General features: G+C 71.3%; 54 protein-coding genes and 2 tRNA genes (2 of these 56 only partly in view). 13 read left to right on the plus strand and 43 right to left on the minus strand.

The annotated features are described in order from the left end of the window. Both lepB and rplS read right to left on the minus strand, forming a co-directional pair. Positions 1-319, minus strand: the start of a protein-coding gene (gene lepB, locus ITJ60_RS11220; RefSeq protein WP_111086070.1) for a signal peptidase I. The gene continues 425 nt to the left of window position 1, outside the view; only the first 319 of its 744 coding nucleotides appear in the window; it begins with the start codon at positions 317-319; its stop codon lies off the left edge, out of view. Between the two features lie 133 nt (positions 320-452). Then, positions 453-809, minus strand: coding sequence for a 50S ribosomal protein L19 (gene rplS, locus ITJ60_RS11225; protein WP_123339832.1), 357 nt, complete (start codon positions 807-809; stop codon positions 453-455). Positions 810-976: 167 nt separating this feature from the next. Here rplS and map point away from each other — a divergent pair, with 167 nt between their 5' ends. Continuing rightward, positions 977-1,768 carry a type I methionyl aminopeptidase gene (gene map, locus ITJ60_RS11230; protein ID WP_194647949.1) on the plus strand — a complete coding sequence of 264 codons (792 nt, stop codon included), beginning with the start codon at positions 977-979 and terminating at the stop codon, positions 1,766-1,768. 142 nt (positions 1,769-1,910) lie between these two features. On the opposite strand, the gene trmD is transcribed toward map, so the two are convergent. The 8 genes from trmD to aroA all read right to left on the minus strand — a co-directional run bounded on the left by trmD (position 1,911) and on the right by aroA (position 11,520). Further along, positions 1,911-2,603, minus strand: coding sequence for a tRNA (guanosine(37)-N1)-methyltransferase TrmD (gene trmD / locus ITJ60_RS11235; protein ID WP_194647950.1), 693 nt, complete (start codon positions 2,601-2,603; stop codon positions 1,911-1,913). Between the two features lie 5 nt (positions 2,604-2,608). After that, entirely contained in the window at positions 2,609-3,154 is a 546-nt protein-coding gene (gene rimM / locus ITJ60_RS11240; RefSeq protein ID WP_123294799.1) for a ribosome maturation factor RimM, read from the minus strand. A 19-nt stretch (positions 3,155-3,173) separates the two neighbouring features. Next, positions 3,174-3,410, minus strand: coding sequence for an RNA-binding protein (locus ITJ60_RS11245; RefSeq protein WP_111086067.1), 237 nt, complete (start codon positions 3,408-3,410; stop codon positions 3,174-3,176). Between the two features lie 3 nt (positions 3,411-3,413). Further along, a complete protein-coding gene (gene rpsP, locus ITJ60_RS11250; protein WP_111086066.1) occupies positions 3,414-3,827 on the minus strand; it encodes a 30S ribosomal protein S16 in 414 nt (137 codons plus the stop codon). Between the two features lie 164 nt (positions 3,828-3,991). After that, positions 3,992-6,112 carry an FAD-dependent oxidoreductase gene (locus ITJ60_RS11255; protein ID WP_194647951.1) on the minus strand — a complete coding sequence of 707 codons (2,121 nt, stop codon included), beginning with the start codon at positions 6,110-6,112 and terminating at the stop codon, positions 3,992-3,994. Positions 6,113-6,116: 4 nt separating this feature from the next. Then, positions 6,117-6,941, minus strand: a complete 825-nt coding sequence (locus ITJ60_RS11260; RefSeq protein ID WP_205462609.1) for an SDR family oxidoreductase — start codon at positions 6,939-6,941, stop codon at positions 6,117-6,119. Between the two features lie 148 nt (positions 6,942-7,089). Then, complete coding sequence (locus ITJ60_RS11265; RefSeq protein ID WP_194647953.1) at positions 7,090-8,259, minus strand: acyl-CoA dehydrogenase family protein; 1,170 nt, start codon at positions 8,257-8,259, stop codon at positions 7,090-7,092. Positions 8,260-8,262: 3 nt separating this feature from the next. Next, positions 8,263-11,520: a 3-phosphoshikimate 1-carboxyvinyltransferase gene (aroA, locus tag ITJ60_RS11270; protein WP_194647954.1), complete on the minus strand. Its 3,258-nt coding sequence runs from the start codon at positions 11,518-11,520 to the stop codon at positions 8,263-8,265. Positions 11,521-11,639: 119 nt separating this feature from the next. Between aroA and ITJ60_RS11275 the strand changes: the two genes are divergently transcribed. Then, the gene (locus ITJ60_RS11275; RefSeq protein WP_194647955.1) at positions 11,640-12,779 is read left to right on the plus strand and encodes a glutamate--cysteine ligase; all 1,140 of its coding nucleotides are present in this window, start codon (positions 11,640-11,642) and stop codon (positions 12,777-12,779) included. A 182-nt stretch (positions 12,780-12,961) separates the two neighbouring features. On the opposite strand, the gene ffh is transcribed toward ITJ60_RS11275, so the two are convergent. Together ffh and ITJ60_RS11285 are read right to left on the minus strand one after the other, a co-directional pair. After that, positions 12,962-14,515, minus strand: a complete 1,554-nt coding sequence (gene ffh / locus ITJ60_RS11280) for a signal recognition particle protein (RefSeq protein WP_111086061.1) — start codon at positions 14,513-14,515, stop codon at positions 12,962-12,964. A gap of 43 nt (positions 14,516-14,558) precedes the next feature. Continuing rightward, positions 14,559-15,242 (minus strand): hypothetical protein, encoded by a 684-nt coding sequence (locus tag ITJ60_RS11285; RefSeq protein ID WP_123339841.1) that lies wholly within the window; start codon positions 15,240-15,242, stop codon positions 14,559-14,561. A gap of 89 nt (positions 15,243-15,331) precedes the next feature. On the opposite strand from ITJ60_RS11285, the gene lipB reads away from it, so the two are divergent. After that, entirely contained in the window at positions 15,332-16,087 is a 756-nt protein-coding gene (lipB, locus tag ITJ60_RS11290) for a lipoyl(octanoyl) transferase LipB (protein ID WP_194647956.1), read from the plus strand. Next, positions 16,084-17,067, plus strand: a complete 984-nt coding sequence (gene lipA / locus ITJ60_RS11295; RefSeq protein ID WP_111086058.1) for a lipoyl synthase — start codon at positions 16,084-16,086, stop codon at positions 17,065-17,067. The genes lipB and lipA overlap by 4 nt, the downstream gene beginning before the upstream one ends. A 189-nt stretch (positions 17,068-17,256) precedes the next feature. Here lipA and ITJ60_RS11300 read toward each other — a convergent pair whose 3' ends face one another. Then, complete coding sequence (locus ITJ60_RS11300) at positions 17,257-17,415, minus strand: DUF4175 domain-containing protein (RefSeq protein WP_139199230.1); 159 nt, start codon at positions 17,413-17,415, stop codon at positions 17,257-17,259. A gap of 59 nt (positions 17,416-17,474) precedes the next feature. Then, positions 17,475-18,344, minus strand: coding sequence for a signal recognition particle-docking protein FtsY (gene ftsY / locus ITJ60_RS11305; protein ID WP_194647957.1), 870 nt, complete (start codon positions 18,342-18,344; stop codon positions 17,475-17,477). Between the two features lie 233 nt (positions 18,345-18,577). Between ftsY and ITJ60_RS11310 the strand changes: the two genes are divergently transcribed. Continuing rightward, complete coding sequence (locus ITJ60_RS11310) at positions 18,578-19,606, plus strand: TerC family protein (RefSeq protein ID WP_194648026.1); 1,029 nt, start codon at positions 18,578-18,580, stop codon at positions 19,604-19,606. Between the two features lie 201 nt (positions 19,607-19,807). On the opposite strand, the gene ITJ60_RS11315 is transcribed toward ITJ60_RS11310, so the two are convergent. The 7 genes from ITJ60_RS11315 to ITJ60_RS11345 form a co-directional block, all read right to left on the minus strand. Beyond that, the gene (locus ITJ60_RS11315) at positions 19,808-23,650 is read right to left on the minus strand and encodes an AAA family ATPase (RefSeq protein WP_194648027.1); all 3,843 of its coding nucleotides are present in this window, start codon (positions 23,648-23,650) and stop codon (positions 19,808-19,810) included. 68 nt (positions 23,651-23,718) lie between these two features. Then, complete coding sequence (gene mutM, locus ITJ60_RS11320; RefSeq protein WP_194647958.1) at positions 23,719-24,690, minus strand: bifunctional DNA-formamidopyrimidine glycosylase/DNA-(apurinic or apyrimidinic site) lyase; 972 nt, start codon at positions 24,688-24,690, stop codon at positions 23,719-23,721. A 4-nt stretch (positions 24,691-24,694) separates the two neighbouring features. Further along, the gene (gene rnc, locus ITJ60_RS11325) at positions 24,695-25,420 is read right to left on the minus strand and encodes a ribonuclease III (protein WP_228506018.1); all 726 of its coding nucleotides are present in this window, start codon (positions 25,418-25,420) and stop codon (positions 24,695-24,697) included. A 13-nt stretch (positions 25,421-25,433) separates the two neighbouring features. After that, the gene (rpmF, locus tag ITJ60_RS11330) at positions 25,434-25,637 is read right to left on the minus strand and encodes a 50S ribosomal protein L32 (RefSeq protein WP_017888273.1); all 204 of its coding nucleotides are present in this window, start codon (positions 25,635-25,637) and stop codon (positions 25,434-25,436) included. A 54-nt stretch (positions 25,638-25,691) separates the two neighbouring features. Then, on the minus strand, positions 25,692-26,273 hold the full coding sequence (locus ITJ60_RS11335) for a YceD family protein (protein WP_111086054.1): 582 nt from the start codon (positions 26,271-26,273) through the stop codon (positions 25,692-25,694). A gap of 128 nt (positions 26,274-26,401) precedes the next feature. Then, the gene (coaD, locus tag ITJ60_RS11340) at positions 26,402-26,887 is read right to left on the minus strand and encodes a pantetheine-phosphate adenylyltransferase (protein ID WP_111086053.1); all 486 of its coding nucleotides are present in this window, start codon (positions 26,885-26,887) and stop codon (positions 26,402-26,404) included. A gap of 43 nt (positions 26,888-26,930) precedes the next feature. Further along, on the minus strand, positions 26,931-29,159 hold the full coding sequence (locus tag ITJ60_RS11345; RefSeq protein ID WP_194647959.1) for an ATP-dependent DNA helicase RecG: 2,229 nt from the start codon (positions 29,157-29,159) through the stop codon (positions 26,931-26,933). An 86-nt stretch (positions 29,160-29,245) separates the two neighbouring features. On the opposite strand from ITJ60_RS11345, the gene ITJ60_RS11350 reads away from it, so the two are divergent. Beyond that, positions 29,246-29,809, plus strand: a complete 564-nt coding sequence (locus ITJ60_RS11350; protein WP_123294845.1) for an RsmD family RNA methyltransferase — start codon at positions 29,246-29,248, stop codon at positions 29,807-29,809. An 84-nt stretch (positions 29,810-29,893) separates the two neighbouring features. On the opposite strand, the gene thiL is transcribed toward ITJ60_RS11350, so the two are convergent. After that, positions 29,894-30,889, minus strand: coding sequence for a thiamine-phosphate kinase (gene thiL / locus ITJ60_RS11355; protein ID WP_194647960.1), 996 nt, complete (start codon positions 30,887-30,889; stop codon positions 29,894-29,896). 24 nt (positions 30,890-30,913) lie between these two features. Between thiL and ITJ60_RS11360 the strand changes: the two genes are divergently transcribed. Beyond that, a complete protein-coding gene (locus ITJ60_RS11360; RefSeq protein WP_123339847.1) occupies positions 30,914-31,399 on the plus strand; it encodes a DUF3515 family protein in 486 nt (161 codons plus the stop codon). 22 nt (positions 31,400-31,421) lie between these two features. Here ITJ60_RS11360 and ITJ60_RS11365 read toward each other — a convergent pair whose 3' ends face one another. From ITJ60_RS11365 to leuC, 6 genes are all read right to left on the minus strand, one after another. Then, entirely contained in the window at positions 31,422-32,531 is a 1,110-nt protein-coding gene (locus ITJ60_RS11365; protein ID WP_323749157.1) for a D-alanine--D-alanine ligase family protein, read from the minus strand. 32 nt (positions 32,532-32,563) lie between these two features. Beyond that, a complete protein-coding gene (locus ITJ60_RS11370) occupies positions 32,564-33,577 on the minus strand; it encodes an NAD(P)H-dependent glycerol-3-phosphate dehydrogenase (protein ID WP_123339924.1) in 1,014 nt (337 codons plus the stop codon). A gap of 79 nt (positions 33,578-33,656) precedes the next feature. After that, positions 33,657-34,544: a lysophospholipid acyltransferase family protein gene (locus ITJ60_RS11375; protein WP_323749158.1), complete on the minus strand. Its 888-nt coding sequence runs from the start codon at positions 34,542-34,544 to the stop codon at positions 33,657-33,659. A gap of 5 nt (positions 34,545-34,549) precedes the next feature. Next, positions 34,550-35,917 (minus strand): UDP-N-acetylglucosamine 1-carboxyvinyltransferase, encoded by a 1,368-nt coding sequence (murA, locus tag ITJ60_RS11380; protein WP_123294811.1) that lies wholly within the window; start codon positions 35,915-35,917, stop codon positions 34,550-34,552. Beyond that, positions 35,917-36,513, minus strand: coding sequence for a 3-isopropylmalate dehydratase small subunit (leuD, locus tag ITJ60_RS11385; protein ID WP_194647961.1), 597 nt, complete (start codon positions 36,511-36,513; stop codon positions 35,917-35,919). Before leuD ends, murA begins: the two co-directional genes overlap by 1 nt. Beyond that, on the minus strand, positions 36,513-37,952 hold the full coding sequence (gene leuC, locus ITJ60_RS11390; RefSeq protein WP_194647962.1) for a 3-isopropylmalate dehydratase large subunit: 1,440 nt from the start codon (positions 37,950-37,952) through the stop codon (positions 36,513-36,515). Before leuC ends, leuD begins: the two co-directional genes overlap by 1 nt. A 167-nt stretch (positions 37,953-38,119) precedes the next feature. Between leuC and ITJ60_RS11395 the strand changes: the two genes are divergently transcribed. Then, positions 38,120-39,187, plus strand: a complete 1,068-nt coding sequence (locus tag ITJ60_RS11395; RefSeq protein WP_194647963.1) for an FUSC family protein — start codon at positions 38,120-38,122, stop codon at positions 39,185-39,187. 96 nt (positions 39,188-39,283) lie between these two features. Here ITJ60_RS11395 and ITJ60_RS11400 read toward each other — a convergent pair whose 3' ends face one another. The 12 genes from ITJ60_RS11400 to ITJ60_RS11455 form a co-directional block, all read right to left on the minus strand. Further along, entirely contained in the window at positions 39,284-39,889 is a 606-nt protein-coding gene (locus ITJ60_RS11400; protein WP_123339850.1) for a histidine phosphatase family protein, read from the minus strand. Next, positions 39,886-40,275 (minus strand): fluoride efflux transporter CrcB, encoded by a 390-nt coding sequence (gene crcB, locus ITJ60_RS11405; RefSeq protein WP_194647964.1) that lies wholly within the window; start codon positions 40,273-40,275, stop codon positions 39,886-39,888. The genes ITJ60_RS11400 and crcB overlap by 4 nt, the downstream gene beginning before the upstream one ends. Beyond that, entirely contained in the window at positions 40,272-40,715 is a 444-nt protein-coding gene (locus ITJ60_RS11410) for a fluoride efflux transporter FluC (protein ID WP_194647965.1), read from the minus strand. The genes crcB and ITJ60_RS11410 overlap by 4 nt, the downstream gene beginning before the upstream one ends. 136 nt (positions 40,716-40,851) lie before the next feature. After that, the gene (locus ITJ60_RS11415) at positions 40,852-41,262 is read right to left on the minus strand and encodes a RidA family protein (protein ID WP_194647966.1); all 411 of its coding nucleotides are present in this window, start codon (positions 41,260-41,262) and stop codon (positions 40,852-40,854) included. A gap of 67 nt (positions 41,263-41,329) precedes the next feature. Continuing rightward, positions 41,330-41,405 (minus strand) — tRNA-Glu (locus ITJ60_RS11420). A gap of 33 nt (positions 41,406-41,438) precedes the next feature. Continuing rightward, positions 41,439-41,514 (minus strand) — tRNA-Glu (locus ITJ60_RS11425). 350 nt (positions 41,515-41,864) lie between these two features. Beyond that, positions 41,865-42,500 carry an MBL fold metallo-hydrolase gene (locus ITJ60_RS11430; RefSeq protein ID WP_194647967.1) on the minus strand — a complete coding sequence of 212 codons (636 nt, stop codon included), beginning with the start codon at positions 42,498-42,500 and terminating at the stop codon, positions 41,865-41,867. Between the two features lie 129 nt (positions 42,501-42,629). Continuing rightward, the gene (locus tag ITJ60_RS11435) at positions 42,630-43,661 is read right to left on the minus strand and encodes a LacI family DNA-binding transcriptional regulator (RefSeq protein ID WP_194647968.1); all 1,032 of its coding nucleotides are present in this window, start codon (positions 43,659-43,661) and stop codon (positions 42,630-42,632) included. A 21-nt stretch (positions 43,662-43,682) separates the two neighbouring features. Next, positions 43,683-44,153, minus strand: a complete 471-nt coding sequence (locus tag ITJ60_RS11440) for a hypothetical protein (protein WP_194647969.1) — start codon at positions 44,151-44,153, stop codon at positions 43,683-43,685. Between the two features lie 5 nt (positions 44,154-44,158). Beyond that, positions 44,159-45,070: a carbohydrate ABC transporter permease gene (locus ITJ60_RS11445; RefSeq protein ID WP_123339855.1), complete on the minus strand. Its 912-nt coding sequence runs from the start codon at positions 45,068-45,070 to the stop codon at positions 44,159-44,161. Continuing rightward, positions 45,067-46,044 carry a carbohydrate ABC transporter permease gene (locus ITJ60_RS11450; protein WP_194648030.1) on the minus strand — a complete coding sequence of 326 codons (978 nt, stop codon included), beginning with the start codon at positions 46,042-46,044 and terminating at the stop codon, positions 45,067-45,069. Before ITJ60_RS11450 ends, ITJ60_RS11445 begins: the two co-directional genes overlap by 4 nt. 156 nt (positions 46,045-46,200) lie before the next feature. After that, positions 46,201-47,484 carry an ABC transporter substrate-binding protein gene (locus tag ITJ60_RS11455; protein WP_194647970.1) on the minus strand — a complete coding sequence of 428 codons (1,284 nt, stop codon included), beginning with the start codon at positions 47,482-47,484 and terminating at the stop codon, positions 46,201-46,203. 295 nt (positions 47,485-47,779) lie between these two features. On the opposite strand from ITJ60_RS11455, the gene ITJ60_RS11460 reads away from it, so the two are divergent. Continuing rightward, positions 47,780-49,099, plus strand: a complete 1,320-nt coding sequence (locus tag ITJ60_RS11460) for a glycosyltransferase (protein WP_123339858.1) — start codon at positions 47,780-47,782, stop codon at positions 49,097-49,099. A gap of 261 nt (positions 49,100-49,360) precedes the next feature. On the opposite strand, the gene ITJ60_RS11465 is transcribed toward ITJ60_RS11460, so the two are convergent. Then, positions 49,361-50,653, minus strand: coding sequence for a glycosyltransferase family 2 protein (locus tag ITJ60_RS11465; RefSeq protein WP_194647971.1), 1,293 nt, complete (start codon positions 50,651-50,653; stop codon positions 49,361-49,363). Positions 50,654-50,835: 182 nt separating this feature from the next. On the opposite strand from ITJ60_RS11465, the gene ITJ60_RS11470 reads away from it, so the two are divergent. The 4 genes from ITJ60_RS11470 (at position 50,836) to ITJ60_RS11485 (ending at position 54,799) form a co-directional block, all read left to right on the plus strand. After that, on the plus strand, positions 50,836-51,060 hold the full coding sequence (locus ITJ60_RS11470; RefSeq protein ID WP_159572594.1) for a hypothetical protein: 225 nt from the start codon (positions 50,836-50,838) through the stop codon (positions 51,058-51,060). 105 nt (positions 51,061-51,165) lie between these two features. Continuing rightward, positions 51,166-52,080, plus strand: a complete 915-nt coding sequence (locus ITJ60_RS11475; RefSeq protein WP_194647972.1) for a beta-1,6-N-acetylglucosaminyltransferase — start codon at positions 51,166-51,168, stop codon at positions 52,078-52,080. Next, on the plus strand, positions 52,077-53,621 hold the full coding sequence (locus ITJ60_RS11480; RefSeq protein ID WP_194647973.1) for a lipopolysaccharide biosynthesis protein: 1,545 nt from the start codon (positions 52,077-52,079) through the stop codon (positions 53,619-53,621). The genes ITJ60_RS11475 and ITJ60_RS11480 overlap by 4 nt, the downstream gene beginning before the upstream one ends. Beyond that, on the plus strand, positions 53,618-54,799 hold the full coding sequence (locus ITJ60_RS11485; RefSeq protein ID WP_194647974.1) for a glycosyltransferase family 4 protein: 1,182 nt from the start codon (positions 53,618-53,620) through the stop codon (positions 54,797-54,799). Before ITJ60_RS11480 ends, ITJ60_RS11485 begins: the two co-directional genes overlap by 4 nt. Positions 54,800-54,857: 58 nt before the next feature. Here the strand turns inward: ITJ60_RS11485 and ITJ60_RS11490 are convergent, their stop codons facing one another. Together ITJ60_RS11490 and ITJ60_RS11495 are read right to left on the minus strand one after the other, a co-directional pair. Beyond that, complete coding sequence (locus tag ITJ60_RS11490; protein WP_194647975.1) at positions 54,858-55,865, minus strand: glycoside hydrolase family 16 protein; 1,008 nt, start codon at positions 55,863-55,865, stop codon at positions 54,858-54,860. Next, on the minus strand, positions 55,862-56,423 hold the end of the coding sequence (locus ITJ60_RS11495) for a PIG-L family deacetylase (RefSeq protein WP_194647976.1). It continues 1,436 nt past the right edge of the window; only the last 562 of its 1,998 coding nucleotides appear in the window; its start codon lies off the right edge, out of view; it ends in the stop codon at positions 55,862-55,864. Before ITJ60_RS11495 ends, ITJ60_RS11490 begins: the two co-directional genes overlap by 4 nt.

Raw genomic sequence — 56,423 nt, forward strand, 5'->3', positions numbered from 1 at the left:
GGGTGTCCGGCGTGACGCTCGGAACCTCGGACCCGGCGAGCCATCCACCCGGGTCCTTGAACACCACGACGTCGCCGCGTTTCAGTGCCACGACACCCGGGACGAGTTCGTTGACGATCACGCGGTCGTTGATCTGCAGCGTGTTCTCCATCGACGCCGACGGGATGTAGAACGAGCGGATCAGGAACGTCTTGACCAAGAACGACACGAGCAGCGCCGCGATGAAGATGATGACGAGGTCGCGGAGGAATGTGAGGATCCCGTTGCGCTGCTTCTCGGGCCGGGGTCTGCGCCCGGATTCCTCAGTCGTGTCCGTCATTTCCGCTCTCGTTCACACCGTGCCCGCCCGGGTTCAGCGGGCGCAAAGGGAAAGCCCCCCGTCGATGCACAACCGTACATCGGCGAGGGGCCAGCAGCGGCGTCCGGCTCGCGGGCGCTCACTGTGAAGGCGATCAGGCGTCGCGCTTCTCCTTGATCTTGCGGCGGGCCGCCTTGCCGCGCAGTTCGCGCAGGTAGTAGAGCTTCGCGCGACGGACGTCGCCCTTGGTGACGATCTCGATGTGGTCGATGATCGGCGAGTGCACCGGGAACCAGCGCTCGACGCCGACCTGGAAGCTCACCTTGCGGACCTTGAAGGTCTCGCCGATGCCGTGGCCCTGGCGGCCGATGACGACACCCTGGAAGACCTGGATACGCGAGCGCGTGCCTTCGACGATGTTCACGTGCACCTTGATGGTGTCACCGGCGCGGAAGTCCGGGACGTCGGTCCGCAGCGATGCTGCGTCGACGTTGTCGAGGAGCTGGCTCATGGCTGTTCTACTCTCTGCGGACGCACACGGGTCGCCGCGGATCGATGTCTGATGAAGTGGTGGTGCGTGCCCGGTGTCGGCGACTCCCCCGTGGCAGAGTCCAGCCAGGGCACAGCGGTCCATACTGCCACACGGAACGCCGGGGGCAAAACAGCGAGGATGGACCCATGATCGAACTGCGAACCCCCACGGAACTCGACGGCCTGCGCGTCGCCGGTCGGTTCGTGGCCGACGTCCTCGACGAACTGCTCGACACCGTCGACGTCGGCGTGAACCTGCTCGAGCTCGACCGCGTCGCCGCGCGGATGATCGCCGACCGGGGTGCCGAGAGCTGCTACGTCGACTACCACCCCTCGTTCGGCAAGTCGCCCTTCGGCAAGAACCTGTGCACCTCGGTGAACGACGCGGCGCTGCACGGTCTGCCGTTCGACCACGTGCTGCAGGACGGCGACCTCGTCAGCCTCGACTTCGCCGCGAGCGTCGACGGCTGGGTGGCGGACTCCGCCGTGTCGGTGCAGGTCGGGACGCCCCGCGACGAGGACCAGACGCTCATCTCGACCGTCGAGCGCGCCCTGGCAGCCGGCATCGCACAGGCTGCTCCGGGCAACAAGCTCGGCGACGTCTCGCACGCGATCGGGCACGTGGCGAAGCAGGCGGGCTACAGCGTCAACCTGCAGTTCGGCGGGCACGGTGTCGGTCACACGATGCACGGCGACCCGCACGTGCCGAACGACGGGCGACCCGGGCGCGGTCTGAAACTCCGGCCGGGCCTGGTGGTCGCGATCGAGCCGTGGCTCATGCAGGGCACCGACGAGCTGTACCAGGACGACGACGGCTGGACGCTCCGGAGCGTCGACGGCTCGCGCGCAGCGCACGTCGAGCACACGGTGGCGGTCACCGAGGCCGGACCCGAGGTCCTGACCCTGCGTCGCGCCCAGCGCGCCGACCCGACCGCCTGACGGACTGGAGGCGCGGTGCGGGCCCGCCCCGCGCCTCCAGTCCGAAACGGCGGAGCCGAGTCTCATGCCCAGCGACAGTTCTCGCGATCGCGACCGCGAGAACTGTCGCTCAGCCCGAGTCTCGGGGGGGGGCAGGAAGGCGCTACGAGTCGGGCAGCAGGTCCGGCCGAACGCGCCGCGTCCGCTCCACCTGCTGCTCGTGCCGCCACGCAGCGACCTTGCCGTGGTGGCCGCTGAGCAGCACCTCGGGCACGTCGTGGTCGCGCCAGGAAGCGGGCTTCGTGTACGAGGGGTACTCGAGCAGGCCGTCCTCGTGGGACTCCTCGACCAGGGACTCGGGGTTGCCGACGACGCCGGGGACGAGTCGCCCGACGGCCTCGATCATGGCCATCGCCGCGACCTCGCCGCCGTTCAGCACGTAGTCGCCGAGCGAGAGTTCGACGACCGAGCAGCGTGACGCCGCCCACTCGAAGACGCGGGCGTCGATGCCCTCGTACCGCCCGCAGGCGAACACGAGGTGGTCGGAGGTCGACGCGAGCGAGCGCGCGATGGACTGCTTGAACGGCGTGCCGGCGGGCGTCGGGACCACGAGGGTCGACGAGCCGTCCGACCGCAGCAGGGCGTCCAGCGCCTGTGCCCACGGTTCCGGCTTCATCACCATGCCGGCGCCACCGCCGTACGGGGTGTCGTCGACGGTGCGGTGCCGGTCGGTCGTCCAGGAGCGCAGGTCGTGCACGTGCAGGTCGAGCAGCCCACCGGAGCGGGCCTTGCCGAGCAGGGACACGTCGAGCACGGAGAAGAACTCCGGGAAGATGGTGACGATGTCGATCCGCACGGCAGCTAGTCCGTGACCGTCTCGGGCCGGGAGGTGTCCTCGGGGTCCTCGAACAGGCCCTGCGGCGGCGTGACCGTGACGGTGCCGGACGCGATGTCGACCGCGGGCACGATCGCCGCGACGAACGGCACGAGGACCTCGCCGCGCGACGGAGTGTCGATCGCGAGCAGGTCCTGCGCCGGCATGTGGTCGACCCGGGCGACGGTGCCGACCTCGACGCCGTCGCGCAGCACCTTCAGCCCGACCAGCTGGTGGTCGTACCAGGCGTCGTCCTCGCCGGTCTCGGCGTCGGCGTCCTGCTCGACCCAGAGGATGATCCGGGCGAGCGACTCGGCGCCGGTGCGGTCGTCGATCCCGGCGAAGAACGCGACGGGGTGACCGTTGTACCAGCGGAGCTCGTCCAGCTCGAGGGTCTTGCCCGACCACGGTGAATCGTCGGGGACCTGGAGCGTGAACGTGGCACCGGGGGTGAACCGACGATCCGGGTCGTCGGTGTAGAGCTCGAGCTTGATGCCGCCCTTGAGCCCGTGTGCCTTCGTGATTCGACCCACCCGGAGCTGGGTCGTCTCCCTAGGAATCGGTGTCGACCACGTCGACCCGCACACGCTTGCCGTCGGCCAGGGCCGAGACGAGGGTGCGGAGTGCCTTGGCGGTCCGCCCGGCACGACCGATCACGCGGCCGAGGTCCTCGGGGTGCACGCGCACCTCGAGGACCTCGCCCCGCGGGGAGGTGGAGCTGGCGACGCGCACGTCGTCAGGGTGATCGACGATCCCCTTGACGAGGTGCGTCAGCGCGGATTCGAGCAAGGACTACGCCTCGGTCGTCTCGTCGGCGGTCTCGGCGTCGTCGGTCTTGGCGGCGGGGGCCGTCTTCTCCGACTTCGGCTTGAGGACGGCCTTCTTCGAGGAGTCGACCTGGAAGGCCTGCTTCGGCTCGGCGACCTTGACCTTGGACGCGGTGTCCTTCTCGCCCTTGAACTTGGCCCAGTCGCCGGTCAGCTTGAGGAGGGCCGCGACCTGCTCGGTCGGCTGCGCGCCGACGCCGAGCCAGTAGAGCGCACGCTCGGACTCGATCTTGATGACCGAGGGCTCCTCGGTCGGGTGGTACTGACCGATCTCCTCGAGGACACGACCATCGCGCTTGGTGCGCGAGTCGGCGACGACGATGCGGTAGTAGGGCGCACGGATCTTACCGAGACGCTTCAGACGGATCTTGACAGCCACAATTGCTCCTGTTTGCTTACGTTGTGGTTGAACTGGAACCGCGGGCGTGGGGGCACACACGGTGAAAGCTCGAGAGAGATCGCTCACAGCTGGATAGAGGGTCGAGCTGCGGCGATTCGACCGTTCATTCTTACAGATTCCGGGCCGTGATGCGAGCCGACGCGCTACGGCGCGAGTCGCCGGACCGCTTCGAGGGCCTCGGACGTCGCGCGGACCGCGTCCACGCTCCGTGCGTCGCGTGCGCCGCCGACGACGGCGAACGGCACACCGGCGGCCTGGAGGCCCGTCACGAGTCCGTCACGCACGTCGCCCTCGGTGTCGATCGCGCGTTCCTGCCCGGCGCAGACCACGACGTTGTCCGCCGGGATCGCACGCTCCTCGCCGTGCTCGTCGCGGATCCAGAGGGCACCGGGCTCGATGCGCAGGTACTCCTGCACGCCACCGACCATGCGCACCCCTGCGTCACGGAGGCGCCCGATGGCGACCCAGCGCGAGGTGATCCCGACGCCCTGCCCGAACTTGCCCGATCGGCGGAGCACGGTGACGTCGGAGCCCGGCCGGATCGTGCGCGACGCGGCGGGCAGCCGCTGGGGGACGTCGCCGACGAGCTCCTCGGAGACGTCGAGGTCCCAGCGCGCCGCGAACTCGGTGGCGCGGACCGACTCGTCCGGCGACTCGGTCAGGAACGCTGCGGTGTCGACGCCGATGCCGCCGCCGCCGATGATCGCGACGGTGCCGGCGGGCACGCCCTCGCGCAGTGCCCGCTCGTACGACAGGACGTGCGGCAGGTGTGCACCGGGGACGTCGACGTCGCGCGGGACCACCCCGGCGGCGAGCACCACGGCGTCACTGTCGGCCAGGTCCGCGGGCGTGGCCGGGCGGCCGAGGTGCACCGTGGCCCCGCGCTCGTCGAGCTCGGCGCGGGCAGCCCGCACGGTGGCGGCGTAGTCCTCCTTGCCGGGCACGAGCGCGGCGAGGCCGAACTGGCCGCCGAGCCGGTCCGCGGCTTCCCACACGGTGACGCGGTGGCCGCGTCGGGCGGCGTCGACGGCTGCGGCGAGACCGGCCGGTCCCCCGCCGACGACGTCGACGCGCTTCGGGTCGGTGGTCGGACGTGCGGGGAACGCGACCTCGCGGGCGGCGCGCGGGTTCACCAGGCAGGACACCGGCGCACCGATGATCGAGCGGTCGAGGCACGCCTGGTTGCAGCCGATGCAGGTGTTCACCAGCGCGAACCGGCCCGCGAGCGACCGGTTCACGAGCGCGGGGTCGGCGAGGAACGGTCGGGCGAGCGCGACGGCGTCGATGATCCCGTCGGCGAGGACGGTCTCACCGTCGCGCAGGTCGGTCATCCGGTTCGACGCGATCACCCGGACGTCCGGGTACGACGAGGCGCGCACGACCCCGGCGATGCGCGTGGCGTAGGCGAGCCAGGCACCGTGCGGCACGGCGGCCTGCACGGTCGGGGTGCGGGACTCGTGCCAGCCGATCCCCACCGAGATGCCGTCGAGCCCGAGCGGCAGCAGGTCGTGCACCAGAGCGTCGACGTCGTCCTCGGTCGACGAACCGGGCATCAGGTCGGCGCCGGAGAGCCGGATCGTCACGGCCAGGTCGGGCACCGCTGCACGGACGGCCTCGACGACCGACACCGTGAAGCGCCGTCGACGCTCCGGCGAACCGCCCCACTCGTCGTCACGCAGGTTCGTCAGCGGTGACTGGAACTGGTTGATGAGGTAGCCCTCGGACGCCATGATCTCGACGCCGTCGAACCCGATGTCGCGCGCGGACCGGGCCGCGGCGGCGAAGTCCTCGATGGTGCGCTCGATCTCGGCCGGCGTCAGCTCGGTCGGCACCACGCCACGGGCGGCCGCCCAGGGCAGGGCCGACGGTGCCACCACGCGCTGGGGCTCCCCGTGCCGGTCGACCATCCCCGCGGCGAGCGCGTACCGCCCGGCGTGGAACAGCTGCGCGAGGATCGTGGAGCCTTCCTCGTGCACGGCGTCGACCGCGGCGCGGAACCGCTCGTCCGCTCCCCCGACACCGAACACGGCGAAGTCGGGGCCACCACGGGCCTCGTCGTTCACCGCGATGCCGCCGGTGATGATGCACGCGGCACCGCCGGCAGCACGTTCGCGGTAGAACGCCGCCATGCCGGCCCCACCGTCGTCGTGCACCTCGAGTCCGGTGTGCATCGACCCCATGACCACCCGGTTGGGCAGGGTCAGGGGGCCGAGTGTCCACGGCGAGGAGACGACGGCGAGCTCGGGCAGGGCGACGGTGCTCATGCCCCTACTCTGCCGGAGGGAGCACCGCGTCGCGCAGCGGCGACGTCGTGTCCGCCCAGAACGGCGGGGCGATCACGGTCAGGCCGCCGTCGACCGACAGCACCTGCCCGGTGATGTAGCCGGCCTTGTCGGAGAGCAGGAAGTCCACCGCGTCGGCCATGTCGTCGGCGGTGCCGGGGCGCTGCAGCGGGAGCTTCTCGAACACCGAGTCGATCGGCGCCTGGCCCGGGACCTTCGTGTAGAAGTACTCGAGCGAGTCGGTGTCGATGAGCCCGCCGTTGACCGCGTTCACCGTGATCTGGCGCGGACCGAACTCGACCGCCATGTACTTCATGTACGACTCGCTCATGGCCTTCGCGGCGCCGAGCGCGGCGTAGGTCGGGAACGCGCGGAGCGATCCGTACGAGGTCACGACGACGATGCGCCCACCGCGGTCCATCAGCTCGGCGGCACGCTGCGCCCCGAGCACGAACGAGCGGGCGTTCGTGGCGTAGCTGCGGTCCAGGTGGTGCAGCTTCAGTTCCTTGACCGGCTTGAACGCGCTGGCGGCGGCGTTCGCGACGAAGTGGTCGAGGCGACCGTAGGTGTCCCGCACCAGGTCGAACAGGGCGTCGATCGACTCCGGCTGCTCGATGTCGACCTGCGCGGTGATCCCGTCGCCGCCGGCGGCCTTGACGTCGGCCAGGGATTCCTCGGCCAGGTCGGCGTTGCCCTTGTACGTGACCACGACGGTCACGCCGCGCTGGCCGAGCTTCTGCGCGAGCAGGCGGCCGATGCCGCGCGAAGCGCCCGTAATCAGTGCGATGGGTGCGTTGGTGTTGTCGGTCACTGCGGTCCTTTGCGTGCGTGGGTGGGGGACGGACTGGGCCCACATCGCCGGTTCCCGGGCGACGCGCCAGCGGCGTCCGGGCCGTGTCGATGGGGAGAGGCCCGTGGCGGGCCCGCCACGGGCCTCCCGTCCGGTGGGTGGTTGCTGTCTAGAACCCGGCCTTGCCGGTGACGACGGCGCGGCCGACGACCAGCTTCTGGATCTCGTTGGTGCCCTCTTCGAAGCGCTGTGCGCGCGCGTCGCGGTAGACGCGTTCGATCGCGTTGCGCTTCCAGTAGCCCTGGCCGCCGTGCACCTGCAGGGCCTTGTCGGTGACGCGGGCGAGCATGTCGACCGCGACCATCTTCGAGGCGCTCGACAGCGTGCCGGCGTCCGGGCGGTCCTCCTCGTAGGCGCGCGCGGCCTCGAGCACGAGGGCGCGGGCGGCGGCGATGTCGGCGTAGTTCTCGGCCAGGTAGAACTGGATCGCCTGGCGGCTGGAGAGCTGCTTGCCGAACGTCTCGCGCTTGTTCGCGTACTCGACGGCGAGCTCGTTCGCACGCTCGGCCAGGCCGACGGCGCTCATCGCGACGGACACGCGACTCGGCAGCAGGAAGCCGCCGAGCGCGACCTCGAGCCCCTGGCCCTCGGCGCCGAGCAGCGCACTGGCCGGCACGGGCACGTCGGTGAAGCGCAGGATCGCGTGGTCGGTGCCCCGGATGCCCATGGTGTCGGAGTCGTCGATCACCTCGGCGCCCGGCAGCCCGCTGTTCGGCATGAGGAACGCGACCGTGCCGTCCTGACCGCTGGTGCCCTCGAGCCGCGCGGCGATGAGCCAGTAGTCGGCTTTGACACCGAACGTGATGAGGTGCTTCTCACCGTTCATGACGTAGGTGTCGCCCTCGCGGCGGACGGTGGTGCGGATGTCCGCGCCGGTGCCGGCCGTGGCCTCGGTCAGGGTGAACGCGACGAGCTTGTCGCCCGCGACGCTCGGCTTGACGACCTGCTCGATCTGCTCCGGCGTCGCGTAGGGGGCCATCGCGCGCCACGTGCCGTTGATGACGTGCACGAGCATGCGGATCGACGCGTGCGAACGCGAGACGATCTCCATGACCTCGAGGTAGCGCGAGAACGGGATGGCCCGTCCGCCGAGCTCGGTCGGCGCCGCGAGCGACAGCCACCCCTTGTCCTTGAGCTCCTGGAAGAGTTCCGGGGCGACCTGGCCGGTGCGCTCGATCTCGTCGGCCCACTCCTCACCACGGCCCCGGACCCACTCGGTGACCTCGGCCTTGAGCTGCTGGAAGGCCGTCTCGGTGTCCGGCTCCGTGACCATCGTCATCTCTCAGTTCTCCTTCGTCGCGACGAGCGCGGCCGCCTGCTCGCGCAGGACGTTCTTCTGGACCTTGCCGACGGCGTTGCGCGGCAGTTCGTCGATGTACTCGAGCCGCTCCGGCCAGTAGTACTTGCTCACGCCCGCCTTGTCGAGCGCCCGCTGCATCGCCGCGAAGTCGAGCCGCTCGGCACCGGCAGCCGGCACGACGAACGCGCACGCACGCTCACCGAGTCGGGCGTCCGGCATCGCGACGATCGCCACGTCGGTGACCAGGGGGTGCTGGTAGAGCAGGTTCTCGATCTCGACGACCGGGATCTTCTCACCGCCGCGGTTGATGACGTCCTTGATCCGGCCGGTGATCGACAGGAAGCCGTTCGCGTCGACCTTCGCCAGGTCGCCGGTCCGGTACCAGCCGTCGTCGGTGAAGACGTCGTCGGTCAGGTCCTGGCGGTCGAGGTAGCCGTCGAACATCGTCGGCGAGTGCAGCTCGAAGTTGCCCTCGGTGCCGGCGGGGAGCTCGTGGCCCTCGTCGTCGACGATCCGGATCCGGATGCCCGGCAGCGCGCGGCCGTCGTGCCCGTACGCTGCCGCCGGGTCGTCGCTCGGGCTGGACAGGGCGCCGAGGCAGGTCTCGCTCGTGCCGAAGGCGCCGAGGATGGCCGTGCCGAGCACCGTCGCGGCCCGCTGGGCGAGGGCCCGCGGCACGGCGGCACCGGTCGGCACGAAGATCCGCAGCGACTCGGGCGGGGCGGCGCCGGCTTCGACCAGGTCGACGAGATCGGTCAGGAACGGGGTCGCGCACTGCACGAACGACGCCTGCGCGACGCCGAACGCCTGCTCGAGCGCGACGGTGCCGTCCCACACCGGCTGGATGACCTGCGGCGCACCGAGCCGGAACGCCAGCAGCATGCCGTACAGGAACCCGGTCTGGTGCGCGAGCGGCGACGGGATGTAGATCCGGTCCGTGCTCGTCAAGCCCGACTGCGCGACGTGCATGGCGGTCGCCAGCCCGAGGGTGCGGTGCGGGTGCTGCACGCCCTTCGGCTCCCCCGTCGTGCCGCTCGTGAACAGCAACTGGCAGACGTCGTCGGGGCCCGGCGCACGAGCGGTGATCTCGTCGACGTCCACGTGCACGGCGTCGAGGGCGTTGTCGAAGTACCGCCAGTGCCAGTCGCTCGTGGCCACCCGGTCCAGGGCGTCGGCCGGCAGCGGCGGCTGGTTCGTCGGGGCGTCGACCTGGCCGCGCGCCTCGGACCGGAGCACGATCACGTGCTCGACCGACAGCCGGCGCTGCTGGGCCTTCGCCTCGTCGATGACGTCGAGGAGCTCGAGCGCGGGCCGGCGCTTGCGGAAGACGTTCGGCAGGAACACCACACGGGCGCGGGACCGGGCGAGCGTCATCGTCGTCTCGCGCGGACCGAACACCGGCATGATCGGCGTCGCGACGGCCCCGATCTGGATCGCCCCGAGGGTGATGGAGACGAACTCGCGCCAGTTCGGCAGCTGCATGGCGACCGACTCACCCGTACGGACCCCGAGCTCGAGCAGGAGCGCGGAGACCTTGTCGGCCTCGTCCTGCAGTTCCCGCCACGTGGTGTGCACGGGTGCTGCGCCGCCGACCTCGATGACCGCGAGGCCGTCGGGATCGGTCGTCGCGAGCGTGCGGACCTTCTCGCTCAGCACGAGGGGGTCGGCGTCGACACCGGCGAGCGCGAGCGGCTCCGGGGTCGTGGGAGCGACCGGCTGCTGCCCGCCGTCGGTGCGCTCACCGTCGGCCCGCTCACCGTCGGCCCGCTCACCGTCGGCCCGCTCACCGTCGGTGCGCTCGCCCTCGGTGCGCTCGCCGAGGTCGGTGCGTGCGTCGGCGATCTCGGCGGCTTCGGCCGCGTCGGCCCGGTCGTCGCGGGCGATCTGCGCGGCGAGGGCGTCGCCGACCTCCATGTCGAGGCCGACGGAGTTCATCGCCTCCAGGAACGTCGGGTACGAGATCCGGTAGGCCCGCGGGTAGGTCAGCCCCGAGGTGCCGCGCGCCTTCGAGGCGGCGACGGCGAGTGACATGAGCACGCGGTGGTCGTTGAACGACGACATCTGCGCGCCGTGGAGTCCCGCGGCCCCGACACCGGTGACGCGGAGTTCGTCGGCACCCTGCTCGGCCTGGCCGCCCATGCGGTTGAGCTGCAGCATCGCCGCGACGCGGTCGGACTCCTTCAACCGGATGTGGGCGACGTTCCAGAGCCGGGTGGTGCCCTCGGCGAAGGTGGCCATGGTCGACAGGACCGGTAGCAGGTCGGGGATCGGCTGGCAGTCGATGTCGAGCGGTCGCAGCGGGGAACCGTCGTGCTCGATGCGCACGAACCCGGTCTCCTCGTCGATCCGCATCGGGACGCCCATCGCCGTCGCGAGGTCGAGGAACTCGCTCTCCGGGTGGTCGGTCTCGGCGGTGGTGAAGGCCGTCATGCCGCGCAGGAGCAGGTTCGACTCGCGGATGCCGGCCGCGGCGATGCCGAACGCGGCGGAGCCGATGTCCGGCGGGATGACGTAGTCGTGCGGGGTGGCCTGCTGGTTCGCCGGGATCCGGTACTCGAGCCAGTCGTCGGAGACCTCGACCGTCAGGCCGAACTCTCGCATCATCCGAACGGTCAGTTCGACGTAGGGCTGCTCGTTGAGCCGGTCGCCGGTGATGTGGATCCGGGTCTCCTGCTCGGCGAACGGCGCCACGAGGAGCAGGCCGGAGACCCACTGCGACAGGGTGCCGGCGATCGTGACGTCGCCGCCGCGGGGGCGCTTCGGCTGCACGGTCACGGGCGGGCAGTCGTTGGTCGCCTCGAGCTCGATGCCCATCTGGGCCAGCGAGGTCAGCAGTGCCTTGATGGGCCGGCGCTGGAAGTACTTCATGCCGACGAGCGTCATCGGCTCGTCGGCGAGCGACGCCAGACCCGTCATGAAGTAGAGCGTGGTGCCGGAGGACCCCATGTTCAGGATGCCGTCGGCGCCACGGGACCCGTGGTCGACGACGTCGGTGGCCTCGTACCGGCCGCCCAGCCCGGTGACGTGGTACTCGTCCCCGCGACGCCGCACGTCGACGCCGAGGGCGCGGAGCGTGCCGACGGTCCACTCGACCTGACGGGTGGCGCTGATGCCGGAGACGATGCTCGTCCCCTTCGCCAGCGACGCGAGCACCAGCGCGCGGTGCGCGTGGTACTTCGAGACCGGGACGTCGAGTTCACCGACGAGTGGTGCGGACGTGCCGCGCACGACCAACTGCATGCGTACCTCTTCCTGCTCTGTACATATCAACGGTACGCCCGGTGTGGAACTACTGTGAATCGGATCCGCACGACCAGAAGCCGCCGTCGTTGTGCGTGTCCGACAACCTTCCGGGCAGGATGTACAGCATGGACATCCGCTTCACCGAGTCCCCTCCGTCGACCATCGGCGTCGAGTGGGAGCTCCCGCTGGTCGATCTGTCGACCGGCGACCTCGCGCCCCGTGCCCCTGCCGTCATCGCGGCCGTGCACGAACGACTCGGCGATCGCGAGCGGGTGACCGAGGAACTCCTGACCAACACCGTCGAGGTCGTCTCCAGCGTGCACGCTCGGGTCGGCGACGCCACGAGCGAGCTGTCCGGCATCATCGGCGAGGTCATCGACGCCGCCGAGCCGCTCGACGCCCAGGTCATGTGCTCCGGCACGCATCCGTTCGCCGTCTGGGACCAGCAGGAGATCACCCCGGACAGCGAGCACTACACGACCCTGATCGACCGGACGCGCTGGTGGGGTCGGCAGATGCTCATCTGGGGCGTCCACGTGCACGTCGGCATCGACGACCGTGACAAGGCCTTGCCGATCCTCGGCGCGATGCTCGCGTACGTCCCGCACCTGCAGGCCTTCACCGCGTCGAGCCCCTTCTGGGCCGGCATCGACACCGGGTACGCCTCGAACCGGGCCCTCATGTTCCAGCAGCTCCCCACCGGAGGCCTGCCGCCGGCACTCGGTGCCTGGGCGAACTTCGAAGAGGTCGTGAGCGACCTCACGCACACGGGCGTCATCGACAGCGTGAAGGACCTGCGGTGGGACATCCGCCCGTCGCCGAGGTGGGGCACGCTCGAGAACCGGGTGTCGGACGGCATCTCGACCCTGCACGAGGTCGGCGCCGTCACCGCCCTGGTGCAGTGCCTGGTCACCGCGATGTCCGACCGGCTCGACGCCGGCGAGACCCTGCCGACGATGCAGCCGTGGTTCATCCGCGAGAACAAGTGGCGCGCCGCCCGCTACGGCATGGAGGCCGAGATCATCACGAACGCCGCCGGCGACGAGCGGCTCGTGACCGACGAGGTGCACGACCTGGTGCAGCGGCTCGACCCGGTGGCCGAGCGGCTCGGCTGCCAGCAGGAGTTGCACCACCTGGACACGATGATCGCGAACGGGGCGTCGTACCAGCGACAGCTCCGGGTCGCGCAGGAGCACGGCGGTGACCTGCGCGAGGTCGTCCGCCACCTGGTCACGGAGTTCCGCGAGTCCCTGTGACCCCGGGCCGTTCCGCGTAGCTGGTCGAATCGGGCGTACCTGGTCGTTTCTTCCGACCAGGTACGCCCGATTCAGCTTCCCATCGCGGCTGTTCTGGGAAGGAACGTCACGACGTGCGCGCAGACGGACGGGAGGCCCGTGGCGGATCCGCCACGGGCCTCCCGTCCGTCAGGGGGTCGCGACTAGCGCCCCAGGAACTTCTGCAGGCTCGCGAGCTCTTCCTCGGTCGGCGCCTTGCCGCCCTTGGCGGCACCGCCGAGGCCGAGGCCGGAGCCCTTCGGCGCCTGCTGCGGAGCGGCAGCCGTCCCGGCGGCGATCGCCGCACGCTTGGCCGGGTTGCCGACCTTCGACTTCTTCTTGCCGCCCTGCTGCTGCTTCTTGCCGCCGTGCATGCCCGGGATCGGACCCATGCCCGGCATCTGCGGCACGCCACCGCGGGCGACGGTCTTCATCATCTTCGCGGCCTGCTCGAACCGGTTGACGAGGGCGTTGACCTCGGTGACCGTGGAGCCGGCACCCTTGGCGATGCGGAGTCGGCGCGAGCCGTTGAGGAGCTTCGGGAGTTCGCGCTCCTTCGGCGTCATCGACTGGATGATCGCCTCGGTGCGCACGATCTCGCGCTCGTCGAAGTTGTCGAGCGCCTCGCGCATGCCCTTGGCGCCCGGGAGCATGCCGAGCATGCCCTTGATCGAGCCGGCCTTGCGGAGCTGCTGCATCTGCTGCAGGAAGTCGTTCAGCGTGAACGAGTCGGACGCGATCTTCTCGGCGACCGCGCGGGCTTCGTCCTCATCGAAGGCCGACTGGGCCTGCTCGATGAGCGACATGATGTCGCCGAGGTCGAGGATGCGGCTCGCCATGCGGTCCGGGTGGAACGGCTCGAAGTCGTCGAGGCCCTCACCCGTGGAGGCGAACATGATCGGGCGGCCGGTGACGCTGGCGACCGACAGGGCCGCACCACCGCGGGCGTCGCCGTCGAGCTTCGACAGCACGACACCGGTGAAGTCGACGCCTTCCTGGAACGCGCGGGCCGTGACGACGGCGTCCTGACCGATCATCGCGTCGATGACGAACAGGACCTCGTCGGGGTCGACGGCCTTGCGGATGTTCGCGGCCTGCTTCATCAGCTCGGCATCGACGCCGAGACGACCGGCGGTGTCGACGATGACGGTGTCGTACTGCTGGTCGACCGCGGCCTTGATGGCGTTCTTGGCGACCTTGACCGGGTCACCGACGCCGTTGCCGGGCTCCGGCGCGAAGACGTGGACGCCGGCCTGCTCGCCGACGACCTGCAGCTGCTGCACGGCGTTCGGACGCTGGAGGTCCGCCGCGACGAGCATCGGGGTGTGGCCGTCCTTCTTGAGCCACTTGCCGAGCTTGCCGGCGAGGGTGGTCTTACCGGCACCCTGCAGACCCGCGAGCATGATGACCGTCGGCGGCTTCTTCGCGAACTCGAGGCGACGCTGCTGCCCGCCCAGGATGCCGACGAGCTCCTCGTTGACGATCTGGACGACCTGCTGCGCCGGGTTCAGCGCGCGGTTGACCTCGTCGGAGAGGGCACGCTCGCGCACGGAAGCGGTGAACGCCTTGACGACCTCGAGCGCGACGTCGGCGTCGAGGAGCGCCCGCCGGATCTCGCGGACGGTGCCGTCGACGTCGGACGGAGTCAGCCGACCCTTGCTCCGCAGATTGCGGAAGGTCTCGGTCAGCCGATCGGAGAGTGAACCGAATTGCGCCATGATCCGTCGATTCTACAAGGCTCGGAGCGCGGGTCCCGGTCGGTCAGCGCAGCAGCACGCCGGGCGTGAGCTCGACCGGGGTGTCCAGCCCGACGTCGAGGACCACCGGTGCGGTCGACGGCAGGCGGTCACCGGTGGGGAACCAGCGCCGGTCCGGCGCCACCAGGATGACGAGACCGTCGACGTCACCGACCGCGGCGAAGCCCTCGCCTGCCGGGTTTGCGTAGGGCTCGAGTCCGGCGCGGCGCAGTGTCCCGACGGCACCGAGGACGTCGGGCACGGCGATGCCGACCTCGCTGACGGACAGGAGCGGAACGGCGGAAGCCGGCCCCGACACGGGTGCGACGGGCGCCGGTGCGAGTGCGGCCGCGGCGAGGTCCCGCCGTTCGATGAGCTCGAGCAGCTGCTGGTCCGGTCCCTCGAAGTACACCGATCGCGAGTTCCAGTTCGGCGGGCCCTCGAACTCGTCACGCCCGTCGGCGTCGACCAGCACCGTCGCGATCCCGGCGATCCACTCGGCAGCCACGTCGAACGTGCCCGCCGGGATCGTGATCGCGAGGTGCAGCGCACCGGTCATCGACGGCAGTTCCCGGAACAGCAGGCGCGTGGACCCCACCGCGACCTCGACCACTCCGTCGGCGCGGTCGACCGGGCAGCCGAGCCGTTCCCAGAACCGGGCGGTGTCGTCGAGCGAGCGGGTGGCGAGCTGTGCCTGGCGGATGTCCATGTTCGCCATCCGAAGCCCTCAACCACGGTTCAGGTCAAGGTCGTCCGCGTTGTTGTACTCCGTCCAGAAACCGTCGTAGGCTCGCTCGCATGCCGGAACTCGAGATCGTGCGGCCTGCCGGGCTGCTCGACTACGCCGAGGGACTCGCGCTGCAGCGGGACCTCCACGCCGACGTCGTCGCCGGCCGCTCCCCCGGGGCCCTCGTGCTGTGCGAGCACCCGTCCGTGTACACCGCCGGCCGACGCACCGAGCCGTCCGACCTGCCGACGAACGGTGCCCCGGTGGTCGACGCGGACCGCGGCGGACGCATCACCTGGCACGGCCCGGGGCAGCTCGTGGCCTACCCGATCGTCCGACTGGCCGTTCCGATCGACGTCGTGGCGTGGGTGCGCGACCTCGAGCAGGTCATCATCGACGCGGCGGCGACCGTCGGGGTGGACGCGCGGCGCATCGACGGCCGGAGCGGCGCGTGGACGTCCGGGTCGGCGCCGACGACCGGCGCTTCGCCCGCCAAGCTCGGCGCCATCGGGCTGCACGTCGCCGAGGGCGTGACGACCCACGGCATCGCGATCAACTGCGACAACGCGCTCGACGCCTACGCCGCGATCGTGCCGTGCGGCATCGCCGATGCCGGGGTGACGACGCTGAGCGCCGCCGCCGGGCGTCCCGTCACGGTCGCCGACCTCGCCGACGTCGTGGTCGACCGCATCCGTGCCGCCGAGCACGGCATGCGCAGCGGCGATCGGATCAGCCGCGCGGCACGCAGCGCCCCGAGCACCAGCACCGCAGCCACCAGCACTGCAGCCACCAGCACTGCGCCCGCTCGACAGGAGACCCTCGTATGACCCTCGCCCCCGAAGGCCGCCGGATGCTCCGCGTCGAGGCCCGCAACGCCGAGACCCCGATCGAGACGAAGCCCGGGTGGATCAAGACCCGTGCCACCCAGGGACCCGAGTTCCGCGAGCTGTCCGCCCTGGTCAAGGACAAGCAGCTGCACACCGTCTGCCAGGAGGCCGGCTGCCCGAACATCTTCGAGTGCTGGGAGGACCGCGAGGCCACGTTCCTGATCGGCGGCTCGCAGTGCACCCGCCGGTGCGACTTCTGCCAGATCGACACCGGCAAGCCCGAGCCGCTCGACCGCGACGAGCCCCGCCGGGTCGCCGACTCGGTCGTGTCGATGGGCCTGAAGTACGCCACGGTGACCGGCGTCGCCCGCGACGACCTGCCCGACGGCGGGTCCTGGCTCTACGCCGAGACCATCCGCCAGATCCACGAGCACTCCCCCGGCACCGGCGTCGAGATCCTGGTGCCGGACTTCAACGGCCGCCCGGACCAGCTCGGCCAGGTGTTCGACGCCCGACCCGAGGTCTTCGCCCACAACGTCGAGACCGTGCCGCGGATCTTCAAGCGGATCCGACCGGCGTTCACGTTCGAGCGCTCCCTCGACGTCATCACGCAGGGTCGCGACGCGGGACTCGTCACGAAGTCGAACCTGATCCTCGGCATGGGCGAGGAGCGCATCGAGATCGAGGACGCCCTGCAGCGCTTGTTCGACGCCGGCACGGACATCATCACGTTGACGCAGTACCTCCGCCCGTCGCCGCGGCACCTGCCCGTGGCGCGCTGGGTCAAGCCGGAGGAGTTCGTCGCGCTGCGTGAGGTCGCCGAGGAGATGGGCTTCGCCGGGGTGCTCGCCGGTCCGCTCGTCCGGTCGTCGTACCGCGCCGGACGCCTGTGGGCGCGGGCCACGGTCGCGCGCGGCGGCTCGGTTCCCGAGCACCTCTCGCACCTGCTCGACGCGGCGCCGGGTCGCCAGGCCGTCTGAGTCTCGCGCGGAGCTGCGCGAGTTTCGCGCTCAGCGACAGTTCTCGCGCTCCGGAGCGCGAGAAATGTCGCCCAGGCCGAGACTCGGAACGCGCGGCCCGAGACTCGGGCACGGACAGACGGGAGGCACGGTGCCAGCTGGCACCGTGCCTCCCGTTCGTCCATCCGCCCGTTCAGGGCGATGCGAGCGCTATGCGCGACCGCGGATGCTCCTGAGGAGCCAGCCGATGACGGCCAGGATGATGAGGACGATCCCGACCCACAGCAGGAACTTCAGCGCACCGACGAAGATGCCGCTGAAGAGCAGGACGAGGCCGACGATGATCGCGATGATCAGGAGTGCTGGCATTGAAGGGCTCCTTCCGGTGTACCTGGACGATCCCTGTACTGCGGAGACGGTACCCGGAATCAGCCGACGAGGTTCTGCACGAACACGTGCGGGGTGAAACCGGTCAGGTCGTTGATGCCCTCGCCCTGCCCGATCAGCTTGATCGGGATGCCCGTCTTCTCCTGCACGCTGAGGACGAACCCGGCCTTCGCGGAGCCGTCGAGCTTGGTGATGACGAGGCCGGTGACCCCGGCGCCCTCGATGAACGCCTGCGCCTGCGCCAGGCCGTTCTGCCCCGTGGTGGCGTCGAGGACGAGCAGTACCTCGCTGATCTCGGTCTGCTTCTCGACGACGCGCTTGATCTTCGTCAGCTCGTCCATCAGGCCCGCCTTGGTGTGCAGGCGGCCGGCGGTGTCGATGACGACGATCTCGGTGTTGTCGCGGATCGCCTTCTCGACGGTCTGGTACGCCACCGAGGCGGGGTCCTGTCCGGGCTGCGACGGACGGACGACGTCGACGCCGGCGCGCTCGGCCCAGGTCGCGACCTGCTCGACCGCGGCAGCACGGAAGGTGTCGGCCGCACCGACGAGGACCGTGCGGTCGTAGGTCTTCAGGAACTTGGCGAACTTGCCGATCGTCGTGGTCTTGCCGACGCCGTTCACCCCGACGACGAGCACGACGGCGGGCCGTGCGCTGAGCTTGAGCGTGGTGTCGAGTTTCGACAGCCGTTCCTCGAGCACCTCACGCAACATGCGCTGCAGGTCGGCCGGGTCGGTCGTGCCGTAGCGGTCGACGCGCGCGTGCAGGTCCTCGATGATCGCCTCGGAGATGTCCGGACCGAAGTCGGCGCCGATCAGCGCGGCCTCGAGGTCCTCCCACGTGGTCTCGTCGATCGTCTTGCGCTGGAAGAGGCCGCGCAGCCGTGAGGACAGTGACCAGGAACTCGCCATGCTCCCAGCTTAGAGCGCGGCGCATGTCCGCTGTGCCCGGTATGCTCGGTCTCACGAAGGGGAGTATTCCCTCTCGGTGACCCCGTCAGTACGGCCCGGAACGATCCGGACCCGGGGCGCCGGTCGTGCAGCACCGGTTCCGGTGCGACACGGCGGAAGAGACCTTCAGGCCTCGGCGTACCCACGTGTCGTCACACGACATGCACTCGTACGTCGCCTACCTGAAGGAAACCGTGGACGTCCCACTCTTCGTCTGGCTCCTCACCATCGCAGGCATCCTCGCCCTGCTGGTGTTCGACTTCTACTCGCACGTGCGCACCCCGCACGTGCCGCACATCCGCGAATCCGCGTTCTGGTCCGTGTTCTACATCGGACTCGCGATCCTGTTCGGCTTCGGCATCCTGGTCTTCGGCGGCGGACAGGCCGGGGGTGAGTACTTCGCCGGGTGGCTCACCGAGAAGGCGTTGTCGGTCGACAACCTGTTCGTCTTCCTCATCATCATGACGAGCTTCGCCGTGCCGAAGGAGTTCCAGCAGAAGGTCCTGCTGGTCGGCGTCGCGATCGCCCTCGTCGCCCGAGGCATCTTCATCGCCCTCGGCGTCACGATCATCGAGAACTTCTCGTGGGTGTTCTACCTGTTCGGCGCGCTGCTGTTCTGGCTCGCGTGGTCGCAGGCCCGCAGCGGCAACGACCACGGTGGTGACGAGGGCGACTCCCGCCTGATCCGCATCCTGAAGCGCATCTTCCCGACCTCGGACCACTACGACGGCGACCGCCTGACCACCAAGGTCGACGGCAAGCGCCTGTTCACCCCGATGCTCCTCGTCATGGTCGCGATCGGTCTGACCGACGTGCTGTTCGCGCTCGACTCGATCCCCGCGATCTTCGGGCTCACCCAGGACGCCTTCATCGTGTTCACCGCGAACGCGTTCTCACTGCTCGGCCTGCGGCAGCTGTACTTCCTGATCGCCGGGCTGCTCGAGCGTCTGATCTACCTGGGTCAGGGCCTCGCGGTCATCCTCGGCTTCATCGGTGTGAAGCTCGTCTTCCACGCCATGCACGTCAACGAGCTGCCGTTCATCAACGGTGGCGAGCACATCGAGTGGGCGCCCGAGATCCCGATCTGGTTCTCGCTGGGCTTCATCCTGCTGACCATCGCGGTCGCGACGACGGCCTCGCTGGTCGTCTCGAAGAAGCGCCAGGAGCGCGGGCTCACCCCGACGGGCGAGCCGAAGGAGTCGGTCGCGGCCGACGCGGAGTAAGCGTCACGCCCTGGACGGGCGGCAACACGGACGGGAGGCACGGTGCCAGCTGGCACCGTGCCTCCCGTCTGTCCGTCCCCGAGTCTCGGGCCGCGCGCGCCGAGTCTCGGCCTGAGCGACAGTTCACGCGCTCCGGAGCGCGTGAACTGTCGCTCAGCGCGAGTCTCGCCCGGCCGGCCAACCGGCCGGCCAGCCAGCCAGCTACGCGACTGCGTCGGCGGGCTCGCGCTTCTGCACCCGCTGCCCGACGACGGCGGACACACCGTCCTGCCGCATCGACACCCCGTACAGGGCGTCGGCGATCTCCATCGTGCGCTTCTGGTGCGTGATGACGATGAGCTGCGAGGACTCGCGGAGCCGCTCGAACACCGTCAGCAGGCGGCCGAGGTTGGCGTCGTCGAGGGCGGCCTCGACCTCGTCCATGATGTAGAACGGCGACGGTCGTGCGGTGAAGATCGCGACGAGCAACGCCACCGCGGCCAGGGACCGCTCGCCGCCGGACAGCAGCGTCAGGCGGTCGATCTTCTTGCCGGCGGGCTTCACCTGCACGTCGATCCCGGTGCCGAGCAGGTCGGTCGGGTCGGTGAGGTTGATCGAGCCGGAGCCGCCCGGGAACAGGATCGGGAAGATGACGTCGAAGGCGTCCTTCGTGTCGTTGAACGCCGACTCGAAGATCGTCTGCATCTTCGTGTCGAGCTCGTCGATGATCGTCATCAGGTCGGTGCGGGTCTTCTGCAGGTCCTCGAGCTGCTCGGCGAGGAACGCGTGCCGCTGCTCGAGCGCCTGGAACTCCTCGAGCGCGAGCGGGTTCACCTTGCCGAGGCGGCCGAGGTCGCGTTCGGCGGCCTGCAGGCGGCGCTCTTGCTCGGCGCGGACGTACGGCACGGTCTCGACGTCGTCGGGGTCGACCTCGTCGGTGACGTCGAACTCGGGCAGGGCGGGGCCGCCGGGCAGGGTCGACGCGAGCTCGACGAGCGCCACGGTGTCGTCGCCGGGGCTGGTGTCGAGGTCCGCCGTGCCGTCGTCTGGGGCGGTGTCGGTGTCGGCATCGCCGACCGGCGCCGTGTCGCTGTCGACCGGCACCGTGTCAGCATCCGCCGGCTCGTCGAGGCCCGCAGCGGCAGCCGCCGCGGCAGCCGCCGCGCGCTCGGCGTCGCGGTGCTTCCGAGCCAGCACCCGCGGGTCCACCAGCACGTCGACCGGCACCGGCACGGTCGGCCCGTACTCGGTGACGAGCACGGCTTCGGTCAACCCGAGGTCGCTCAGCGCCCGGTCGAGCACGCCCGACACGTGCAGTTTCTTCTCGTAGATCTCCATCTCGAGCGAGTGGACGCCGTCGGTGATGGCCTGCAGCCGGTCGCGGAGCTCGCGCTCCTCGTTCCGGATCGCCTGCAGTTCGGTGTTGCGCTTCGACCGTTCGGACTCCTCGGTCGCGAGCTGCACGCGCGCCTCGGCCAGCGACCGGTCGACGGCGCCCAGCACGCCCGGCAGGTCGGCGAGGACGGCTTCGGCGGTCTCGATCTGCCCGCGGCGGATCACCGCACGACGCGCTGCTTCCTCTGCCGCCGCGCGCTCGGCCTCGAGCTGGCGTTCGAGCTGGTCGGCGCGGTGCCGTTCGGCGCGGACGCGCTCGCGCACGGTCTGCACCTGGATGCGCTGCTCGACCTCGGCGGCGCGTGCGGCCTCGAGTGCGTCCTGCAGGCCCGGACGCTCAGAGGCGTCGACGACGGGCCGCTCCTGCTCGGTGAACGCGCGGTGCGCCGCCTCGGCCTCTGCCAGGGCGGCGTCGACGAGCTCGACGGCGCCGTCGGTCTCGGCGAGGGCGGCACGCAGGCGCTCCACCTCGGCCGCCGCGTTCTCGGCCTTCGCCCGCGTCGAGGCGCTGGCCCGGTCGTACTCGGCCGTCGCCTTCGCGTGCGCGCGGGATGCCGCGTCGGCCTCGTCCGCACGGCGGCGTGCGTCCTCGACGGCGGTGCGTGCTGCCTGGAGGCCCGTGGCTGCGTCCTCGGCGTCCGCCCTGATGGCGTCGCGTCGCGTCACGGCGTCGTCGCGCTCCGCGACGAGCTCGATCCTCGAGGTCACGCGTTCCCCGCCGCCGGTGACGCGGACGGCGCGCACGAGGTCACCGGACCGCGTGACGACCGTCGCGTGCGGGGCGGCGGCGAGCACGGCCTCCAGGTCGAGCGTGCCAGAGTGCGCATCCGCGTGCCCGCCCTCGCTCTCCGGGACGTCCGCGATCAGGGTGTTCCGCAGGATCGCGGCGATCGCCGGCGGGCCCTGCACCAGGTCGAGGGCCCGACGGACGCCGGCCGGCAGCGTGTCCGGCAGGTCCGTGGGGAGGACCTCGGCGTCCGCGACGACGACGTCGATGCGTCCGATGTCCGCGGAGCGGGCGTGGTCGACGGCATCGAGCGCGACCGACCGGTCGTCGGCGAGGACAGCGTCCGCGAGCCCGTCGAGCGCGACGGCGACGGCGCCCTCGAACCCGGGCACCACCGTGAGCGCGTCGGCCAGACGCCCGACGATGCCCGCGCGTCCGGCGTCGATGAGCGCCTGCGAACCGTCGCGGACGTCGATCGACATGCCGAGCGCCGCGACCCGCGCGTCGAGGGCGTCCCGCTCGCGCTCGAGGGCGTGCAGCCGGTCGCGCTGCACGTCGCGTGCGGCCTGCGCGGCCTCCAGCTGCGCACGAGCCGCCTGGAGCATGGCGGCGAGGGCCTCGTCGTCGACGCCCTCGGACGGATCGGTGCCGAGTTCGGCGAGGGCCGCGGTCGCACGCTCGGCGCGTTCGCCCGCCTCGGCGAGGGCCCGCCCGCGACGCTCACGGTCCGCCACCGTGGACCCGCGCTTCGACCGGGCCACGTCGACGGCGTTCGCCAGCCGCTGCGCCTCGAGGTCGTGCTGCGAGACGCGGGCGGCCTGCGCGGCGATGCGTTCGTCGAGGGCGTCGAGCGCGTCACGTGCGGCCTGCACCGCACGGGCGGTCTCCGCAGAGCCGCCCTGCATCTCGTCGGCGCGGGCGGCGAGCCGATCGGCTTCGGCACGGACACCGGCCACCCGCTCCGGGGTGATCGAGGGGCCCTGCTGCGGGGCGTCGGCCTGCTGCGCCAGGAACATCAGCCGCTGGTTCGCCAGGCTGGACAGCCCGCGCAGGCGCTCCTGCACGCTCTCCAGGCGGTGCACCACGGTCCGGGCGCGGTCGACGTCGTCGCCGACCATGCTCTGCTCGACGTGCTGCTGGCGGACCCGGGTCTGGTCGAGTCGCTCGGTCAGGACGATGCGCTCGGACTTGCGGCCCGCCTCGACCTCTTGGTGGTCGTGCAGTTCGCGGCGCAGCCGGACGACGTCGTCGGCGAGGATGCGGGCCTTGGCGTCCCGCGCGACGGCGGCGACGGACTGGGCCTTGCGGGCGACCTCGGCCTGGCGGCCGAGCGGCTTCAGCTGGCGCCGGATCTCGCCCGCGAGGTCGGACAGGCGTGTCAGGTTCGTCTGCATCGCGTCGAGCTTCCGGAGGGTCTTCTCCTTGCGGCGACGGTGCTTCAGGATGCCTGCCGCTTCCTCGATGAAACCGCGGCGGTCCTCCGGGGTGGCGTGCAGGACCTTGTCGAGCTGCCCCTGCCCGACGATGACGTGCATCTCGCGGCCGAGGCCGGTGTCGCTCAGGAGTTCCTGCACGTCGAGCAGTCGGCAGTTCTCGCCGTTGATGGCGTACTCGCTGCCGCCGTTGCGGAACAGGGTGCGCGCGATCGTCACCTCGGAGTAGTCGATCGGCAGCAGCCCGTCGGTGTTGTCGATCGTCAGCAGCACCTGGGCACGGCCGAGCGGCCCGCGGGTCGAGGTGCCCGCGAAGATGACGTCCTCCATCTTGCCGCCGCGCAGGGTCTTCGCCCCCTGCTCCCCCATCACCCAGGCCAGGGCGTCGACGACGTTGGACTTGCCCGAGCCGTTCGGGCCGACGATGCACGTGACGCCCGGCTCGAAGGCGAACGTCGTCGGCTGCGCGAAGGACTTGAACCCCTTGATGGTCAGGCTCTTCAAGTACATGCGGTCTCCGGGTGTGCTCACGCGTGCTGCGGCGGGGCCGCTGCTGGGCTGTGCTGCTGGGCGCCAGGCTAACGCGTACGGGCGCGGGGACGCGGTTGGCACACGGGGCAGATGTGGCTCGACCGGTTCATGAAGGCCTCGCGCACGATCGTCGTGCCGCAGCGGGGGCAGGGCTTCCCCTGCTGGCCGTAGACGTTCAGACGCTGCGAGAAGTACCCGGACTGCCCGTTGACGTTGACGTACTGGGCGTCGAAGCTCGTCCCGCCGTCCTCGAGCGCACGCCGGAGGACACTGCGCACCTCGTGCAGCAGGCGTGCGAGGTCGGCACGGGTCAGCCGCTCGGCCGGTCGGTCGTAGTGCAGCTTCGCAGCCCAGAGGGACTCGTCGGCGTAGATGTTGCCGATGCCGCTCACGACGCCCTGGTCGAGCAGGATCCGCTTGATGCCGCTCGAACGCTTCCGGGCGATGGCGGTGAAGCGGTCGTCGTCGAACGCGGGGTCGAGCGGGTCGCGGGCGATGTGCGACACCTGCTGCGGCACGCTCCGGCGCCATGCGGCGTCGGGGTCCGATGCGTCGACGTGCCCGGCGAACCCGGCCGGGGCGCCGTCCACCGTCGGCACCATCGCGTCGATCGCCATCGAGCCGAAGGTGCGTTGGTCGACGAACTCGAGCTCGACCGCGGGTTCGGCGGTGCCGTCGCGGTCGGTGCCGGCGGGTTGCACGTCGATGCGGATGCGGCGGTGCTTCGCCGCCGGTCGATCGCGGCCGAGCAGGATCTGGCCGCTCATGCCGAGGTGGGCGACGAGCGCTTCGGGCCGGTCGCCCTCGTGCTCGGGCTGCAACGGCATCCAGAGGAACTTGCCCCGACGGACCGCTGCGGCGATGGTGCGACCGGTCAGGCGGTCGGCGAAGTCCTCGGCCGGGCCGTCGTGCCGGGTGAGCGCGCGCTCGTCCACGACGTCGACGTGCAGCACCCGAGCGCCGCTGACCGCGGGTTCGAGGCCGGCGCGGACGACCTCGACCTCGGGGAGTTCGGGCACGCGGTCAGGCCGCTCGGCCGGACAGCCGGGTCCAGGCGTCGAGCGCCGCGGACATCTCGGCGGCCTTCTTGCTCGAGCCGGTGCCGACGGCGATGTCCTCGCCCTGCAGGACGACGGTCGCGCTGAAGGTCTTGTCGTGGTCCGGGCCGGTCTCGGTGACGCGGTAGGCCGGGTTGCCGAGCGACAGGCTCGCCGCGAGCTCCTGCAGGCTCGTCTTCGGGTCCATCGCGGCACCGAAACGGTCGGGGTCGATCATCAGTGGCTCGACCAGGCGGAGCACCAGGTCGGTCGCCGGGTCGGGGCCCGCGGACAGGTAGGTGGCACCGATGACGGCTTCGACGGTGTCGGCGAGGATCGACGACTTGTCGCGGCCGCCGGTCTGCTCCTCGCCCTTGCCGAGGCGCAGGTACTGGCCGAGCCCGATCATCCGGGCGATCTCGGCCAGTGCGACCGTCGACACCAGGCTGGCGCGACGCTTCGCGAGGTCACCCTCGTCGAGGTCGGGGAAGGACCGGTAGAGCTTCACGGTCACGGCCTGGCCGAGGATCGAGTCGCCGAGGAACTCGAGGCGCTCGTTGTGCTTGATGCCCCCGTGCTCGTAGGCGTAGGAGCGGTGTGTCAGGGCGAGCTGGAGCAGCTCGAGGTCGATGTCGACCCCGAGCTGGCCCTGCAGACGAACGACGTCCGGCCCCACGGGGCGGGACCCCGTGGCGCCGGACGTCGTCGTCATGCGTTCGGTCCGATCAGACGTCGGCGACCTTGCGGCCCTTGTACTCCATGTACAGGGGGGTGCCGGCCGAGTCCTCGACGACCTTCGCGCGGTGCGGGAGGCTGTAGGTGACCTGACCGTTCTCGATCGTCTTGACGAGCTGGATCGGCGTGGCCTTCCACTGCGAACGACGGGCGTGCGTGTTCGCACGGGACTGCTTGCGCTTGGGAACGGCCATGGTGAATCTCTTTCGGTTGGTCGGTGGTCGGTACGGGGCTGGCGGTGTCGGGGCCTACTCGGCCTCGGCCCGCTCCTCGCCCTCGGTGGTCTTCGTGTCGGTGGTGTCGCCGTGGGCGGCACGCTCGGCTGCTTCGAGCTGGATGCCGGTCAGGGCTGCCCAGCGCGGGTCCAGGGTCTCGTGAACGGGCTGCTCATCGAGGTCGGCCAGTCGCTCGCCCGTCACCGGGTCGAGGCCTGGGCAGTCCGGTCGGCAGACCGGCTGGAACGGCAGCGCCAGCACCACCGCATCTCGAACGACCTGTTCGCAGTCCACGTGGTCATCGCGAACGAAGAAGTCGAAATCCTCCGAGGCATCATACGCGAACAGCTCGGCGAAATCGACCTCGACGGGTTCGCTGATGTCGATGAGGCAGCGCGAGCACTCCCCCGTCGCGTCGGCCGAGGCGTGACCGGACACCAGGACACCCTCGTGCAGGCCCTCGAGCCGCAGGTCGATGCGCAGCGGAGCACCTTCGCGCACCGCGATCACACCGGCTCCCAGCGCGTCCGGCACCACGATGTCGAGCGAGTGCTCGCGCATCTCGCCCGGACGGTGCGCCAGGTCGCGCACGCGCAGGGCGTAGGGGCTGTTCACGTGGGAAGACACGATCGTCAACCCTAGCGTGAACGCAGCCGAGAGTCGAGGCAGGCAGGGGTGTGTCCGCGCGTCGGCCGGCTGGGCTTCCGGCTCGGCGGACGACTCAGGCGCGACTCAGTCGCGGCTCAGCGTGCGGCGAGGGCTGCCGCCACGGCCTTCGGCACGTAGGGGGTGACGTCGCCGCCGAGCGTCGACACCTGGCGGATGAGCGAGCTCGACACGTGGGAGCGCGAGGCGTCGGGCAGCAGGAACACGGTCTCGACGTCGGCGAGGTGCCGGTTCATGATCGCCATCGGGGTCTCGTAGGCGACGTCCTCGCCCGATCGCACGCCCTTGACGAGCACCTTCGCTCCGACCTGCCGGCAGTAGTCGACGAGGAGCCCGGAGGTCCACTCCCCGACCCGGACCGTTCCCGGCGTGCCGACCTCGGCCAGGGACTCCTCGATGAGCCGGACGCGGTCGACCGCCTCGAACATCGCGGGCTTCTTGTCCGGGTTGTGCACCACGAGCACGTGCACCTCGTCGAACAGCCCGGCGGCTCGACCGATGACGTCGAGGTGCCCGAGCGTGACGGGGTCGAATGAACCGGGGACCACCGCGATCTGCGCCATGGCAGCGACGATACCGGTCCGTGCCGGTGCGTCCGGCCCGGGGTCAGTTCTTGCCGAGGAACGCCGCGTCGGACTCGTCGAGGCGGCGTGCCAGTGCCTCACGCAGGGCCGGGGACCCGTCGAGCTCGGGATCGGGTTCGAGGACCCGCTCGGCTTCGCCACGGGCGTCCACGATGAGGTCGGCGTGCTCGACCACGCGCAGCAGGTTCAGTGACGACCGGCCGCCCGACTGCCGCTCGCCGAGCACGTCGCCCTCGCGCCGGAGCTCGAGGTCGACCCGGGCGAGCTCGAAGCCGTCGTCCGAGGCGGACACCGCGTCGACGCGTTCCCGCGAGGTGGTCTCGAGCTCGGCGGTGGTGACGAGCAGGCAGACGCCCGCCCACTGCCCACGGCCGATGCGGCCGCGCAGCTGGTGCAGCTGGGAGACGCCGAAGCGATCGGCGTCGAGCACGGCCATCATCGCGGCGTTCGGCACGTCGACACCGACCTCGATCACGGTCGTGGCGACGAGGACGTCCAGGTCGCCGGCGGCGAAGGACGTCATCACGCGGTCCTTCTCCTCCGCCGTCATCCGGCCGTGCAGCACCGCGATCCGTCGGCCTTCGAGCACGGGCATCGTGCGCATCCGCTCGGCGGTGGCGAGCACCGTCGCCGGGGCGCGCTTGGGGGCGTCGTCCTCGGACTCGGCGGGCGCGGGTTCGCCGTCGTCCTCGGCGTGGGCGTCGTCGATGGCGGGGCAGACCACGAAGGCCTGACGCCCCTTGTCGAGCTCCTCTGCCATCCGGGACCAGATGCGGGACTCCCACCCGGGGTGCTCCGCCAGCGGGACGGTGAAGGTCTCGACGCCCGCACGACCGGAGGGCAGCCCGGTGATCGTCGAGACGTCGAGGTCACCGAACACCGTCATCGCGACGGTGCGTGGGATCGGGGTGGCGGTGAGCACCAGGACGTGCGGCGGGGTGGCGCCCTTCGTCCGGAGCGCTTCACGCTGCTCGACGCCGAAGCGGTGCTGTTCGTCGACGACCACGAGCCCGAGCTCGGCGAAGTCGACGCGGTCGCCGAGCAGGGCGTGGGTGCCGACCACGAGCCGCGAGCTGCCCGACGCCGCGGCGAGCAGGGCCCGTCGGCGTTCGTCGGTGGACTGCGACCCGGTCAGGATCACCGGACGGAGCTCGGCCGCGAGGTCCGGTCCGAGGAACTTCACGATGGACCGCAGGTGCTGCGCGGCCAGCACCTCGGTCGGGGCGATGAGCGCGGACTGCCCACCGGACTCGGCCACCGTGAGCATGGCGCGGATGGCCACGAGGGTCTTGCCCGAGCCGACCTCGCCCTGCACCAGCCGGTGCATCGGCCAGGTGCGGGCGATGTCGGTGTCGATCTCGGCACCGACGGCACGCTGGTCGTCGGTCAGGGTGAACGGCAGGGTGGCGTCGAAGCGCTCGAGGATGCCACCGGGAGCAGCCACCCGCGGGGTCGCCGCGGTGCGTCGGGCGCGGATCCGGCGCTGCACCAGGGCGGTCTGCAGCACGAACGCCTCGCGGTAGCGCAGGGCGTCCTGCGCGCGCTTGAAGTCCGCGACCTTCTCGGGGCGGTGGAGGAGCTCGAGTGCCCGACGGAACGGGACGAGGTCGAGCCGGCTGCGCGCCGAGGCCGGTACCGGGTCGGGCAGGTCCGGCAGGGTGTCGAGCACGATGCCCATCGACTTCGCGATCTGCCACGAGGTGAGCGAGGCCGTCGCCGGGTAGATCGGGATCGGCTGCCGCGACCACCGGATCGCTTCGTCCGAACCCGGTTCGGCCGTGGCGCGGGGGTCGTCGGGGTCGAAGAGCTCGTAGTCCGGGTGGGCGAGCTGGCGAGCACCGCGGTAGTCGCTGACCTTGCCGGAGAAGATGCCGCGGGCACCGGGCACCAGGTCCTTGGTGCGCCAGCCCTGGTTGAAGAACGTCAGGGTGAGCAGCCCCTTGCCGTCGCCGATCTTCGCTTCGAGGATCGATCCGCGACGGGCGCGCATCGTGCGCTCGCGGACGTCGACGACCTCGGCCACGATGGTGACCGGCTCACCGATCGCCAGGGAGTCGAGCGCCGTCAGGGCACCGCGCTCGGCGTAGCGCCGGGGTGCGTGCTCGAGGAACTCCCCCACCGTGCGGTGGCCGAACGCCTTCTCGATCGCGGACGCGGTCCGACCACCGAGCACGTTCGCGAGCCGCGCGTCGAGGGGCGCCGGACCGAGGTCGGGCGCTGCCGGCGCAGCGGGGGTTCCGGTGGTGACCACGGACACCACGGTACCGGGCACGACCGACGTGCCACGTGCCTCCCGTCCGGCCTGTGGACGGTGTCGTCGGCCGATACGGTGGCTGCATGACCCGCATCATCGCCGGCGCCGCCGGCAACACGACGCTCCGTGTGCCGAAGTCCGGCACCCGGCCGACGAGCGACCGGGTGCGCGAGGCGCTGTTTTCGTCGCTCGAGGCCCGTGGGCTCGTCGACGACACCTCCGTCGCGGACCTCTATGCCGGCACCGGTGCCCTCGGGCTCGAAGCGGCGTCGCGCGGTGCGGTCGAGGTCGTGTTGGTCGACCGCGCGTCGGCCGCAGCGCAGGCGTGCCGGGCGAACGCGAAGGCCGTGCAGCAGCGGATCCCCGGGGTGCGGATCGACGTGCAGCCGCAGCCGGTGCTCGGGTACCTGCGCGGGACCGTGCGCACGTTCGACCTGGTCTTCATCGATCCGCCGTACGACGTGACCGAGCACGAGATCGCCGAGGTGCTCGAGACGCTCGTGCCGCGGTTGACCGCCGGTGCCGTGGTGGTCGTCGAGCGGAGCAAGCGCTCCGCCGAACCGACGTGGCCCGCTGGGCTCGAGCCGTTCAGCAAGCGCAGCTACGGCGAGACCGTGGCGTGGGAAGCCGTGGCCGCCGCGGGCTGAGCCGCGCGGGCGACTCAGAACGACATGATCGACGTCGCACGACGTCGATGGTGTCGTACCGGGTCGACGACCGGGCCGGGCGGGTCAGCCGGCGGCACCGTCCCAGTCGGCGTAGGGGTCCCAGCCGGTCGTCGGCACCGGGGCTCCGGCGCGCAGCAGGTCCGCGTCACCGCGGTCGCGCACGACTCCGATGCGGCGGAAGCCACCCGGCAGCGGGGCCTCGGCGGGGAAGGTCGCGAGCAGGCCGTGGTCCTCGCCACCGTGCAGCGCGACCTCGTCGAGCGGGGCGTCGGCATCGAGGTCGAGCGTCACCCGGCTCGCACGGGCCAGCCGCCCGGCGTCGATCGCCAGGCCGTCGGACAGGTCGAGCATCGCCGTCGCCCCGGCCGCGGCGGCGCGCGGCCCGTCCGTGATCGGGGGCACGGGTCGGCGCTGGCGGCCGACGTCGGGATCGGCGTCCGCACCGCTCGCCACCGTCGTTGCACGGTCCGGCTCGCCCTGCGCGTCCACGCCGTCGCGGAAGAGCCGTGCGAGCCCGCGGGCAGCGCGACCGAGTTCGCCGGAGACCGCCACGACGTCGCCCCCACGAGCTCCTGACCGGAGCACCGGGGCCAGGCCACCGAGGTCGCCGAACGCCGTCACCGCCACCGTGAAGGTCGCCGAGGTGGAGAGGTCGCCGCCGACCACTCCACAGCCGGGCGCGAGGGCGTCGACGGCGAGGCGGAAGCCGTCCGCGATGCCCTCGAGCACCGCCACGGGGGTGTCCTGCGGTGCGGCGAGGGCGATGACGAGGCCACTCGGCACCGCACCCATCGCCGCGACGTCGGAGAGGTTCGTCGCGGCGGCCTTCCAACCGACGTCCGCGGGCGAGGACCACGCCCACCGGAAGTCCGGGCCGTGCACCATCATGTCCGTCGTCACGACGAACCGGCCGTCGGGAGCGGCGACGACGGCGCAGTCGTCCCCGGGCCCCACGAGCGGCGAGCCCGTCGGCAGCCGGCTCGTGATCCGGTCGAGGACGACCAGCTCGCCGAGCTCCCCCACGGTCGGTCCGGCCCAGGCGTCGTACGTCGCGTCCACACGAGAACGGTAGCCTGGACCGCGATGGACACCGCGCGCCGCACCCCTCGCACCCTCGCGATCGCGGGGGTCGTGATCGCCCTCGCGGCAGGGCTGACCGGGTGCACCAACTCCGTCGGCATGAGCGCGGCACCCTCCGCGAACGCAGCGGCGTGCGCGGCAGCACAGGTGCGGTTGCCCGCGACCGTCGACTCGACGTACGACCTGCGGAACACGAACGCGCAGTCCACCGCGGCGTGGGGCGAGCCCGAGGCCGCGCTGTACCACTGCGGCGTGGCCGTGCCGACCGTGTCCGACCTGCCGTGCTTCACGCTCGGGGCGGTCGACTGGATCCGCGACGACCGCGGCAAGCAGATCGTCTACACGACGTTCGGACGGTCCCCGGCGGTGCAGGTCGTCGTCGACACGTCGAAGACCGGCAGCGCGGTGCTGCAGGACATCGCGACGGCGGTGTCGACCCTGCCGAAGGACGGCCACAAGTGCTTGGACCCGTCCGACGTGCAGGGCTGACACGCCCCGACCCCGTTGAGCGTCAGCGGACGGCGGCGCGCCCCAGCTCGATGAGCTCGCTGACCAGCTCGCCGTAGGACACACCCGACGCCGCCCAGCAGCGCGGGTACATCGACAGCGGGGTGAACCCGGGCATCGTGTTGACCTCGTTCACGACGAAGCCGTCGTCGGTCAGGAAGCAGTCGACGCGGGCGAGCCCGGATCCGCCGATGGCCTCGAACGCACGGGCACCGATCGACCGGATCTCGTCGGTCTGCGCCTCGGTGAGCGGCGCCGGGCACAGCAGCGACTCGTCGCCACCGAGGTACTTCGACGCGAAGTCGTAGAAGCCGTCCTCGGCCACGACGATCTCGCCGGGCAGGCTCGTGCGCGGCGCACCGTCACGGCCCTCGAGCACGGCGACCTCGACCTCGCGGCCGATGACGCGGGGTTCGACGATCACCTTGGAGTCGTGCTCGAACGCCAGGTCCATCGCGGCGCCGAGCTCGTCGGGCCCGTCGACGCGCGAGACGCCCATGCTCGACCCGGCGCGTGCCGGCTTCACGAACAGCGGCCAGCCGTGCGCCGCGATCGTCTCGGCGACGTCGACCGGGGCGGCCGCCCATTCACGGCGGAGCACGGTCGTCCAGGGAGCGACCCGCAGACCGGCGTGCTCGAGGACGGCCTTCGCGACGTGCTTGTCCATCGCCAGGGCGCTCGCGAGCACGCCGTCACCGACGTACGGCAGACCAGCGATCTCGAGCAGGCCCTGGATCGTGCCGTCCTCGCCGAACGGACCGTGCAGGATCGGGAACACCACGTCGACCGCGACGGTCGTGACCGAGCCGTCCGGGTGCGAGACGACGAGTTCGTTCGTCGCCGGCGAGGTCGGGAACGCCACACGCGTGCCGTTGTCGGGCACGGTCGGCAGGGAGCCGTCACGGATCGCCCACTGCGAGGGGTCGTCGGACTGCAGCGTGAACGCGCCGTCCTTCGTGATGCCGATCGGCACGATCTCGTACTCGGTGCGGTCGACGACGTCCATGATGCCGCCAGCGGTCACGCAGCTGATCTCGTGCTCGCTCGAGCGCCCGCCGAACAGGACGGCGACGGTGGTCGTGGGAACGTCGGTTCCCTCGGGGATCGTGGGCACGGGAGTCCCTTCGTGACTCGGTGCGGGACCGGTCACTCGCCCTGGGGCTCGTCGGTCTCGGTGAGGTGCGGCGCGATGTTGCGCGGATCGAGCCTACCGGCGAGGACCTCGCCGACCTGGCTGACGATGGGCATGTCGACGCCGTTCGCGGCGGCGAGCTCGAGGATCGGTGCGACGGACGCCAGGCCCTCGGCGGTCTGGTTCATCTGCCGCACGACCTCGTCGAACCGGTACCCCTGCCCGAGCAGGCGCCCGGCGGTGTTGTTCCGGGACAGCGGCGACTGGCAGGTGGCGATGAGGTCGCCGAGGCCCGCGAGCCCCGACAGGGTCGACGGCTGCGCGCCGAGCGACACCGCGAACTCGGTCATCTCGGCAAGCCCGCGCGTGATGATCGACGCTTTGGTGTTCTCGCCGTAACCGACGCCGTCGACGATGCCGATCGCGACGGCGATGAGGTTCTTCAGCACGCCGCCGAACTCGGTGCCGATGACGTCGGTGTTGATGAACGACCGGAAGTACGGGTTCGTGGCGACGGCGGCGACGGCGGTGGCAGTCTCCAGCGAGGAGGACGACACCACGGCGGCGGTCGGCTGCCGGCGAGCGATCTCGAGCGCCAGGTTCGGCCCGCTCGCGACGGCGATGCGGTCCTGGTCGATGCCGAGTCCCTGGAGCAGGACCTCGCTCATCCGCAGGCCGGTGCTCTTCTCGACGCCCTTCATCAGGCTGACGACGGGAACACCGGCAGGCAGGAGCTCGCGGATCGCGTCGAGGTTCGAGCGCAGGGTCTGCGACGGCACCGACACGTACACCTGGGTGGCGCCGTCGAGCACCTGCTCGAGCGACGTCGACGCCGTGAGGGTGCGGGGCAGGTTGATGCCGGGCAGGTAGTCGGAGTTCCGCTTCGTCTCGGTGATCTCGCGGGCGACCTCGGGACGACGGGCCCACACGACCGTGGAGGCACCGCCCTCGGCGAGCACCTTCGCGAACGTGGTGCCCCAGCTGCCGGCACCGATGACCGCCACGCGGGGCTTGTCGGTCGACTGCATCACCACCCGGATCGCGGCGGTGTCGAAGGCACCCGGCGCTGCGGCGACGGGGTCGGGACGATCGTCGTGCGGGCGGAGGTCACTCAAACCGGCCGGTCTCCTTCTGGTTGTTCGCCGCTGGGTCCCAGCGGGTCTTCGGGGCCGGCTCACCACGGAGCTGCTCGAGCAGCGCCGTGATGCGCTGCATGAGCAGGTCGGTGGCCTCGGTCAGCATCTGCTGGTCGATCGGCCGGCCACGGTAGGCGGACAGGTCGACGGGGTCGCCGACGATGACGTCCACGCGCGACCGCGGGAACAGGCGGAGCTTGTTCGAGTAGCGCGCCATGATGCCCTGCGTGCCCCAGTGGGCCATCGGGATCAGCGGCACGTCGTTCTCGAGCGCGATGCGGACCGCACCGGTCTTGCCGCGCATCGGCCACAGGTCGGGGTCGCGGGTGAGCGTGCCCTCGGGGTAGACGATGATCGCCCCGCCCTGCTCGATGAGCGATCGCCCGCCACCGAGCGGGTCGCTCAACCGGGTGCGGCCGGAGCGCTCGACCGGGATCTGGCCCATGCCGGACATGAGCTTGCCGAAGACGGGCACCTTGAACAGCGAGGCCTTGGCCAGGAACCGCGGGGCCCGCCGACTGATGTAGACGGCGGTGCCGACGACCAGCGGGTCGATGTTCGTGAAGTGGTTCGGCGCGAGCACGAAGGCACCGTCCGCCGGCAGGCGGTTCGGGCCGTACCAGTGGTAGTTCGACGAGAACCGGAACGTCGGGATGACGATCGACGCCACGATGCGGAACGCGGGGTTGAGCTCCCCGCGCTTCCAACGCCGTCCACGCACCGGCAGGCCGGTCGCGACCTGCACGGCGGACGCACCACGGGCCTCCCGGCCATCGCCCTGGCGCGACGGGCCGTCACCCGGACGCGACGGGCCGTCACCCGGACGCGACGGACCGTCACCCGGCTGCGGAACCGACACCGCGACTAACCCGCGAAGTCGAAGTCGGCGCCCAGCTTCCGCAGCTTCGGGATGAAGTGCTCGTAGCCGCGGCTGATGATGCCGACGTTGGTGATGTGGGACTCGCCGTCGGCGGTCAGCGCCGCGATGAGGTGGCTGAAGCCACCGCGGAGGTCGGGGACCCGGACGTTCGCCGCGTGCAGCGTCGTCGGACCGGTGATGACCGCGGCCTGCTCGAACGGGCGACGGGCGACACGGCGGTCGTGCCCGGGCAGCCCCTCCTTGTGGACGACGATGTCGGCGCCCATCTCGTTCAGTGCGTCGGTGAAGCCGAAGCGGTTCTCGTACACGGTCTCGTGCACGATGCTCTGCCCCTCGGCCTGGGTCAGCGCCACGACGAGCGGCTGCTGCCAGTCGGTCATGAAGCCGGGGTGCACGTCGGTCTCGATGACGACGGGCTTGAGGGTGTCGCGCTCACGGTAGAAGCGGATGCCGTCCTCTTGCACGTCGAAGCCGCCGCCGACCTTGCGGAAGACGTTGAGGAACGTCATGAGCTCCTGCTGGTTCGCCCCCTCGACGAAGATGTCGCCGTCGGTGGCGAGCGCAGCGGAGGCCCAGCTGGCTGCCTCGTTGCGGTCGTTGATCGCACGGTGCGTGTAGCCGCGCAGCGACTCGACGCCCTCGATGAAGATCACGCGGTTCGGCTCGACGGACACGATCGCGCCCATCTTCTGCAGGATCGCGATGAGGTCCATGATCTCGGGTTCGATCGCCGCGTTCCGCAGCTCCGTGACGCCGGTCGCCAGGACGGACGACAGCAGGACCTGCTCGGTCGCGCCGACGCTCGGGTACGGCAGCTCGATGGACGCGCCCTTCAGCCCGTTCGGAGCCGTCAGGTGGATGCCGTTGACCTGCTTGTCGACGACGGCACCCATGGCGCGGAGCGCGTCGAGGTGGAAGTCGATCGGGCGGTCGCCGATGCGGCAGCCACCGAGGTCGGGGATGAACGCCTCACCGAGCTTGTGCAGCAGCGGGCCGCAGAACAGGATCGGGATGCGGCTCGAGCCGGCGTGGGCGTCGATCTCGGCGAAGTGCGCCGACTCGACGTTGGCCGGGTCGAGGATGAGCTCGCCTCGTGCAGGATCGGTGATGCGCACGCCGTGCACCTCGAGCAGCCCACGGACGACCTTGACGTCGGAGATGTCCGGGACGTCCTTGAGGATCGACGGGGTGTCACCGAGCAGCGACGCCACCATGGCCTTGGTCGCGAGGTTCTTCGCCCCGCGGACCTCGATGCGCCCCACGAGCGGCTTGCCCCCGCGGATGACGATCTCGTCCGACTTGAGGCCCACGCGCGCCCCTGCGGCCGCTGCGTCCTGTACGAGAGAGTTCACTACTTCACCGGCAATGTCTTCGGCCGCCAACTGGAGCGGCGGGATTCGAACTCCGTGATCGAGGTCTCGTCACGGAGGGTGAGCCCGATGTCGTCGAGCCCTTCCATCAACCGCCAACGAGTGTAAGCGTCGATCTCGAAGGGGACGTCCACATCCCCGAGCGACACGCGCTGCGCCACCAGGTCCACGGTCGCCGACACCCCCGGGTTCCGCTCGATCTCGGCCCAGAGCCGCTCGACTTCCGATTCGGTCACGATCGCGGTGACGAGGCCCTGCTTGCCCGCGTTGCCCTTGAAGATGTCGGCGAACCGGGGCGAGACCACGACCGCGAAGCCGAAGTCGCGGAGCGCCCACACCGCGTGCTCGCGCGACGAACCGGTACCGAAGTCGGGACCGGCGACGAGCACCTTCGCGCCCTGGTACTCGGGCTGGTTCAGCACGAACGCGGGGTCCTGCCGCCAGCCGGAGAACAGGGCGTCCTCGAAGCCGGTCTTCGTGACGCGCTTGAGGTAGACCGCTGGGATGATCTGGTCGGTGTCGACGTTCGACCGCTTGAGCGGGGCGGCGATGCCGGTGACGGTGGTGATCTTGTCCATCAGACTGCCCCTTCCAGGACGGTGTTCGCTTCGGAGTTCTCCAGGTCCCACGGGCTGGACAGCGTGCCGCGGATCGCGGTGGCGGCGGCGACGAGCGGCGACACCAGGTGGGTGCGCCCACCCTTGCCCTGGCGCCCCTCGAAGTTGCGGTTCGACGTGCTCGCGCAGCGCTCCCCCGGTGCGAGCTGGTCGGGGTTCATGCCGAGGCACATCGAGCAGCCGGCGAACCGCCACTCGGCGCCGAACTCCTTGATCACGACGTCGAGCCCCTCGGCCTCGGCCTCGAGCCGGACGCGGGCGGACCCCGGCACGACCATGACCCGGACGCCGTCGGCCTTCTTGCGGCCCTGGATGATCGACGCGAACGCCCGCAGGTCCTCGATGCGCGAGTTCGTGCACGAGCCCATGAAGACCGCGTCGACGGCGATGTCCTTCATCGGGGTGCCGGCGGCGATGTCCATGTAGTCGAGGGCCCGCTGCGCGGCGGCCTGGTCGTTCGGGTCGCTGTAGCTGGCGGGGTCGGGCACGCTCTCGGACAGCGAGACACCCTGGCCGGGGTTGGTGCCCCAGGTGACGAAGGGCTCGAGCTCGTCCGCGTCGATGAAGACCTCGGCGTCGAACACGGCGTCGTCGTCGGTCGCCAGGGTGTCCCAGTACGCGACGGCGTCGTCCCAGTCGGAACCGGTCGGGGCGTGGTCACGGCCCTGGACGTAGTCGTAGGTGATCTGGTCGGGGGCGACCATGCCGGCGCGGGCTCCGGCCTCGATCGACATGTTGCAGATCGTCATCCGGCCCTCCATCGAGAGCGCACGGATCGCGGAACCGCGGTACTCGAGCACGTAGCCCTGTCCGCCGCCGGTGCCGATCTTCGCGATGACCGCCAGGATGATGTCCTTCGCGGTCACGCCCGGACGCAGCGTGCCCTCGACCGTGATCGCCATCGTCTTGAAGGGCTTCAGCGGCAGGGTCTGCGTCGCCAGCACGTGCTCGACCTCGGAGGTGCCGATGCCGAACGCCATCGCGCCGAACGCCCCGTGGGTGCTGGTGTGCGAGTCGCCGCAGACGACGGTGATGCCGGGCATCGTCAGGCCGAGCTGCGGGCCGACGACGTGCACGATCCCCTGCTCCTTGTCGCCGAGGGAGTGCAGGCGGACCCCGAACTCCTCGCAGTTGCGGCGCAGGGTCTCGATCTGGATCCGACTCGTCGGGTCCGCGATGGGGCGGTCGATGGCGAGCGTCGGGGTGTTGTGGTCCTCGGTCGCGATCGTCAGGTCCAGCCGGCGCACCGGGCGGCCGGCCTGGCGCAGGCCGTCGAACGCCTGCGGGCTCGTGACCTCGTGCACGAGGTGGAGGTCGATGTAGAGGAGGTCCGGGTTGCCGTCCTCACCCTTGACCACGACGTGGTCGTCCCACACCTTCTCGGCGAGCGTCCTACCCATGAGCTCGACTCCCTCGTTCTCGTCGTTGCGCCGCGACCGCGGCACGATCAGGCGACTCTACCATTGGTATACCAACGCGTCGTCGCGTTCGCCGCGTGGTGCGGCGGTCGACCGGGAGGCCCGTGGCGACTCGACGACACCCGTCGCGGTGGGAAGATGGTCGGGACATGACGACACCTGCGCACTCGACCCGGACGATCAACCTCGAGGGCGCGGCACGCGCAGCGATCGCGGGCGGTGCACCACTGGCGCTGCTCATCGCCCTCGGGATGCCGGGCTACGCCGCGTTCGCGATGTTCGCCGGCTTCACCGCGATCTTCGGGGCGACCGAGCCCTACCGGCAGCGCGCCGTCACCACCGGCGTCGCGGGTGCGCTGCAGACCCTGTGCATGTTCGCGGGCATCGGCGTCGCCCTGCTCGGTTCCCCGCTCTGGTTGCAGGCGGCCGGACTCGTCGTGGTGCTCGTCATCGCGGTCTGCACCCTGTCGACCCTGCGGACGATCCCCGCGCAGCCGATCTTCCCCGTGTTCGCGTTCGTGGTCTCCGCCCTCGTGCCGCTCAGGCCCGCGGACGTCCCGCTCGTCGCGACGATCATCGTCTGCTCGGTCGTCTGGGCGTGGCTCGTCGCGATGTCCGGGTTCGTCATCCGGCACGTGTGGCACCCGCGCGCCCCGCACCGGTTCCGGCCCCTGGCGCCGCTCAAGGAGCGCGGCTTCGGCATCCTCCGCACGGCCGCGCTGTGGGAGACCGTGGCGCTCAACGTCGTGGGGTCCCTCGTCGCCGGCGCGGTGGCGTCGACCATCCCCTGGCTCGGGCACCCGTACTGGGCCGTCATCGCGGTGGTGTCGACCCTTCCGGCCCTCCGCCAGCGGCACACCGTGATCCGGGCGTTCCAGCGCTTCATCGGCACGATCGGCGGCACCGTGATCGCCGTCGGGATCCTGCTGCTCGAGCCGTCGGCGTGGTGGATCGTCGTCATCGCCGTCGTGGGGCAGTTCTTCGCGGAGATCTTCGTCGCCCGGAACTACGCCGTCTGCCTGCTGTTCCTGACGCCGCTCGCCCTCGCCGTGTCGTGGCTGAGCCTGCCCGAGGCCCCGGAGCTCCTCGCGCTCGACCGGGTCGCGCAGACCACCCTCGGTGCGCTCGTCAGCGTCGGGCTGCTGTTCGTGGGGCGCGCGATCGAGCGGCGGCGCGGCCGTGCCCTCGGCGCCACGAGCGCGATCCGTACGGTCTGAGTACCTGGTCGTTCCGGGCACACCTGGTCGTTTCTTCTGACCAGGTATGCCCGATTCCACCCACCATCGCGCGCGTTCGGGGAGGGAACGGGCGCGTCAGTCGCGGGGCTGGATGTTCCAGGCGTCGATGACCGGGCGGCCGTGCTCGTAGCCGAGGACGCTGACCGAGGCGGTGCCGAGCTTCAGCACGGCACCGTCCTGCGGCGCGAGCCGGATCCACGCGGCGCCGAGGGCACGCAGCACGTGGCCGTGCGCGATGAACACGGCGTCCTGCCCCTCGGCGAGCACCGGACGAGCGCGGTTCAGGATGCGCTCGACGCGGACCCGGACCTCGGCGGCGTTCTCACCGGGTGTGTCACCGGCAGGTACTCCGTCGGTCCAGAGGTCCCACGGCCCGTGGCGCAGCACCTTGATCTGCGGGGTGGTGAGCCCCTCGTACGCGCCGTAGTCCCACTCGTACAGGTCCTCGTCGAGCTCGGGGTCGACGCCGATCAGGTGCGCGGTGTCGCGGGCACGCTGCAGCGGACTCGACAGGGCCAACGCGAACGAGCGGTCGGCCAGGTACCGGCCGGCGCGCTTCGCCTGCTCGACACCGTTGTCCGTCAGCGGGATGTCGGTGCGGCCGGTGTGCTGCCCGCTCTTCGACCACTCCGTCTCTCCGTGACGGACGAGGACGAGTTCGCCGGGGCGTTCCGAGGTCATGAGTTCCTTCCGATCCAGAGGCCGAGCGCAGCTGCGCCGACCGAGACGACGAGCATCCCGAGGCCGTGCAGGACGGCGAGCCGGGGCTTGCCGGATCGGAGGAGCTGGACGGTCTCGACGCTCGCCGTCGAGAACGTCGTGTACCCACCCATCATGCCCGTCCCGAGCACCGCGACCGCCGGGAGCGGGATCGCGCCGGACTGCCCGAGGCCGGTGAGCAGGCCGAGGACGAGCGATCCGGACACGTTGATGAGCACGGTCCCGATCGGGAACCCGGCAGTCCGCGAACGGGACGTGCGCGTCTTGACGAGTCCGTCGAGCAGGAACCGGAGCGCGGCTCCGACTCCCCCGCCGACGGCGACGAGCAGCAGGTCGAGCGGGTTCACGACGCGCCTCCGTCCGGGCCGGTCGACGCCGGTCGGAACCGCCCGGCAAGCCCGATCCCGAGGGCGACGGCGCCGAGCCCGAGGACCACGGACAGCAGTGCGTACCCGCTGCCCGCACCCCACCGGCCGGCGTCGAGCAGCTGCGCGGTGTCGTCGGCGAGCGTGCTGTACGTCGTGAAGCCGCCGAGCACGCCGGTACCGACGAACAGCCGGAGCGTTCGGCGGCCGCCGACGTCGGGGCCTCGCAGCGCGAGCGCCTCGAGCAGGAGCCCGAGACAGAAGGCCCCGACGACGTTGATCACGAGGATCACCCAGCTGATGCCGTCGTGGCCGGGGAACGCCTCGGCGAGCAGTGCGCGGATCGCGGTCCCGATCGCACCGCCGAGCGCGACGAGGGCGAGGAAGCGCCAGCGGAGGTGCAGCGGTCGCGCATCGGTCATCGGTACTCCTATCGCCGAGCACGCCGGATCGTCTCCGCGCGTGCGGTGTTCTCGGGATAGGGACCGTTGGCGCCTCGTGCGCGGTTGGGTCCGGCAGGCCCCACTGCCGGGTCTGACGACCCGTCCAGCGTACTGCTCAGTCGGCGGCGACGGCGGCGATCGCCTCGACCTCGACGAGCTGGTCGTCGTAGCCGAGCACGGTCACGCCGAGCAGCGTGCTCGGCACGTCGTGGTCTCCCATCGCGGCGCGGACGACGTTCCAGGCCGCGACGAGGTCCTGCTGCTCGGTCGTCGCGACGAGCACCCGCGTCTGGACGAGGTCGTCGACACCCGCGCCGGCGGCTGCGAGCGCCGTCCGCAGGTTCGCGATGCACTGCGCGGCCTGCCCGGCCACGTCACCGACGGCGACCGTCGCGCCGTGCTCGTCGAGCGGACAGGCACCCGCGAGGAACACGAGCCGTGTCCCGGCCGCCACGGAGGACGCGTCGGCGTACTCCGCGACGTGGCTGAGCGCTGCGGACCGGATGAGCTGGACGGCACTGGACACGGAAGCAGCCTGGCACACGACGACGAAACCCCCGGCGAGCCGGAGCTCGTCGGGGGTTTCGTGGTGCTGGTGACCCCAGCGGGATTCGAACCCGCGTTACCGCCGTGAGAGGGCAGCGTACTAGGCCGCTATACGATGGGGCCGCGGCTGTTGTCGGACTCGGAGCATGTCACCTGTGGTGACCCCAGCGGGATTCGAACCCGCGTTACCGCCGTGAGAGGGCAGCGTACTAGGCCGCTATACGATGGGGCCGTTCCGACAACTCGACAAGTATTGCACAAGCCGCGCATCGCGCCAAAACGAGGCGTGTCGCCCGGGTGTGCCGTCATGCCGCGCCCGGCATACGGCGCTCGTTGCACGTGCAGATTCCGACGGAACACCGGTCGAACGACGCGCGTTCTGTCGCAACCTGCACACGCATCCGTTGCGTGGCCGTGGACGCGACCGCCCCTCGGACGGGAGGCGCGTGGCGGCCCGCCACGGGCCTCCCGTCCGACCGCGCGCACGTCCGGAGCCGCGCTTCGTGAGCAGGAATGGTCGCGTCGGTCGGTCCCACCCGACCAATTCTGCTCACGAAGCGACCACGGCGCGGTCCCGCCCGTTCAGATCGTGAGGGACTCCCCCGGCCGCAGGATCTCGAGCACGCCGTGCGGGGTGAGCGCCTCGCGCAGCCGACCGGTGTGCATGCCGTACCCGACGTCGGAGAGCGTGGCCTCGTGGATCGGGTAGGCACGGGCCGGGGCGATCGCGGCGACGTAGTCCATCATCTCGGCGACCTTGAGCCACGGGGCACCGACGGGTGCGGCGAGGACCTCGACGGGGACGCCCGGGTCGGTGTACGAGTCGCCGGGGTGGAAGAGCGTGCGGTTCACGAGCACGCCGGTGTTGTCGACGATCGGCACCGAGGAGTGCATGAGCTGGTGCCGCGTGCCGTGGAAGTCGAGCTCGAACGGGCCGACGGTGCGGTGGTCGCCGTCGGTGACGACCTCGACCGCGATGCCGGAGTCGTCGAGCGCCGCACGGACGCCCTCGGGACCGAACACGACGGCGTCGGGGTTGGCGGCGAGGACCCGGTGCAGCTGCTCGGGCGTGACGTGGTCGGGGTGCTCGTGGGTGACGACGACCGCGACGACCCCGGTCGCGTCGACGGGGCGGGTGAAGTTGCCCGGGTCGAGCACCAGGCGGGCGTCGCCGTCCGACAGGATCTGGCAGGCGTGTTCGAACTTCGTGACCTCCATGCGGGCGACGCTACCCGCGGCGGGCGTGGGCCGACTCGGCCTGCGCCGACTCGGAACGACGTTCCCGTTGTCGTACGACATCGGGAACGTCGTTCCGAGTCGATCCCGCCCACGCACCACCACACACCCTCACCCCGGCGGCGGCCCCGTCGTCCCCCGCACCACCAGGTGCGCCGGCGCCGCGACGATCGCTCCGGCAGCGCCGCCGTCGACCTCGGCCAGCACTGCCCGCGCCGCTGCCCGCCCCTGCGCCTCCGGGTCCTGTGCCACGGTCGTCAGGCCCACGGTGGCGCCGTACTCGTGGCCGTCGATCCCGATCACGGAGACGTCCCCCGGCACCGACAACCCGGCCTGCCCGGCGGCGAGGAGCACCCCGAGCGCCATCTCGTCCGATGCGCACAACACCGCGGTCGGGCGATCGAGCCCGACGCCCGCCGCACCCGCGACCATGCTCCCGCCGAACAGCGCGTTCCCCGCCGCCAGCCCTCCGGCGAACGAGAACCGTCCGTCGAGCAGCCACCGGTCCGGCACCGCGTGTCCGGCAGCCCGCATCGCGTCGACGAACCCGTCCCGCCGCAGGTGCGGCACCGCCACGTTCATGCCGGCCTCGTCCTGCCCGCCGACGTAGGCAACCCGTCGGTGCCCGAGTCCGCACAGGTGGTCGACCGCGATCCGGGTGACGGCTCGGTCGTCGACCCCGATGTTCCGCAGGCCCGGTGCGGGTCCGCCGATGACGATCATCGGGTGACGGGTGAGTTCGAGCTCGGCACGCTCGGTCGCGTCGAGCACCAGGGACAGCAGGACCAGAGCGTCGACACGGTGCCGCAGCATCGAGCGTCGGAACGCCCGGTCGCGGTCGCCGCCCGGCCCGCCCAGGTTGTAGAGCACGAGGTCGTACCCGGCCCGACGGAGTTCCGCGTCGACGCCGCCGAGTGCCTTGACGTAGAACCACCGGTCGATCACCGGGACGACGACGCCCACGGCGCGCTGCCGCCCGGTGGCGAGGCCGGCCGCCGCCGAGCTCGGGACGTACCCGAGCTCGTCGGCGACCCGACGGACCTCGTCGATCGTGGTCTCCGCCACGTTCTCCATGCCGCGCAGCGCTCGCGACACCGTGGACTTCGACAGTCCCGTGACGGTCGCGATCTCCTGGATCCCCATCGATGCGACCCGGGAGGCCCGTCAGCCGTCCGTACCGTGTGTCACGCCCGCCGGACGGTCGGCTGCAGTGCCGGGGGCGGTGTGCGCGACGGCCGCTGCGGTCCGGCGCGCCCGGTGCGGTGCACGACGACCGGCCGGTGCGAGCTCGTCCCACCCGCTGTGCTGGTGCACCCGCCCGTCCGCCGAGGGCTGTGGCTGACGACGGGTGTCGTCGCCGCGAGCGGTGCGGACGGGGGCGACGGCAGGAGCGGCACCGATGCCGTCGGTGGCCCGGTCGACGACCGCGTGGCGGCGGAGGACCGCGACCCGCCACCGGTCGAGCGCCACGACCCCGAGCACGCACACCAGCAGGGTGAGCGCCCACCCGAGAGCCGGGCGACCGGTGAACTCGCAGAACACCGTGGCACCGAGGAACAGGATGCCGAACATGCCGACGAAGCCGATCGCCTCGTCGATCCGGGCCGTGGGCCGGGTGGGTCCGCGCTGTGCCATGGTCGTCACCCCTTCACGCCACCGGCGGTGAGGCCGGCCACGATGCGTCGCTGGAAGATGAGGACCAGGATGACGAGCGGGATCGTGACGATCGTGCCCGCCGCCATCACGGCCGTGTACGGCTCCTGGTGCGGCTGCGACCCGGCGAACGAGGCGATCGCCACGGTCACCGGCTGCGTCGCGTCGCTCGAGAGCTGCGAGGAGATCAGGTACTCGTTCCAGCTGGAGATGAACGCCAGGATCGCCGTCGTGAACACCGCGGGGGCGGCGAGGGGCAGGATGATCCGCCGGAACGCCTGCACGCGGGTGCAGCCGTCGATGCGCGCTGCTTCCTCGAGGTCCCACGGCATCTCGCGGAAGAACGACGCGAGCGTGTAGACCGTCAGTGGCAGCACGAACGAGATGCTCGGCAGGATGAGCGCCTGGTAGGTGCCCATCCACCCGATGTCCGTGAAGAGCTGGAACAGCGGGGAGATGAGCGCGACGCCCGGGAACATCGACGCCGCCAGGATCGCGCCGGCGATGAGCGACTTGCCGCCGAACTCGAGTCGGGCCAGGGCGTACGCCGCCGTGGTGCCGACGAGCAGGGCGATGATCGTCACGACGCCGCCGATGAGCAGGCTGTTGGCGAGCGCCCGCCCGAGGTGGTTGCCGAGCGACGTGGAGAACGCGGTCGCGTAGTTGTCGAGCGTGACGTGCGTCGGCCACGGGGTGGCGTCGAACGTGAACCCGACGTCGCGGAAGCTCGTCACCACCATCCAGTAGAACGGCAGGAGGCACCACACGGCGATGACGATCGCCTGCACGGCCGTGCGGATGCGGGGGCCGGTGTCGCGGCGGACCCGGACGTCGGCGCGGTCGACGGCGCGGTCGCGTGCTGCTGCGGTGGACCGGGGGCGGTCTGCTGCGAGGGTCACTTGAGTTCACCCTTCTGCTGGGCGGCCTGCGTTTGCACGACGTTGGCGCCGAGGAACCGGACGAAGACGAACGCCACGATGAAGATCACCAGGAAGGTGATGGTCGACAGGGCCGACGCGGAGTTGAAGCCCTGCCGGATCTGTTCGACGACCAGGATCGACAGGGTCGTGGTGGCGTTGCCGGAACCACCGCCACCGCCGGTGAGGATCGCGGGCAGGTCGTACATGCGCAGCGCGTCGAGCACGCGGAACAGGATCGCGACCATCAGCGCGGGCTTGATGAGCGGCAGGGTGATGAGCACGAAGCGCTGGAACGTCGACGCGCCGTCCATCTTGCCGGCCTCGTAGACCTCCTCCGGGATCAGCTGGAGCCCCGCCAGGATGAGCAGTGCCATGAACGGCGTGGTCTTCCAGGTGTCGGCGATGATGACCGCCCACCGGGACGCCCATTCGCCGCTCGTCCAGAGGATCTGCTGCCCGAGGACGTGGTTCAGGACGCCGTTCGCGTCGAAGATGAAGTACCAGAGCTTCGCGGTGACGGCCGTCGGGATCGCCCACGGCACCAGGATCGCGGCGCGGACGAGCGCGCGGCCCGTGAAGTTGCGGTTCATGATGATCGCCATCCACACGCCGATGGCCGTCTCGAACGCCACGGTGACGACCGTGAAGAAGAACGTGTTGCCCATCGACACCCAGAACTGGGAACCGAGGCTGCCGGGCGGGCAGGTGACGTTGCCGCACTGCTGGCCGAGCCAGTGCACGTAGTTCGTGATGCCGGCGAACCCGCCCTGCACGAACAGGCCGGTGGCCTTGTCGAGGCCCTGGTCGAGCTGGAACGACTGGATGATCGCGCTGACGACCGGGTAGCCGATGACGATCGCGAGGAGCAGGATCGTCGGGCCGATGAGGTACACGGCCCACCGGCCGTGCTCGGCGTTGAGTCCGCCCTTGCGCCGTTGGCGCTTCGGTTCCATGCCCGTCGGGTTGGGGATGGCTGCGGGGATCTCGGTTGCTGCTGACACGTGTCGGCCTCCTTGCCGGGGGTGTCGGAACGCAAGTAGGGGCGGACTGGAGGCACGTGCCGGGATGGCACCGTGCCTCCAGTCCGATGCGGCGTGCGCCGCGTGTCGCTAGCTGCTGGTCGCCGACTTGAGGGCGTCCTGCATGTCCTTCATGGCTTCGTCGACCGACTTCGATCCCTTGAGCGCCGCGTAGGTGTTGTCCTGGATCGCCTTCGTCACCGCCGGGTAGAACGGCGTGACCGGCCGCGGCTCCGCCGATTCGATCGACTTGAGCAGCGTCGGCAGGTACGGCAGCTTCGCCGTCAGCTCGGAGTCGGTGTAGAGGTCACCGACGACCGGGGCGAGCGACCCCTGCGTCGCGAAGAACTTCTGCGTGTCGTTCGAGATGAGGAACTCGAGGAAGTCGTGCGCCGTCGCCTTGTGCTTCGAGTACACGCTGATCGCGGCGTTGTGGCCGCCGAGCGTCGAGGCGCCGGTGCCGTCCGCACCCGGGATGGGGGCGATGCCGAACGTGTCCTTGACCTTGCTCGAACCGTCGGTCTTCGCCAGGTTGTAGACGTACGGCCAGTTGCGCAGGAACAGCAGCTTGCCGGCTTCGAACGCGGTGCGGCCCTGCTCCTCCTGGTACGTGATCGCCTCGGCCGGGATGTTCCCGTCCTTGAACGCGTCGACCAGGTTCTGCAGGCCGGCCTTGGCGTCCGAGGTGTCGACGTCCGGGTCGCCGCTCTTGCTGAGCACCGAACCACCGGAGCCGTTGATCGCTTCGGAGGCGTTCACCGTCAGGCCCTCGTACTTCGCGAACTGCCCGGCATAGCAGCCGATGCCCTTGTCCTTCGCGATCTGGCAGTCGGCCATCATCTCCTTCCACGTGGTCGGAGGCGTCTTGACGAGGTCCTTGCGGTAGTAGAGCAGTGCGCCGTCCGAGGTCTGCGGGGCGGCGTAGAGGGTGTCGTTGTACGTCGCGGTCTTCACCGTGGCGGGCAGCAGCTTCGAGGTGTCGATCTTCATGTCACCGGTCAGCGGCGTCAGCCAGCTCTTCGCGGCGAACTCGGCGGTCCAGACGACGTCGACGTCGACGACGTCGTAGTTCGCGTCCTTGGCCTGGAAGTGCTGCACGAGGTCGTCGTGCTGCTGGTCGGCCTGGTCGGACTGCTCCTTGAAGGTGACCTTCTCGTCGGAGTGGGCCTTGTTCCACTTCGCGATCAGCGGGCGGACGACGTTCGAGTTGTCCTTGCCCTGCACGTAGGTGATGGGCCCGCGGCTGTCCTGGCCGCTCTTGGCGTCGTCCGAGCCGGCGCCGGAGCTCCCGCTCGAGCAGCCGGTGAGCACGAGGCCGATGACGGCGACCCCGGCAACGGATGCGAACCGCACCCTGGAGCGTGTTGTCTTCACAGCGTTGTCTCCTCATTGAGATCACCAGGGGGCATCGATCGGGTTCGACGACACTGCCCTGGAGCAGGCGCCGCTGCCTGCTGGTGGAGGAAGCTACGCCCGCCGCAGGGGTTCCGCAACCGGTTGCATCGGTTCCGTGACCTGAGCGTGACCTTGGAAGTCCCGGAGACTTCCTGGGTGAGCGCTCACCCTCGTTCGAGGGACCCCTGCGCGCCACTGCGGAACTCCGCATGAACACCGCCACTGGGGTCCTGCGCCGTTGTCCGCACCCACGGCCCCACGTAGCGTCCACGACATGGCCACCCTCCACACCGCCGACACCGTGCCCGCACCGCGCCGTGTCATCGGCGTCGACCTCGACGCCCCGCTCCCCCGTCTCGTCGCAGACGAGACCGGCGAGTCCGCCATGGTGATCGGCTACCGCGGCGGCCACCCCACCGGCACCCTCGACGTGCTGCTCACCGACGACCCCGCCGACGCTGCCCGCGCCCTCGAGGCGCTGCAGGAGACCGTCCTGGCCGACGTCCCCGCCGTGTCCGACGACGACCTGCCGACCATCTCGGTCGTCGTGTCCACCGTCGTCGACCGCGTCGAGGACCTCGGCAAGCTGCTCGACGTCCTCGAGCACCTCGACTACCCGCGGCACGAGGTCATCCTCGTCGACAACCGCGTCCGCGTCCCCGCCGGCGACGCGCTGCCCGCGATGCTCGCCGGGCGGAACGTCCGCTTGGTCGAGGAACGCCGGCCCGGTCTGTCCGCCGGGCGGAACGCTGGTGTCGCCGCCGCGACCGGCGACGTCATCGCCTTCACCGACGACGACGTCCGCGTCGACCCGCAGTGGCTGCGCGCCATCGGGTCCCGGTTCGTCAGCGAGCCCGGCCTGGACGCCGTCACCGGCGTGATCCTGCCGAGCGAGCTCACCACCCCCGCGCAGATCTGGTACGAGGCGTACTACGGCGGCTTCAGCGCCGAGCGCACCTTCTCGCCCGTGACGATCGTCCCGGACGACGTCCAGGGCACCATGCGGCACGCCCGCGTCTCGGCGGTCACCCCGTCCGGCGAGGTCCTCAAGCACTTCGCCGTCTACGGCATCGGCGCGTACGGCGCCGGCGCGAACATGGCCTACCGTCGCACCCTGATCGAGGCCGTCGGCGGCTTCGACCACACCCTCGGCGCCGGCTCCCCGGCCCGTGGCGGCGAGGACCTGGCGATGTTCATCGAGACGCTGTGGCGCGGTGGGAAGATCGGCTTCGAGCCCCGCGCGGTCGTGCACCACCGGCACCGCCAGACCATCGAGGACCTGCACAAGCAGCTGCACGGCAACGGCGTCGGCTTCACCGCGCTGATGTTCGCGCTCGCCGCGAAGGACAAGCGGCACGTCGCCGTCCTCGCCCGCCTGATGCCGCTCGCCGCGAAGGTCAAGTCGAAGCAGATGCTCTCCCGCCTGGCCGGACGCCGGGACGCCGCGACCGAGGTCACCAACGACGCCTCGACCACGCGCATCCCGAAGACCCTGGCGTACCACGAGCTGCGCGGGTTCCCCGCCGGCCCGGCCGCCTGGTTCCGCAGCCGACGCCGCTGGCGCGACGTCGAGGCCGGCCGCTTCCGGCCGTAGTCGCGCAGCATGACGGACGGGAGGCCCGTGGCAGTGTCGCCACGGGCCTCCCGTCCGTTCGTTGCCGCGTCCGCACGACGCGGTACGACACTCGCGTTGTCGTACGACGGCGAGGATGTCGCCCCCACGCGCACGCAACCGTTGCGCATGCAACGAGCGACACCCGCGTTGTCGTACGACGTCGAGGCTGTCGCCCCCACGCGCCCGCAACCGTTGCGCATGCAACGAGTGACAGAGCCGGCGGACCACCGCCCCACCCCGTCAGCGCGCGGTCAGCCGCCCGGCCAGGTACCGCCACGGCCCGCCCAGCGCGGCCGTCAGCTCGGCGCGCTTGAGCCCGCGCGTCGCCTCGGTGAACTCGGCGTCGACGGGCCAGCCGCCGCTCGCGTCGACGGGCCGCTCGTCGGCACCCTGCCCGAGCGCGCCGAGCCGCCGGAGCGCGCCGGCCGCACGCCGCAGCACCGCGAACGCCGTGGAGGGCCGCAGCACGAGCTTCGTCACCCAGGCGCCGAGCCCGGTGCCGTAGCCGATCGCCTGCGAGCGCAACGCGGCACGGTCCTTGCGGTGCTCGTGCCAGACGACGGCCGAGGGTTCCACGGCGAGCGCCCCACCGGCGAGCAGGACGCGGGTGAACAGGTCGGGGTCCTCACCGGCTCGGGCACGGGTGCCGGGGCCGAGGGCGACGTCGAAGCCACCGAGCTGCCGGACGGCGTCGCGGCGGACGGACATGTTCGCGCCGGTGCCGAACGCGCCGACGGTGAAGGGGAACAGGGGCTCGTCGACGGGCGGGGCGGACGTGCGGTACACCCGGCGCTCGAGGTTCCGCGCCCAGGTCACCCGCTCGTCGAAGAAGCGCTGCGTGGGGGTGCGGAGCTCGCCGCTGGGGACGAGTCCGGTGACGCACCAGACGTCGGCGTCGCGCTCGTAGGCGGCGGCGATGGCGGCCATCCAGTGGCGGTCGACGACGACGTCGTCGTCGATGAACGCGACGATGCCACCGGTTGCCAGTGCGAGTCCGGCGTTGCGGGCCCGCGAGACGCCGGCACGTGCCTCGCGGACGTAGTGGACGCGCGGGTCGTCGACGGCGGCCACGACGTCGCGGGTGCCGCTGGTGACGGGGGCGTTGTCGACGACGAACAGCTCGAAGTCGTCGTACGCGGACTCGAGGACGGAGCGCACGGCGCGCGCGAGCGCGACGGGGCGCTCGCGAGTGCCGATGACGACGGAGACGCGTGCGCCGTCCGCGGGGGCGTCGACCGGGAGGCCCGGTGCCGGCAACCGACGCAGGGCCGGTCCCAGCTCGGCCGGGTCCACCGCCCCGCGGCCGTCGACGCGCACGTCGACGAACCCCGCGACGTCGCGGCCGTCGCGCACCATGAGGCGGGCGCGGCGGAAGCCGCCGGCGCCGGCGAGGTGCACGGTGTCGGCGGCGAGCGCCGCGGACCGGTCGACGGCGCCGACCCAGGCAGCGCCGACCCAGGTGGGGGCGTCGGGCGAGGGCATCGCGGGGTCGAGCGTGAGTGCTCGTTCCGCGGTCGTGGTGTGGTCGGTCATGTTCGTCCCGTCGGGCCGGTCTGGTCGGGTGGACGTGGCAATGCTCCGCGCGCGTCGACAGGGGGTCAACCGCGATGCTCGGAGGATGCGGAGAGGCTGCGGTTTGCCGCCACTAGACTCGCGGGAGACGCCGGTCGACCCGCCGGTGCGACCCCGGTCCCCGCCGGACACGAGGAGGACGCATGCCGCTGGCCCGAACGATGGACCGGCTCGGCCTGACCAGGCGTCCGCGCCCGACGTTGCACCTGGTTCCGGACCCCGACGCGTCCGACCTCGTCGTGGTGCACCTCGATGCCGACGACGCCGCGTGCGGCACGTGCGGGCACGCCCAGGCGGCACACGAGCACTACCGTCCGGGCACGGACTGCGCGCTCTGCGACTGCCCGAAGTTCCGCCGCGCTCGCTGACGCGTTCCCCCTCGATCGGGGGGCGCCTGCGGGAAACCGCCGTTCCCCCGCAGGTGGTCCCGGCCTCCCTTGTCGGTGCTGCCGGGCCCGCTTAGCGTCGCGGACATGGCCATCACTCCCACGCCACTCGCGTGCATCGTCCTCGCCCACGAGGACCCGACGCACGTCCGTCGGCTCGTGGCGGCGCTCGACCCGTTCCCGGTGTTCCTGCACTGCGACGCGAGCACCGACGACGACGTCTTCGAGGCGATGACCGCCGGCCTGCCCGAACGGGTGCACGTGCTGCCGCGGATGCGCACCGGATGGGCGAAGTGGGAGAACGTCGCGGCCGAGGTCGCCGGCTACCGTGCCGCCCTGGCGCAGACCGACGCCACGCACGTGGCGCTGCTGACCGGCAGCGACTACCCGCTGGCCGACGCCGACGAGATCTCGGCGCTCCTGACCGCGAACCCCGGGCGGTCGTTCGTCGAGGCGAAGCCGCTCCCCCACCCCGCATGGGGTCGCGACGGCGGTCGGTCGCGCGTGCGGTTCCGGCACTGGGCGTGGCGGAAGCACATGCTGCGCCTGCCGGTCCCCCGTCGGGTCCCGCGCGACGTCGTGTTCGGCGGCGGCTCGCAGCTCAAGGTCCTGGCCCGGCACCACGCGCAGGGGGTCGTCGACGTGTTCGACGGGCGCCCCGACCTGGTGGCGTTCTGGGAGCGGGTGTGGATCGGCGACGAGACCTTCGTGCCGTCGGTCCTGCTGACCCCGGCGTTCACCCCGGACTTCGCGGACGCCCACGCGGCGCAACCGCTCTGGTGGATCGGGTGGGACGGCACGAAGCAGAAGAGCCCGCCGTGGCTCGGGATCGAGGACGCCGGCCGGGTGCTGGAGCGTCGCACGGCGGCTGACCAGTCGACCCCGTACGTGTTCGCCCGGAAGTTCTCGACGTCCCGGAGCACTGACCTGCTCGACGTGGTCGACGCGACCTTCGGGCTCCGCACGTCCGCCGACGACCAGCCGGTGGTGGTGGCACAGTGACCGTCCCCCAGACCCGACGCGAGGCGCGTGCGGCCGAGGCGGCTGCGCTGGCGGCACAGCCCGACGACGACGAGCTCGAGGTGTCCGTGCAGCCCGCAGCCCCGGGCGCGCTGTCCACCGACACGGACTCGATCGCCGTCGCACGCGGCTCGTCCGTCCTGTTCGGCCGCGGCCTGCTCTACGTGGTCGTCTGGTCGATGCAGCTCGTCGTGAGCTCGCTGATCTCCCCCGTGCTCGCGCACCTGATGCCACCGGCCGAGTTCGGCGTGCTGGCCTCGGCGATCGCGCTGTACCAGGCCCTGGTGGTCGTGGCCGTCTGCGGCATCGACCAGGCGTCGGTGCTGCAGCGCGCCGAGGACGGCGACGACCGGCGTGCCCGCGGCCTGATGTTCGTCGGCATGGTCACCGCGGTCACCGTCACCGCGTTCGCCCTGGTGTCGATCCCGCTCTGGGGCGACGCCGCGGGCTTCGTCGACCAGCACCCCCTGCTGCTGGTCGCCGTGCTCTGGACCGGGCCCGCCGCGATCGTGCAGCTGTCCCTCGCACTGCTCGTCGCCCAGGACCGCATCCGCGTGTTCGCCGTGACGAGCCTGCTGTCGTCCGTCGGCGGGTCGATCATCGGTCTCGGGCTCCTCGCCGCCGTGCACGCCGACGCGACCACGTACGCGTGGGGCGGGGTCGTGGCGCAGGGTGCCGCGATGGTCATCGGCATCATCGCCACGAAGCCGCGGTTCCGCGGGCTCTTCGACCACCGCACCACGATCCGGGCGTTCAAGCTCGGTGTCCCGATCGCGCTCGGCAGCCTGTCGTACTTCGTCCTGAACGCCGGTGACCGACTCGTCGTGCAGCGCCTGCTCGGTGCCGACGAGGTGGCCCGCTACCAGATCGCCTACGTCGTCGGCTCCGCGGTCATCCTGCTGCTGACCTTCACGAACCAGGCCTGGGCGCCGCACTTCGCCGCCCTCCGCGACGCCGTGGCCCGCCGCAGGCTCGCCATGCACGCGCGGGACGAGCTCTACATGCTGCTCGCCCCCGTGCTCGTCGCCGTGACGCTCGTGTCGCCGGTGGCGCTGCCGATCCTGGCCCCGGCGTCGTACCGGGTCGAGTCCCTCACCGTCGTCGTCTTCGTGGTCGCCCTGACCGCGTTCCCGGTGGTCGCGAGCGGTGCGACCGGTCGGCTCCTGCTGGTCGAGCGCCGCGGGGTGACGGTCGGCGTCATCGGTGCCGTCGCCGGTGTCGTGAACATCGCGGCGAACCTGGTGCTGGTGCCCCTGACCGGCATCGTCGGCGCGGGCATCGCCACGGTCATCGCCTACGGCATCCTCGCCGCACTGCAGCAGGCCTCCCTGCCGGACCGCCGTGAGTGGCGCGGCCCCCGACGCCGGGTGCTGCTCGCGATCGGGATCGCGATCGTCGTCGCCGCGGCCTCGCTCCTGCCCCCGCAGGACCTCGCCTGGAACATCGTGCGCATCGTCGGCGTCGCCGCGTGCCTGCCCTGGTTCTTCCGCCGCCTGAAACTCGCTCGCGGAGGATCCGCATGACCCGTCCCACCCCCCGTCCGCTGCGTGTCGTCGTCGCCACCAACGGACTCGCCATCACCGGCGGTGTCGAACGCTGCGTCGTCGAGGACGTCGGCGAGCTCGTCGCCGCCGGCCACGAGGTCGAGGTGTGGCACCGCGCCGGCCCGGACGGCGACCCGGACGAGGGCCGCGCGGTGTTCGACCGGCTCGGTGTCCGACTGCGGCACGCCCGCGACTACCGCTTCGGCATCCGGACCGCCCCGACGGACGTGTTCCGCTTCGTCCGTGAGGGCCTGCGCCTCCGCCGGTCGCGCCCGGACGTCCTGTGGCTGAACCGTCCGGAGTTCCTGCCGTGGGGCCGCGTCGTGTCCTTCGTGTCCGGCGTCCCCCTGGCCGTGCACCTGCACCACGCCCCGAACTACCGTCGGCTCGGCCCGTTCGCCGGCGGCCGGACCCGGTACCTGGCGGTCTCGGCGGCGATGGCACGTGCCTGGACCGCCGTCGGTGCGCCGCCGGACCGCGTCGACGTGGTCCCGAACGGCGTCGACACCGCGGCGTTCCCCGCGGCCACGCCGGCGAGCACGCGCCGAGCACGCGCTGCGCTCGGCCTCGACCAGGACCGCCCCGTGGTGCTCTACTACGGACGGCTCACGCGGTCGAAGGGCGTCCTGGCCCTCCTGGAGGCGTGGGGTCGCGTCCACGCGTCGGCCCGCGTCCTCGTGGGGCCCGGCACACCGCCCGCCCCGGCTCCGGTGCTCGTCCTGGCGGGTGCGCTGTACCCGCAGGACGCCCCCGCCGTGCACCGCGCGATCGCCGCGTTGCCCGAGGGCTCCGTGGTCGTGGTGCCCGAGCGCGACGACGTCGTCCCACTGCTGCACGCCGCCGACGTCGTGGTGGCTCCCTCCATCGAGCCCGAGGGGTTCGGCCGCGTGGTCGTCGAGGCGATGTCCACCGGACGCCCCGTCGTCGCGGCGGCGTCGGGCGGCACCGCCGAGATCCTCAGCGGCGAGTGGACGCGCTTCACCGTCGACCCCACCGAGACCGCCGCGCTGGCCGACAAGGTCCTCGAGGCGCTGCACGCGGCCGAGACGGAACCCGGTCTGGCGGACCGGTGCCGCGCCTGGGCGCGGGACCGGTACGGCCGGGAGCGGCACGTCGCGGCGCTGCTCCGGGCGCTCGAGGCGCACGCGAAGCACTGAAGACGAACACCGTCGAACGACGACGACCGAGCGGTGCCGACGACGACGTCGGCACCGCTCAGTCGTTCGGGACCGTCGTCGCGGTGTCGTCCGGCAGCGACGCGCTCGGCGCGGTACCGTCCGCCGGAACGTCGATCGTCATCCAGTCGATCAGCAGCGAGCCCGCTGCGTCCGCCGGGGGGTTCCCGTCGTTCGACCCGGCCTGCACGACCAGGTGCATCCGGGCGGTCGGGATGTTCTCCGTCGTGGTGCCGACGACCTCGTCGTCGACCAGGAACGACATCCGGTCGGCGGTCCACTCGATCGTGTAGGTGTGCCAGTCCTTGAGCGACGCCTCGGTCTGCTGGTGGATGCACTTCTCGGCGGGGTCGGCCAGGCAGTGCACGTTGAGCCACGCGGGCGCGCCGAGCGCTCCCTCGGGGAAGTCGATCTCACCGTCCGACCACAGGTTCTCGTCGCTCCACAGCAGCACGGCGACGCCGTAGCCGTCGACCTCGTCGCTGCGCATCCGGATGCTGTACCGGCCGGCGGTCTGCCCGCCCCACTCGCCGTCGACGAGCGGCACGACGCCGCCCGCCAGCGGCACCCCGGCGCGCGTGGTGCGCAGCCGCACGTCGAGCACGCCGTCGTGCGTCGACAGGGTCGACGCCTGGTAGCGCCCCGTCCCCGCGGTGTCGGCGAACCCGTGGTACGCGACGAACCGGTCCGAGTACCGGGACTCGAAGGTCCGGTTCGTGGCGGCGTCGGCGAAGTCCTCGCCGAACACCCGGGTCCACCCCTCGGGCTCGGAGCTCGGCATCGAGACGCCGCTCGGGTCGTCGAGGGTCACGTCGTCACCGTTCGCCGTCGTGGTCGCGGTCGTGGTGCCGGCGACGATGCCGGCAGCCACGAGCAGGGCGCCGGCCGCGAACGCGGTCCGGCGGGTGCCGGGGCGCCGCGGCGGCCGGTGCCGGGGGAGGCCGCGACCGTGTGCCGGTGGGGCGCCGTGGGCCGATGCCGCGTCGTCGGCGACGTGTTCCGACCAGGTGGGGCGGGCCTCCTGGCCGTCACCCTGCTCGTCGGTCACCCGGTCGTCCACGTGCGGATCTCGGAGAGTCCCACGTTGCCGGTGCTGTTCGAGACGCCCGTGACCGTGAACCGCACCCAGGTGACGTCACGCGGGGTGAAGTCGACCGTCAGCGCGTCGCCGCCGTTCGGCAGGGTGCCCACCGCGACCTGGCTGCCGTCCGAGAACGTCAGGGTGCCGCTGGTGACCTGGTCCGAGCTGTTCGGGCGGTCGTGCAGGACGATCCGGCCGAGGTGCTGCGAGGCGGCCCAGTCCAGCTGGATCCACACCCCGGTCCGGCCCCACGGGGCGACCCACTCGGCCGTCGGGTTGTCGGGGTAACCCGACACGACGCCGTCGACGGCCTTCGCGACGGTCTGCCCGGTGGACTGGTCGTCCCACGCGGCGGTCGGGGTGGCCGACCCGGTGACGTCCGCCAGTGTCGGTGTCGGCGTCGGCGTCGGGGTCGGCGTCGGGGTCGGCGTGGGTGTCGGCGTCGGCGTGGGCGTCGGGGTCGGCGTGTTGTCCGCCGGCCGGAACGCCCGGATCTCGGCGAGGCCGACGTTCCGGGTGGTGCTG

The organism is Curtobacterium sp. VKM Ac-2884, assembly GCF_015350945.1.
In the GTDB taxonomy this organism is placed as follows: Bacteria; Actinomycetota; Actinomycetes; order Actinomycetales; family Microbacteriaceae; genus Curtobacterium.

What these genes read in the sequence shown, in the direction of transcription:
- ITJ60_RS11315 (WP_194648027.1), bottom strand. Translation starts at nt 23,650, where the DNA reads ATGTACTTGAAGAGCCTGACCATCAAGGGGTTCAAGTCCTTCGCGCAG.
- leuC (WP_194647962.1), bottom strand. Translation starts at nt 37,952, where the DNA reads ATGGGTAGGACGCTCGCCGAGAAGGTGTGGGACGACCACGTCGTGGTC.
- ITJ60_RS11255 (WP_194647951.1), bottom strand. Translation starts at nt 6,112, where the DNA reads ATGAGCACCGTCGCCCTGCCCGAGCTCGCCGTCGTCTCCTCGCCGTGG.
- ITJ60_RS11440 (WP_194647969.1), bottom strand. Translation starts at nt 44,153, where the DNA reads ATGGCACAGCGCGGACCCACCCGGCCCACGGCCCGGATCGACGAGGCG.
- ITJ60_RS11485 (WP_194647974.1), top strand. Translation starts at nt 53,618, where the DNA reads ATGACCCGTCCCACCCCCCGTCCGCTGCGTGTCGTCGTCGCCACCAAC.
- lipA (WP_111086058.1), top strand. Translation starts at nt 16,084, where the DNA reads ATGACCCTCGCCCCCGAAGGCCGCCGGATGCTCCGCGTCGAGGCCCGC.
- ITJ60_RS11300 (WP_139199230.1), bottom strand. Translation starts at nt 17,415, where the DNA reads ATGCCAGCACTCCTGATCATCGCGATCATCGTCGGCCTCGTCCTGCTC.
- lipB (WP_194647956.1), top strand. Translation starts at nt 15,332, where the DNA reads ATGCCGGAACTCGAGATCGTGCGGCCTGCCGGGCTGCTCGACTACGCC.
- rpmF (WP_017888273.1), bottom strand. Translation starts at nt 25,637, where the DNA reads ATGGCCGTTCCCAAGCGCAAGCAGTCCCGTGCGAACACGCACGCCCGT.
- map (WP_194647949.1), top strand. Translation starts at nt 977, where the DNA reads ATGATCGAACTGCGAACCCCCACGGAACTCGACGGCCTGCGCGTCGCC.
- ITJ60_RS11360 (WP_123339847.1), top strand. Translation starts at nt 30,914, where the DNA reads ATGGACACCGCGCGCCGCACCCCTCGCACCCTCGCGATCGCGGGGGTC.
- rnc (WP_228506018.1), bottom strand. Translation starts at nt 25,420, where the DNA reads ATGACGACGACGTCCGGCGCCACGGGGTCCCGCCCCGTGGGGCCGGAC.
- ITJ60_RS11450 (WP_194648030.1), bottom strand. Translation starts at nt 46,044, where the DNA reads ATGGAACCGAAGCGCCAACGGCGCAAGGGCGGACTCAACGCCGAGCAC.
- ITJ60_RS11285 (WP_123339841.1), bottom strand. Translation starts at nt 15,242, where the DNA reads ATGGACATCCGCCAGGCACAGCTCGCCACCCGCTCGCTCGACGACACC.
- ftsY (WP_194647957.1), bottom strand. Translation starts at nt 18,344, where the DNA reads ATGGCGAGTTCCTGGTCACTGTCCTCACGGCTGCGCGGCCTCTTCCAG.
- ITJ60_RS11350 (WP_123294845.1), top strand. Translation starts at nt 29,246, where the DNA reads ATGACCCGCATCATCGCCGGCGCCGCCGGCAACACGACGCTCCGTGTG.
- rplS (WP_123339832.1), bottom strand. Translation starts at nt 809, where the DNA reads ATGAGCCAGCTCCTCGACAACGTCGACGCAGCATCGCTGCGGACCGAC.
- ITJ60_RS11465 (WP_194647971.1), bottom strand. Translation starts at nt 50,653, where the DNA reads ATGACCGACCACACCACGACCGCGGAACGAGCACTCACGCTCGACCCC.
- ITJ60_RS11430 (WP_194647967.1), bottom strand. Translation starts at nt 42,500, where the DNA reads ATGGAGGTCACGAAGTTCGAACACGCCTGCCAGATCCTGTCGGACGGC.
- coaD (WP_111086053.1), bottom strand. Translation starts at nt 26,887, where the DNA reads ATGGCGCAGATCGCGGTGGTCCCCGGTTCATTCGACCCCGTCACGCTC.
- ITJ60_RS11395 (WP_194647963.1), top strand. Translation starts at nt 38,120, where the DNA reads ATGACGACACCTGCGCACTCGACCCGGACGATCAACCTCGAGGGCGCG.
- ITJ60_RS11470 (WP_159572594.1), top strand. Translation starts at nt 50,836, where the DNA reads ATGCCGCTGGCCCGAACGATGGACCGGCTCGGCCTGACCAGGCGTCCG.
- ITJ60_RS11475 (WP_194647972.1), top strand. Translation starts at nt 51,166, where the DNA reads ATGGCCATCACTCCCACGCCACTCGCGTGCATCGTCCTCGCCCACGAG.
- ffh (WP_111086061.1), bottom strand. Translation starts at nt 14,515, where the DNA reads ATGGCGCAATTCGGTTCACTCTCCGATCGGCTGACCGAGACCTTCCGC.
- ITJ60_RS11265 (WP_194647953.1), bottom strand. Translation starts at nt 8,259, where the DNA reads ATGACGATGGTCACGGAGCCGGACACCGAGACGGCCTTCCAGCAGCTC.
- aroA (WP_194647954.1), bottom strand. Translation starts at nt 11,520, where the DNA reads ATGCAGTTGGTCGTGCGCGGCACGTCCGCACCACTCGTCGGTGAACTC.
- ITJ60_RS11460 (WP_123339858.1), top strand. Translation starts at nt 47,780, where the DNA reads ATGGCCACCCTCCACACCGCCGACACCGTGCCCGCACCGCGCCGTGTC.
- ITJ60_RS11410 (WP_194647965.1), bottom strand. Translation starts at nt 40,715, where the DNA reads ATGACCGATGCGCGACCGCTGCACCTCCGCTGGCGCTTCCTCGCCCTC.
- ITJ60_RS11400 (WP_123339850.1), bottom strand. Translation starts at nt 39,889, where the DNA reads ATGACCTCGGAACGCCCCGGCGAACTCGTCCTCGTCCGTCACGGAGAG.
- ITJ60_RS11275 (WP_194647955.1), top strand. Translation starts at nt 11,640, where the DNA reads ATGTACAGCATGGACATCCGCTTCACCGAGTCCCCTCCGTCGACCATC.
- ITJ60_RS11370 (WP_123339924.1), bottom strand. Translation starts at nt 33,577, where the DNA reads ATGCAGTCGACCGACAAGCCCCGCGTGGCGGTCATCGGTGCCGGCAGC.
- ITJ60_RS11435 (WP_194647968.1), bottom strand. Translation starts at nt 43,661, where the DNA reads ATGGGGATCCAGGAGATCGCGACCGTCACGGGACTGTCGAAGTCCACG.
- leuD (WP_194647961.1), bottom strand. Translation starts at nt 36,513, where the DNA reads ATGGACAAGATCACCACCGTCACCGGCATCGCCGCCCCGCTCAAGCGG.